The organism is Nitritalea sp. (assembly GCF_054166705.1).
Genome location: NZ_JBSZCV010000018.1, coordinates 1 through 57,671 on the forward strand (window position 1 = coordinate 1; position 57,671 = coordinate 57,671).

Annotated in this window: 52 protein-coding genes (1 of these 52 running past the window's edge); 21 read left to right on the forward strand and 31 right to left on the reverse strand. The window is 49.2% G+C overall.

Annotation, left to right across the window (positions count from 1 at the left end; genetic code table 11):
* Window positions 1-438 precede the first annotated feature (438 nt).
* The 4 genes from ACXIT9_RS12840 (at window position 439) to ACXIT9_RS12855 (ending at window position 2,070) form a co-directional block, all read left to right on the forward strand.
* Complete coding sequence (locus ACXIT9_RS12840) at window positions 439-909, forward strand: hypothetical protein (RefSeq protein WP_458056643.1); 471 nt, start codon at window positions 439-441, stop codon at window positions 907-909.
* A gap of 56 nt (window positions 910-965) precedes the next feature.
* Window positions 966-1,208 (forward strand): hypothetical protein, encoded by a 243-nt coding sequence (locus ACXIT9_RS12845; RefSeq protein WP_458056644.1) that lies wholly within the window; start codon window positions 966-968, stop codon window positions 1,206-1,208.
* Window positions 1,205-1,603, forward strand: coding sequence for a PIN domain-containing protein (locus tag ACXIT9_RS12850; protein WP_458056645.1), 399 nt, complete (start codon window positions 1,205-1,207; stop codon window positions 1,601-1,603). Before ACXIT9_RS12845 ends, ACXIT9_RS12850 begins: the two co-directional genes overlap by 4 nt.
* Window positions 1,604-1,671: 68 nt before the next feature.
* Window positions 1,672-2,070: a hypothetical protein gene (locus ACXIT9_RS12855; protein WP_458056646.1), complete on the forward strand. Its 399-nt coding sequence runs from the start codon at window positions 1,672-1,674 to the stop codon at window positions 2,068-2,070.
* Here ACXIT9_RS12855 and ACXIT9_RS12860 read toward each other — a convergent pair.
* A complete protein-coding gene (locus ACXIT9_RS12860; protein WP_458056647.1) occupies window positions 2,067-4,445 on the reverse strand; it encodes a TonB-dependent receptor domain-containing protein in 2,379 nt (792 codons plus the stop codon). The two genes, ACXIT9_RS12855 and ACXIT9_RS12860, sit on opposite strands and share 4 nt — an antisense overlap.
* Window positions 4,446-4,733: 288 nt before the next feature.
* Window positions 4,734-7,631, reverse strand: a complete 2,898-nt coding sequence (gene gcvP / locus ACXIT9_RS12865) for an aminomethyl-transferring glycine dehydrogenase (protein WP_458056648.1) — start codon at window positions 7,629-7,631, stop codon at window positions 4,734-4,736.
* Window positions 7,632-7,823: 192 nt separating this feature from the next.
* Between gcvP and ACXIT9_RS12870 the strand changes: the two genes are divergently transcribed.
* From ACXIT9_RS12870 to argJ, 5 genes are all read left to right on the forward strand, one after another.
* Window positions 7,824-9,317: a M28 family metallopeptidase gene (locus ACXIT9_RS12870; RefSeq protein WP_458056649.1), complete on the forward strand. Its 1,494-nt coding sequence runs from the start codon at window positions 7,824-7,826 to the stop codon at window positions 9,315-9,317.
* A gap of 255 nt (window positions 9,318-9,572) precedes the next feature.
* A complete protein-coding gene (gene argB / locus ACXIT9_RS12875; RefSeq protein WP_458056650.1) occupies window positions 9,573-10,397 on the forward strand; it encodes an acetylglutamate kinase in 825 nt (274 codons plus the stop codon).
* Window positions 10,398-10,410: 13 nt separating this feature from the next.
* On the forward strand, window positions 10,411-11,631 hold the full coding sequence (locus tag ACXIT9_RS12880) for an aspartate aminotransferase family protein (RefSeq protein WP_458056651.1): 1,221 nt from the start codon (window positions 10,411-10,413) through the stop codon (window positions 11,629-11,631).
* Window positions 11,618-12,664 carry an N-acetyl-gamma-glutamyl-phosphate reductase gene (gene argC, locus ACXIT9_RS12885; protein WP_458056652.1) on the forward strand — a complete coding sequence of 349 codons (1,047 nt, stop codon included), beginning with the start codon at window positions 11,618-11,620 and terminating at the stop codon, window positions 12,662-12,664. The genes ACXIT9_RS12880 and argC overlap by 14 nt, the downstream gene beginning before the upstream one ends.
* Window positions 12,665-12,676: 12 nt before the next feature.
* Complete coding sequence (gene argJ, locus ACXIT9_RS12890) at window positions 12,677-13,891, forward strand: bifunctional glutamate N-acetyltransferase/amino-acid acetyltransferase ArgJ (protein WP_458056653.1); 1,215 nt, start codon at window positions 12,677-12,679, stop codon at window positions 13,889-13,891.
* A 33-nt stretch (window positions 13,892-13,924) separates the two neighbouring features.
* Here the strand turns inward: argJ and ACXIT9_RS12895 are convergent, their stop codons facing one another.
* The 4 genes from ACXIT9_RS12895 to ACXIT9_RS12910 all read right to left on the reverse strand — a co-directional run bounded on the left by ACXIT9_RS12895 (window position 13,925) and on the right by ACXIT9_RS12910 (window position 19,924).
* On the reverse strand, window positions 13,925-14,836 hold the full coding sequence (locus tag ACXIT9_RS12895; protein WP_458056654.1) for a mechanosensitive ion channel family protein: 912 nt from the start codon (window positions 14,834-14,836) through the stop codon (window positions 13,925-13,927).
* Between the two features lie 91 nt (window positions 14,837-14,927).
* Window positions 14,928-15,386 carry a DUF4843 domain-containing protein gene (locus ACXIT9_RS12900; protein ID WP_458056655.1) on the reverse strand — a complete coding sequence of 153 codons (459 nt, stop codon included), beginning with the start codon at window positions 15,384-15,386 and terminating at the stop codon, window positions 14,928-14,930.
* Window positions 15,387-15,398: 12 nt separating this feature from the next.
* Window positions 15,399-16,814, reverse strand: a complete 1,416-nt coding sequence (locus ACXIT9_RS12905) for a RagB/SusD family nutrient uptake outer membrane protein (protein WP_458056656.1) — start codon at window positions 16,812-16,814, stop codon at window positions 15,399-15,401.
* A gap of 11 nt (window positions 16,815-16,825) precedes the next feature.
* Complete coding sequence (locus ACXIT9_RS12910; RefSeq protein WP_458056657.1) at window positions 16,826-19,924, reverse strand: SusC/RagA family TonB-linked outer membrane protein; 3,099 nt, start codon at window positions 19,922-19,924, stop codon at window positions 16,826-16,828.
* A 926-nt stretch (window positions 19,925-20,850) separates the two neighbouring features.
* On the opposite strand from ACXIT9_RS12910, the gene ACXIT9_RS12915 reads away from it, so the two are divergent.
* Window positions 20,851-22,965 carry a glycoside hydrolase family 97 protein gene (locus ACXIT9_RS12915; protein WP_458056658.1) on the forward strand — a complete coding sequence of 705 codons (2,115 nt, stop codon included), beginning with the start codon at window positions 20,851-20,853 and terminating at the stop codon, window positions 22,963-22,965.
* Here the strand turns inward: ACXIT9_RS12915 and ACXIT9_RS12920 are convergent.
* The 3 genes from ACXIT9_RS12920 to ACXIT9_RS12930 form a co-directional block, all read right to left on the reverse strand.
* Complete coding sequence (locus ACXIT9_RS12920; RefSeq protein ID WP_458056659.1) at window positions 22,962-23,888, reverse strand: DNA/RNA non-specific endonuclease; 927 nt, start codon at window positions 23,886-23,888, stop codon at window positions 22,962-22,964. The two genes, ACXIT9_RS12915 and ACXIT9_RS12920, sit on opposite strands and share 4 nt — an antisense overlap.
* Before the next feature lie 111 nt (window positions 23,889-23,999).
* Window positions 24,000-24,998: an adenosine kinase gene (locus ACXIT9_RS12925; protein ID WP_458056660.1), complete on the reverse strand. Its 999-nt coding sequence runs from the start codon at window positions 24,996-24,998 to the stop codon at window positions 24,000-24,002.
* Between the two features lie 56 nt (window positions 24,999-25,054).
* Entirely contained in the window at window positions 25,055-26,215 is a 1,161-nt protein-coding gene (locus ACXIT9_RS12930) for a hypothetical protein (RefSeq protein WP_458056661.1), read from the reverse strand.
* Between the two features lie 572 nt (window positions 26,216-26,787).
* On the opposite strand from ACXIT9_RS12930, the gene ACXIT9_RS12935 reads away from it, so the two are divergent.
* A complete protein-coding gene (locus ACXIT9_RS12935) occupies window positions 26,788-27,297 on the forward strand; it encodes a septal ring lytic transglycosylase RlpA family protein (protein WP_458056662.1) in 510 nt (169 codons plus the stop codon).
* Between the two features lie 52 nt (window positions 27,298-27,349).
* On the opposite strand, the gene ACXIT9_RS12940 is transcribed toward ACXIT9_RS12935, so the two are convergent.
* Both ACXIT9_RS12940 and ACXIT9_RS12945 read right to left on the reverse strand, forming a co-directional pair.
* Complete coding sequence (locus ACXIT9_RS12940) at window positions 27,350-28,126, reverse strand: hypothetical protein (RefSeq protein WP_458056663.1); 777 nt, start codon at window positions 28,124-28,126, stop codon at window positions 27,350-27,352.
* A gap of 256 nt (window positions 28,127-28,382) precedes the next feature.
* Window positions 28,383-30,389 carry an alpha-ketoacid dehydrogenase subunit alpha/beta gene (locus tag ACXIT9_RS12945; protein ID WP_458056664.1) on the reverse strand — a complete coding sequence of 669 codons (2,007 nt, stop codon included), beginning with the start codon at window positions 30,387-30,389 and terminating at the stop codon, window positions 28,383-28,385.
* A 115-nt stretch (window positions 30,390-30,504) separates the two neighbouring features.
* Here ACXIT9_RS12945 and ACXIT9_RS12950 point away from each other — a divergent pair, with 115 nt between their 5' ends.
* The 3 genes from ACXIT9_RS12950 (at window position 30,505) to ACXIT9_RS12960 (ending at window position 33,628) form a co-directional block, all read left to right on the forward strand.
* Complete coding sequence (locus tag ACXIT9_RS12950; protein ID WP_458056665.1) at window positions 30,505-31,068, forward strand: helix-turn-helix domain-containing protein; 564 nt, start codon at window positions 30,505-30,507, stop codon at window positions 31,066-31,068.
* Window positions 31,069-31,327: 259 nt separating this feature from the next.
* On the forward strand, window positions 31,328-32,644 hold the full coding sequence (rimO, locus tag ACXIT9_RS12955; RefSeq protein ID WP_458056666.1) for a 30S ribosomal protein S12 methylthiotransferase RimO: 1,317 nt from the start codon (window positions 31,328-31,330) through the stop codon (window positions 32,642-32,644).
* A 108-nt stretch (window positions 32,645-32,752) separates the two neighbouring features.
* Window positions 32,753-33,628, forward strand: coding sequence for a glycerophosphodiester phosphodiesterase family protein (locus ACXIT9_RS12960; protein ID WP_458056667.1), 876 nt, complete (start codon window positions 32,753-32,755; stop codon window positions 33,626-33,628).
* Here ACXIT9_RS12960 and ACXIT9_RS12965 read toward each other — a convergent pair.
* The 10 genes from ACXIT9_RS12965 to ACXIT9_RS13010 form a co-directional block, all read right to left on the reverse strand.
* Complete coding sequence (locus ACXIT9_RS12965; protein WP_458056668.1) at window positions 33,591-34,655, reverse strand: oxidoreductase; 1,065 nt, start codon at window positions 34,653-34,655, stop codon at window positions 33,591-33,593. The two genes, ACXIT9_RS12960 and ACXIT9_RS12965, sit on opposite strands and share 38 nt — an antisense overlap.
* 43 nt (window positions 34,656-34,698) lie before the next feature.
* Window positions 34,699-35,214, reverse strand: a complete 516-nt coding sequence (locus tag ACXIT9_RS12970; RefSeq protein ID WP_458056669.1) for an FKBP-type peptidyl-prolyl cis-trans isomerase — start codon at window positions 35,212-35,214, stop codon at window positions 34,699-34,701.
* 120 nt (window positions 35,215-35,334) lie between these two features.
* The gene (locus tag ACXIT9_RS12975) at window positions 35,335-36,375 is read right to left on the reverse strand and encodes an FAD:protein FMN transferase (protein WP_458056670.1); all 1,041 of its coding nucleotides are present in this window, start codon (window positions 36,373-36,375) and stop codon (window positions 35,335-35,337) included.
* Window positions 36,376-36,435: 60 nt separating this feature from the next.
* Window positions 36,436-37,233, reverse strand: a complete 798-nt coding sequence (locus tag ACXIT9_RS12980) for a M15 family metallopeptidase (protein WP_458056671.1) — start codon at window positions 37,231-37,233, stop codon at window positions 36,436-36,438.
* A gap of 21 nt (window positions 37,234-37,254) precedes the next feature.
* Window positions 37,255-38,028 carry an SDR family NAD(P)-dependent oxidoreductase gene (locus tag ACXIT9_RS12985; RefSeq protein ID WP_458056672.1) on the reverse strand — a complete coding sequence of 258 codons (774 nt, stop codon included), beginning with the start codon at window positions 38,026-38,028 and terminating at the stop codon, window positions 37,255-37,257.
* A 51-nt stretch (window positions 38,029-38,079) separates the two neighbouring features.
* Window positions 38,080-38,901, reverse strand: coding sequence for a 3-methyl-2-oxobutanoate hydroxymethyltransferase (gene panB, locus ACXIT9_RS12990; protein WP_458056673.1), 822 nt, complete (start codon window positions 38,899-38,901; stop codon window positions 38,080-38,082).
* A gap of 3 nt (window positions 38,902-38,904) precedes the next feature.
* Window positions 38,905-39,408 (reverse strand): phosphoribosyltransferase family protein, encoded by a 504-nt coding sequence (locus ACXIT9_RS12995; RefSeq protein ID WP_458056674.1) that lies wholly within the window; start codon window positions 39,406-39,408, stop codon window positions 38,905-38,907.
* Between the two features lie 117 nt (window positions 39,409-39,525).
* The gene (gene rsgA / locus ACXIT9_RS13000; protein WP_458056675.1) at window positions 39,526-40,455 is read right to left on the reverse strand and encodes a ribosome small subunit-dependent GTPase A; all 930 of its coding nucleotides are present in this window, start codon (window positions 40,453-40,455) and stop codon (window positions 39,526-39,528) included.
* On the reverse strand, window positions 40,452-41,693 hold the full coding sequence (locus tag ACXIT9_RS13005) for a 3-deoxy-D-manno-octulosonic acid transferase (RefSeq protein WP_458056676.1): 1,242 nt from the start codon (window positions 41,691-41,693) through the stop codon (window positions 40,452-40,454). Before ACXIT9_RS13005 ends, rsgA begins: the two co-directional genes overlap by 4 nt.
* 64 nt (window positions 41,694-41,757) lie before the next feature.
* Window positions 41,758-42,387, reverse strand: coding sequence for a redoxin domain-containing protein (locus ACXIT9_RS13010; protein WP_458056677.1), 630 nt, complete (start codon window positions 42,385-42,387; stop codon window positions 41,758-41,760).
* A gap of 268 nt (window positions 42,388-42,655) precedes the next feature.
* Here ACXIT9_RS13010 and ACXIT9_RS13015 point away from each other — a divergent pair, with 268 nt between their 5' ends.
* The 3 genes from ACXIT9_RS13015 (at window position 42,656) to fbp (ending at window position 45,345) form a co-directional block, all read left to right on the forward strand.
* On the forward strand, window positions 42,656-43,123 hold the full coding sequence (locus tag ACXIT9_RS13015; protein WP_458056678.1) for a low molecular weight protein-tyrosine-phosphatase: 468 nt from the start codon (window positions 42,656-42,658) through the stop codon (window positions 43,121-43,123).
* A gap of 3 nt (window positions 43,124-43,126) precedes the next feature.
* On the forward strand, window positions 43,127-44,008 hold the full coding sequence (locus ACXIT9_RS13020; RefSeq protein WP_458056679.1) for a fructosamine kinase family protein: 882 nt from the start codon (window positions 43,127-43,129) through the stop codon (window positions 44,006-44,008).
* Between the two features lie 302 nt (window positions 44,009-44,310).
* A complete protein-coding gene (gene fbp / locus ACXIT9_RS13025; RefSeq protein WP_458056680.1) occupies window positions 44,311-45,345 on the forward strand; it encodes a class 1 fructose-bisphosphatase in 1,035 nt (344 codons plus the stop codon).
* Between the two features lie 260 nt (window positions 45,346-45,605).
* On the opposite strand, the gene ACXIT9_RS13030 is transcribed toward fbp, so the two are convergent.
* The 5 genes from ACXIT9_RS13030 to yihA all read right to left on the reverse strand — a co-directional run bounded on the left by ACXIT9_RS13030 (window position 45,606) and on the right by yihA (window position 48,772).
* Window positions 45,606-45,800: a hypothetical protein gene (locus ACXIT9_RS13030; RefSeq protein WP_458056681.1), complete on the reverse strand. Its 195-nt coding sequence runs from the start codon at window positions 45,798-45,800 to the stop codon at window positions 45,606-45,608.
* A complete protein-coding gene (locus tag ACXIT9_RS13035) occupies window positions 45,772-46,821 on the reverse strand; it encodes a DUF4221 family protein (protein WP_458056682.1) in 1,050 nt (349 codons plus the stop codon). Before ACXIT9_RS13035 ends, ACXIT9_RS13030 begins: the two co-directional genes overlap by 29 nt.
* A 141-nt stretch (window positions 46,822-46,962) precedes the next feature.
* A complete protein-coding gene (locus ACXIT9_RS13040; protein ID WP_458056683.1) occupies window positions 46,963-47,193 on the reverse strand; it encodes a hypothetical protein in 231 nt (76 codons plus the stop codon).
* A gap of 399 nt (window positions 47,194-47,592) precedes the next feature.
* Entirely contained in the window at window positions 47,593-48,054 is a 462-nt protein-coding gene (locus tag ACXIT9_RS13045; RefSeq protein WP_458056684.1) for a DUF5606 family protein, read from the reverse strand.
* 73 nt (window positions 48,055-48,127) lie between these two features.
* A complete protein-coding gene (yihA, locus tag ACXIT9_RS13050) occupies window positions 48,128-48,772 on the reverse strand; it encodes a ribosome biogenesis GTP-binding protein YihA/YsxC (RefSeq protein ID WP_458056685.1) in 645 nt (214 codons plus the stop codon).
* 122 nt (window positions 48,773-48,894) lie between these two features.
* On the opposite strand from yihA, the gene ubiE reads away from it, so the two are divergent.
* Entirely contained in the window at window positions 48,895-49,617 is a 723-nt protein-coding gene (ubiE, locus tag ACXIT9_RS13055; RefSeq protein WP_040670848.1) for a bifunctional demethylmenaquinone methyltransferase/2-methoxy-6-polyprenyl-1,4-benzoquinol methylase UbiE, read from the forward strand.
* The gene (gene porT, locus ACXIT9_RS13060) at window positions 49,566-50,405 is read left to right on the forward strand and encodes a type IX secretion/gliding motility protein PorT/SprT (RefSeq protein WP_458056686.1); all 840 of its coding nucleotides are present in this window, start codon (window positions 49,566-49,568) and stop codon (window positions 50,403-50,405) included. Before ubiE ends, porT begins: the two co-directional genes overlap by 52 nt.
* A 29-nt stretch (window positions 50,406-50,434) precedes the next feature.
* Here porT and ACXIT9_RS13065 read toward each other — a convergent pair whose 3' ends face one another.
* Window positions 50,435-52,660 (reverse strand): T9SS type A sorting domain-containing protein, encoded by a 2,226-nt coding sequence (locus tag ACXIT9_RS13065; RefSeq protein WP_458056687.1) that lies wholly within the window; start codon window positions 52,658-52,660, stop codon window positions 50,435-50,437.
* Window positions 52,661-52,736: 76 nt separating this feature from the next.
* Between ACXIT9_RS13065 and ACXIT9_RS13070 the strand changes: the two genes are divergently transcribed.
* Both ACXIT9_RS13070 and ACXIT9_RS13075 read left to right on the forward strand, forming a co-directional pair.
* Window positions 52,737-54,038 carry a UDP-N-acetylmuramoyl-tripeptide--D-alanyl-D-alanine ligase gene (locus ACXIT9_RS13070; RefSeq protein ID WP_458056688.1) on the forward strand — a complete coding sequence of 434 codons (1,302 nt, stop codon included), beginning with the start codon at window positions 52,737-52,739 and terminating at the stop codon, window positions 54,036-54,038.
* Window positions 54,039-54,088: 50 nt separating this feature from the next.
* Window positions 54,089-54,775 carry a DUF2461 domain-containing protein gene (locus ACXIT9_RS13075; protein ID WP_458056689.1) on the forward strand — a complete coding sequence of 229 codons (687 nt, stop codon included), beginning with the start codon at window positions 54,089-54,091 and terminating at the stop codon, window positions 54,773-54,775.
* Between the two features lie 113 nt (window positions 54,776-54,888).
* Here the strand turns inward: ACXIT9_RS13075 and ACXIT9_RS13080 are convergent, their stop codons facing one another.
* From ACXIT9_RS13080 to ACXIT9_RS13095, 4 genes are all read right to left on the reverse strand, one after another.
* Window positions 54,889-55,743, reverse strand: coding sequence for a Cof-type HAD-IIB family hydrolase (locus ACXIT9_RS13080; RefSeq protein ID WP_458056690.1), 855 nt, complete (start codon window positions 55,741-55,743; stop codon window positions 54,889-54,891).
* 57 nt (window positions 55,744-55,800) lie between these two features.
* Window positions 55,801-56,313: a RidA family protein gene (locus ACXIT9_RS13085; protein ID WP_458056691.1), complete on the reverse strand. Its 513-nt coding sequence runs from the start codon at window positions 56,311-56,313 to the stop codon at window positions 55,801-55,803.
* Window positions 56,314-56,414: 101 nt separating this feature from the next.
* On the reverse strand, window positions 56,415-57,644 hold the full coding sequence (locus tag ACXIT9_RS13090; RefSeq protein ID WP_458056692.1) for a glycoside hydrolase family 57 protein: 1,230 nt from the start codon (window positions 57,642-57,644) through the stop codon (window positions 56,415-56,417).
* On the reverse strand, window positions 57,641-57,671 hold the end of the coding sequence (locus tag ACXIT9_RS13095) for a glycosyltransferase family 4 protein (RefSeq protein ID WP_458056693.1). It continues 1,262 nt past the right edge of the window; only the last 31 of its 1,293 coding nucleotides appear in the window; its start codon lies off the right edge, out of view; it ends in the stop codon at window positions 57,641-57,643. The genes ACXIT9_RS13090 and ACXIT9_RS13095 overlap by 4 nt, the downstream gene beginning before the upstream one ends.

Genomic DNA, 57,671 nt, shown 5'->3' on the forward strand with positions numbered 1-57,671 from the left:
AAATTGTAGGAAAACGCGCGAAGCGGGGTCAGGAAAAGAATGGCAATGAAAATCTTTGCGGAAAGGCAAAGAGCTGCATTTCAGGGGAATTTGGAAAAAGCTTTGGATTTTGTAAAATGCCCGAAAGCGGCAGGATTTTCAAGAAGATGAAAATCATTTCTATTAAGCGATCCTGACCTGGGATTTATTGCGCGCATGCGTTTTCCTGGCAGGTTTTTTTAAAAGAAAGAAAAAGAAAAAATGATAAAAAGATCTGCCTGTTTCCTTTGTCCGTCGGCCCTGCACCTTCCCCTATACCCGTATAGGAAAAAGAGCAGGAACCCGGGAGCCTTTCTTCCAAAGGACAACTTCATTCAACATCCGGTTAACCACAGACAAGGGGTCACAGACCATATCCGGGGTTAACCGGTGTCCGGTAGCGAAAATTGAAGAAAAGCCATGGAAAGCAACAATCTTTATCACAAAACTTTGAAATACTTGTTTCTAGGCTTAGGAATAATAATGTTAATTATGTCCATTTTGTCTTGGTTCTTTCCTGAATACTTCTGGGTAAATGGTGAGAAAATGGAACAAAGCATCATTACCACCTCAGTTTTTGGAATAATTGGAATAGTTTGCTTCCTAATATTTATTGCTATTAAAGATAAATTTGTAATAGTAAATTTAGGGGGCCAAAATGTAACAATAAAAAATGGCGAGAACGAAAGAAAAATAAATTGGATGGAAGTGGAATCCCTTTCTCTCATACAGTTTGTTTACCCTCCATTGTATAAATTGAAAGTTAAAGGGGACAATAAAGTTTATTGGTTTAATACGGAAAATGAATTTATCAAAGCATCTGGCTTTGTAAAAGATTTGAGTGACATGGGAGACTTGATTCAGAAAAAGAAAAGAGAATTAGGAATTTAATTCTCCAAATCTATTGTCCATCAAACCATTAATTTCGTAAATTGAATAAAAAAAGTATGGCAAACCTCACTTTAAACAATAAGACATTAGAAAAGTATTTTGGCCTCTTGAAAGGCTTGGATAATCTTTCTAAGAAAAAACTGATCATCAAATTGACCGAGTCTCTTGATATAAAAGAAGAAAAGGTGGATTTGCGAACCATTTTTGGAGCATGGGAAGATGATAAAGATTCCGATGAAATCATTAAAGAAATAAGAGAATCTAGAATTGAAAAAACAGAAAATCCTGGTTTCGAATGAAGTATCTTTTAGACACCAATATCTGCGTCCATTTTTTAAGAGGCAAGTATGGATTGATAGAAAAGTTTGAACAGTTAGGTACGGAGAATTTTGCTATTTCAGAAATTACTTTGGCAGAACTGGTTTTTGGAGCTGAAAACAGTAGAAACCCTCAAAAGAATCTTGATTTAATTGAAGTCTTTGCTAATCAATTTTTTATCCTTCCGATTTTTAGCGCAATTTACTTGTATGGAAAAGAGAAAGCCCGATTAAGATCAATAGGCTTGCAGATCAGTGATTTTGACCTGTTGATTGGATGCACAGCAATAGAAAAAGACCTAATAATGGTGACAGAAAACTTGAAAGAGTTTCAAAGAATCTCAGGCATTAGGTTAGAAAACTGGGTTTCCAGATAAGAAAAACTTTCGCTAACATCACCTTTGGATACAACGGGCAGTTCAGAGTAAATTGAAAGTTTAGTACCTTGAAGAAGTTTGGAGTAGGCTGGAAGGGAACGGCTCCGAAAGCCCGCCGTCTCCAAGCTGAGGACCGTTATATCCAATGGGCAACCCAAAGATTGAAAGATTATTTAGTGCAGGGTTATGCCATTAACAGTGAATTATTGAGCAAACAAGGTCAAAAGATAATTGAGTTAAAAAACCAACTTGATATTTTAAGGGAAAGAACAAGAAAAAAAGCCAGCTCACCACAGGAAAAACTGATCTACGCCGTCGCAGATGCTGAAATAGCCCCTAACAAAAAATCTAAACCGATTGCGATTAGTAAGCAGTTTTTCAGAACAATTCTTTATTCCTCCTTTCTGACCTGCCGCTTTGGGCAAAAGTCCCTTTGGCCTCCGGCCAAAAGAAATGTCACACATTAAAAAGGATCATCCGAGTAGCGGGTCGGGCTAAGCTTCTCTTCTTTACTTTTAAAGCCCCCGAAACGATAGGTGAAGGCCAGTGTGCCGATTCGCGTCTCCATATTAAATAGGCGCGTCTGTGAAAAGCGTACATCCTCGGTTACTACACGATAAATACGTGTGTTTAGTATATCCGTCACATTAAGGCTAATCGTACCCTTTCCCTTTAACACCTCTCGGCGGATACCTAGATTGATCCCCCAGATAGGGTCTACTCGTCCCTGAGGGAGCACCACCGGTCCACGATAGTCTGCCATAAACTGTAGCGTTCCCACACGGGGAATGCCCCAGTTCCCCAGCAGATTCACACTCCAAGTGAACGCACTATTTTCCAACTCCTCTTGAATATTCGTCCCATCGAGCCGAGTGTAGAAAAAATTACCCGTAAGGGTCATATCTAGCACAGCTAGCGGCTGCACCTGGTTAATGAGCTCAAGTCCCGTATCTTGCTGGAAAGCCGCATTTTCCTGTAGCTGTACTACGCCATTATTTTCTAACAGCCCAAAGACACGCGTCATGGCCTGCTGTGTCCTGCGATGATACAAGGTACTGCTTAGCAGCCAGCGCTCCCAACCTTTTTCGAAGCCCAACTCATAACTATCTGTGAACTCGGGCAATAACTCAGGGTTTCCTAGGCGTGTATTTAACAGATCTTGTGCATTATAAAATGGAGCAAACTGACTCCAAGAAGGTCGGTTGATACGGCGACTATAATTCAGTAACAATGCGTTTTCCTCCCCTAATGTGTAGCGCAGATACGCACTTGGAAACCAGCTCAGGTATTCTTGGGTGTAACGCTTTCCAGAAACACCTTCCTCTCCACGTGTAAACGTTTGCTCGAGGCGCAGCCCTACTTGATAGGAGAAATCCCCCCATGCACGCTGATAACTAGAATAGGCTCCGATGACCCATTCATCGAAATCAAAAGTGTTCGTAATGGTATCATTAACCACAAAACTGCCCGTGGTTAAATCGAGCTGCTCGAAACGCTGACTGGGCCGAAAAAAACTAAAAGTGCCTTTCAGTCCAGCCTCTAACCTGCCATCCCCTGGGAGTGGGCGTGTGTAATCCAACTGAGAAATCCATAAATTCGAGCGAATCGGCCGCTCATAAATCTGATCCTGAAGTCGGCTAGGATCCTCTACATCGAAGGGATTGAAAAAACGCTGATCAAACCATTCGATACGTTCCTGGCGCGTATGCGCAAAACTCATAGAAGCGAACAGCTTTTGGCCGAGCGAATCGATCTGCCAGTCAAGGCTGCTGCCCAACTCTATATTATCAGCAAACTGATCCTCTGTCAAGGTCCGTACGAAGAGACTATCCTGCAGACGTTCCATATTTTGATGGCGCTGTTCGTAAATACGACTACGATCACGCGCATTTCTACTAAATCGGCTAAAGGCGGATAGTGTAGCGGCTTCCCCCAGCTGATAATCCAATGTAAAGTTGACTAAATGATTCGTATTACGATTTCGAGTATCAAAATCTTGATCTAAAAAAGGCGAAACACGCCCGCCAGGAGTGAATCGAAGACTCTCACTCAACTCAAAAATTTCCCGCTGCTGCATCGTATACGATAAGTTAAACAGGAAACGTTCATAGCCATAATTTAAATTAAATCCAGCCTGATACTTATCTCGTGTGCCGATAGAAGCATTCGCCTGACCATTAAGCCCAAGACGTGCATCTTTCTTCAGCACGATGTTAATGATACCCCCAACCCCTTGTGCATCGTAGCGAGCGGATGGATTGGTGATCAGCTCCACATCTTTAATACTATTGGCCGGAAATTGGGCTAAAATATTTTCTGTTTCCTCGGAGCTCATATTAGTAGGTCGCCCATTAATATATATAAGAATATTTCCCGATCCACGCATGGAAATCCCACCATTTTCGTCCACCTGCACAGAAGGCAGCGTATTCAGAAGCTCAGAAGCATTCGCTCCTTCGGCTAGAACACTATTTTCCACCTGATATACCCGCTTATCGATATCACTAGAAAAACCCGAAGTAACGCCACGAACGACGACCTCGTCGAGGTTTTCTGTGATCGGCTGTAACTGAATAGAACCTAGCCTACGCTCGCGACTCCCAACCTCTAAAGTCCTTTCATGAGCTTCGTAGCCGATAAAGCCTATCGATAACACATAACTTCCCGGAATACTACGGAACTGAAAGCTGCCATCTAACTCTGTAGTAACCCCTTTCACCAGCATACTATCCATGGCGGAAAGCAGCCTGACCGAGGCGAACGGTAAAGCCTCCTCCGTGGTGGCATCGAACACTTTACCACGTAAAAGAACCTCCTGAGCAGATAAAGGAAACCATGCCAAAAGCAAAAAAAGAAATAGTAATCGAATGAAGTAAGTCATCAAGTAGTTTTCATTAGCACATAAAATTCCTAATTACCCCATAAGAAAACAAGGCTATTTACATTAGTGGATAGGTCAAAGATGACAAACATGCCCCCCAGCCCATTATGTTGTTTATAAAATAAAACGCACCCCCTATGACTAGTGGAGCGCGTTTCATATAATTCGTTTTTTTTATTCGTAACGGATAAACATGGGGCTTTGCGCCTTCGGCGCAAAGCAAAAAACCTCTACACCCAGCAGCAGCCCTTACGCTTCCGCTAAATCTCCCTCCGCATACTCACTTACAGGAATACAGCTGCACATCAAGTTACGGTCACCATAAGCCGAGTCGATACGACGTACGGTCGGCCAAAACTTATTCGCCGCTACATACGGAAGCGGGAAAGCTGCCTTCTCACGAGAGTACGGCATCGACCAGTCGCTCGCCAGTACCAAGCGTGCAGTATGCGGCGCCTGCTTGAGGACATTCAACTCCCGATCTGCTTCACCACGCTCGATCTCACGAATTTCCTCGCGAATAGCCAGCATGGCGTCACAGAAGCGATCCAGCTCAGCCAGCGTCTCTGACTCCGTAGGCTCGATCATCAGCGTACCCGCTACCGGGAAAGACACCGTCGGCGCGTGGAAACCGTAGTCCATCAAGCGCTTCGCGATATCCTCCACTTCGATACCTACTTCTTTAAATCCGCGGCAGTCTACGATCATCTCATGTGCCGCACGGCCATTCGCTCCCGTGTATAAAATCGGGAAGTCAGCCTCCAAGCGGTACTTGATATAATTAGCATTTAAAATCGCTAGTTCAGTCGCGCGCGTTAAGCCCGCATCCCCCATCATCGCGATGTAGGCATAGGATATCGGTAAAATGCTGGCGCTACCAAAAGGCGCGGCGGAAATCGATGTAATGGCCTGCTCGCCCCCCGTTTTTACCAGCGGATTCCCTGGCAAGAAAGGAGCCAGATGAGCAGCTACGCAAATAGGGCCCATGCCAGGACCCCCTCCACCATGTGGGATACAGAAGGTTTTATGGAGATTCAAGTGACACACATCCGCACCAATTCGCCCTGGGCTGGTAAGCCCTACCTGTGCATTCATGTTGGCACCATCCATATACACCTGTCCACCATGCGCATGGATAGTAGCACAAATCTCCTGAATCGCCTCTTCGAAAACGCCATGGGTAGAAGGATAGGTCACCATCAGCGCCGCTAAATTTTCGGAATGCGCCTCGGCCTTCGCCTTCAGGTCAGCCACGTCGATATTACCGCGCTCATCACATGCGACCAGCACCACCTTCATGCCCGCCATCACCGCGGAAGCGGGATTCGTTCCATGGGCGGAAGTTGGAATCAACGCAATGTTTCGATGGGCATCCCCTCTGCTGAGGTGATACGCACGAATCACCATAAGTCCTGCATATTCTCCCTGCGCACCTGAATTTGGCTGAAGCGAAGTATCCGCAAAACCTGTAATTTCGGTTAGCCAGTTGCGCAAATTCTGGAACAACTCCTGATAGCCCCCCGTTTGCTCCTGAGGAGCATAAGGATGCAGCTGACCGAACTCAGGCCAGGTCACAGGAATCATTTCAGTGGTCGCGTTCAACTTCATCGTACACGAGCCCAAGGAAATCATGCTATGCACCAGAGATAGGTCTTTTGCCTCCAGGCGCTTGATATAGCGCAGCATCTCATGCTCGCTATGATAGCTATTAAATACGGGATGCGTTAAATATTCCGTGGTACGCTTTAAGCCGTCCGGCAGCACCACCTGTAGATCCTTCGTGAAAGCAGATAAATCAGGCGCAGCTACGCCCATCAACTTGGCGAATACCTCGACCACCTGCTGTACATCATGCAGCCCTTTCGCCTCATCGAAAGAGAGCAACACCGCATCCTTCTCATAGCGGAAGTTGAGCTCCGCATTCAGTGCCAAAGCTCGTAAACGCTCTAAAGCACTACCGCATAAATTGATGCGTAAGGTATCGAAATAGGTCTCATTCAACTGCTCGAAGCCCAGCTGCTCCAGCGCCGCTTCCGTAACCTTGGCCAGCCCATGGATACGCGCGGCCATCGCCTGCAGCCCTTTCGGACCGTGGTATACCGCATACATACTGGACATGACGGCTAGAAGCACCTGTGCGGTGCAAATGTTAGACGTCGCTTTTTCTCTTTTGATATGCTGCTCACGTGTCTGCAGCGCCATGCGGTAAGCCTTATTTCCATCTTTGTCGATAGACACCCCGATGATTCGCCCAGGTACCTGCCGCTTATAAGCCTCTTTCGTAGCGAAAAATGCTGCATGAGGTCCTCCAAAGCCCATCGGCACACCGAGACGCTGGGAAGTACCTACTACCACTTCTGCTCCCATTTCACCCGGAGGGGTGAGTAAGGTTAAGCTTAGCAGGTCGGTAGCACAGGCCACGAGAACCCCCTGCTCCTTCGCTGCTGCAAAAAGTGCCGCATAATCGATCACCTCTCCCGCAGCATTCGGATACTGCACGAAGATCCCGAAATAATCCGAATCTGTAAGATCCAACTCAGCTAAAGGTGCCACCACCAACTCGATTCCCACCGGTACCGCACGGGTTAAAAGCACATCGCGGGTCTGTGGAAATGTCGCCGCATCAACAAAAAACTTATTTGCCTGCTTTTTTTGGCGCGGACGAGAAGCATGTAACATGGTCATGGCCTCCGCCGCCGCTGTCCCCTCATCCAGAAGAGAAGCATTCGCGATCTCCATCCCTGTCAGCTCCATCACCAGCGTTTGATAGTTGATCAGCGCCTCTAACCTTCCCTGAGCGATTTCCGCTTGGTAGGGTGTGTAGGCCGTATACCAACCCGGATTTTCTAAAATATTCCGTAAAATCACCCCAGGCACCAGCGTATCGTAATAGCCCATGCCGATAAAAGAATTGAAGACTTTATTTTTGGAGGCTAGTGCCTTGAACTGCTTCAGGAAGTCCGCCTCGGAGAGGGGCGCCGGCAGCCGCATAGGGCCTTCATTACGGATAGAAGCAGGTATCGTCTCGGCGATAAGTTGCTCGAGAGACGCCACTCCTAATTTTTCCAACATCACGGTTACCTCCTGCTCGGTGGGTCCATTATGACGCTGCTCAAACGTTACAGATGGATGCAGATTAATGTTCATAAATTCGCTAAGGATCTATATAATTGGGTTATTCTGAACACCTTTTTCAGGTGCACAAATGTATGCATTATAAAGCGATAACACACTGGATTTGTTAAGAATTCCCATGAAGGAATGAGGAAGTTGATAAACGGTTTTAATCTTATCAAAACTTTGTATAGTTTTACCCGCTAAGAAATCAAAAAACATATTATGAAAGTTAGGTTTTTCCTTGCTGGAATGCTAAGCATCGGCTTAAGCTGGATGGTTAGCGCCCAAGATGCCACCACCCTGAAATATGGGAACACCATTACCGAAGACGATCTCCGTCGCCACCTCACCATCATGGCTGGAGAAGAGTTCGAAGGCCGAAACACGGGAGAAAAAGGGCAAAAGCTGGCTGCAGCCTACATTCGCGACTTTTTTAGCGACCTCGGCATAGCAGGCCCCGTGAATGGCTCCTACTACCAGGAGTTTGACTTGGCACGTGTTAACTACCCGAAAGTGGACCTAAAAATAGGCCGTACGAACATGGCTTATAACAAGGATTTTATCTTCATCGGGGACGTAGAAAAAACGAGCTCAGAAAAGGCTGATATTGTCTTCTTGGGAGAAGCTACCGAGGCGAACCTCCGCCAAGTAGACGTGAAAGGCAAGATCGCTGCCGTCTACGCTATCGGCGCACGCGCACAGAATGTGGTAAGATCCGTTATGGACGCTGGCGCAAAGGGTGTGCTCATCGTAACCATGGAAGGGCAAGAAAGCTTCGATCGCCTCGCGAGCCGCTACGCTTCTATGAGCCAAAGAGGACGCATGGGATTCGAGAAAAAAGGTGTAAATGAACCCATTTTCTTGACCAGCACTGGCCAGATGGCCAGCCTGTTCGGCCTAGACGAAGCAGGTCTTAAGGCCGCCGCCACAAACCCCGAAGGTATAAAGCCACTAAAAGCAAGCTTTAAAGTAACGAAAAACGTGGAGTACTTCCCGACAGAAAATGTGCTCGGCTTTATCGAAGGTTCCGAAAAACCAGAAGAAGTACTCATCATCTCCGCCCATTATGACCATACCGGCTTTAATACGGACGGCAGCATCAACTATGGCGCTGATGACAATGGCTCCGGAACTGTAGCCGTGATGGAAATGGCCGAAGCCTTTGCGCTAGCCGCTAAAGATGGCATCAAGCCGCGTCGCAGCGTGCTCTTCGCCCTTTGGACAGCAGAAGAAATCGGGCTTCTCGGCTCACAGTACTATGCCGAAAACCCAATCTTCCCCTTAGAAAATACGGTAAACAATTTAAACATCGATATGATCGGCCGTATTGACACCAACTATGAAAAAGAGGAAGACCAGAACTACCTCTATGTCATCGGATCTGAAGTGCTTTCTACCCACTTAAAAATGATCATCGATTACAATAACATCACCTATACAGGCTTAAATCTGGATTATCGCTACGACGCACCGGACGATCCGAACCGCTTCTACTTCCGCTCTGACCATTATAACTTAGCGAAGTATAATATCCCTTCGGTGTTTTTCTTTAACGGCGTGCACCCCGACTATCATACTCCTGCTGATACGGTGGATAAGATTGAATTTCCGCTTATGACCACACGGGCTCAGATGATTTTCTACACAGCTTGGGATCTGGCGAATAGAGCCGAACGTAACCCTGTTAATCGTGTAAATACAAGAGGCGAGCGATAAAACGCTGTCCAAACGAGTGAAATCATGTATACGCGGTAGTCGATAAAAATCGGCGCCATACCAGCCAAGAGCCTGTCCGTTTACGCGCGACAGGCTTTTTGTTTATTTTTTACTATTTTATAAAATTTTTCTAATTTTTCATGACATTAAAAATGACAAAACCACCGAATATTCTGATTTGGAATAGATCTTGCTTTCAGTTTTTGCACATTAATTAGAGCATGAGCTCTTTTTCTCCAAAAAACTATATTTGTCATGAAATTGAAAAAAGTTCTCATCAAGTACGGTGGGAACGCGATGACGACGCCCAGCTTACAAGCAGCTATCGCACAGGAAGTGGCAGGGCTGCGCGCAGCGGGCTATGCGCCGATAATCGCTCACGGCGGAGGCCCGTTTATTCAGGCAGCGCTTCAACAGGCGAACATCCCCTCTCATTTTATTCAAGGCCAGCGCTACACCAGCCAGGAGGCCTTGCAGGTTATTACACGCACCCTGATCGGTGAAGTCAATGCCAACTTAGTGGCTGTTTTTCAAGCCGCAGGATTGCAGGCAGTGGGGCTCTCGGGCCTGGATGCAGGCATGGTCCAGGCTAAGCGAAAACTTTTGCCGCCAGGCGATAACCAAGAAAGCAGCGCCCTCGATCTGGGAGAAGTCGGTGAAATCACAGCGACCGACACCCAGCTTATCGACTCCTTACTGGAAAAAGGCTTCACCCCTATCATCGCCTGCATCGCCAGCGCATCAGATAAAATCGGGGCTTATAATGTAAATGGCGACGACTTCGCTGCTGCTTTAGCCGGCGCCGTAAAAGCGGATCTGTTTCTCCTGCTTAGCGATGTGGATGGCCTCTATCGGAATTTTCCGGATCCAGCAAGCCTCATCCATGACCTTCCCTTATCGGAGCTAGAAGAACTCTATGGGGAGGCGATCAGCGGTGGGATGATCCCGAAGATGCAGGCCTGCGCCCGCGCTATCGCGCAAGGTTTAGGTGGCGCACTCCTCTTAAATGGAACGAAACCCGAACAATTCCGTCAATACTTTATAGAAAAGCGTATTGTCGGGACACATTTACACCCCTAAACATGCATAAAAAATGAAAAACATAGACTATCACCACATCGATCAGCAGCATCACCTGCGCACTTTTAACCGAATCCCCATCACCTTCGTAAAGGGGCGAGGTGCGCGGCTTTGGGATGCGGAAGGTCGGGAATATCTCGACATGCTGGCTGGTATTGCGGTAACGAATGTCGGACACTGCCATCCGAAAGTGGTGAAAGCCCTTCAAGAGCAGGCAGCCGAGCTCATGCATATCAGTAATTTTTTCGTTTCGCCGCCACAGGTGGCCCTCAGTAAATTACTCACCCACCTCTCCGGGCTGGAGCGGGTCTTTTTCACAAACAGTGGAGCAGAGTCTGTCGAAGGTGCCGTGAAAATCGCACGCCGCTATGCACATGCCAAAGGCCGTGGTGGAGAAATCATCTCCTTCGAAGGGGCTTTCCATGGCAGGACCCTGGCCACCATTGCCAGTGGACAAAAAAAATACCAAGAAGGCTTTGCCCCCATCCCCGGAGGATTCCGGCAGGTACCCTTCAGCGACTTTGAGGCAGTAGCCTCAGCTGTTTCGCAAGAAACTGCCGCCGTCCTCGTGGAACCCATCCAGGGAGAGGGGGGCGTGCGCCCTGTTTGTCCCCACTTCCTAAAAAAACTACGCAAGCTCTGTGACGAACAGGACATCGTCCTTATTTTCGATGAAATTCAGTGTGGTATCGGACGTACCGGCCACTGGTTCGCAAAGGACTATTATGAGGTCCAGCCCGACATGATGACCTTGGCAAAAGGGCTCGGAGGAGGCATCCCCATCGGCGCATTTTTAACCAATGATAAGGTAGCCGCTGCCGTGCAGTTTGGCGACCATGGAACCACCTTCGGAGGAAACCCCCTAGCCACCGCCACTGCCTTGGCCACGCTCCAGGTGATCCAAGAGGAAAAATTGCTCGCACACACCCAGGAAATGGGCCAGCTGCTACGCGAGGAAATAAAAAACATACAAGCCGACTTTCCCGAAATCGAGGAAATTCGCGGCAAGGGCCTCATGCTCGGCATTGTCTTCAAGCAAGAGACCCTTCCCATCATGCGTGCCCTGCTCAAGGAGCGTGTGGTCGCCAATGCCACCGCCGGGAATGTGCTACGCCTTGTGCCTCCCTTGACTATTTCGGAGGAGGAAATTTTCCGCTTCAGCTTGCGCCTGCGCAAAGTCCTCCAAACGCTTCAACTTTCTTCTCAACAAGCTTTACAGCATGACTCCAAATAAAATTAAGGCCGCGATCGTGGGAGCATCCGGGTTTACAGGCTCCGAAATGGCGCGCCTACTGCACCAACACCCTCAGGTGGAGCTCGTGGGCATCACCTCCGAAAGCCATACAGGCAAACCCTTTTCCACGCTTCATCCTCAGTTTCTGGGCAGCATCGACCTACCCCTTATCTCTGCCGAAGAGGTACCCGACTTGGGAGCAGATGTCCTCTTTCTGGCCCTCCCTCACCGTGTGAGCATGGACTATGTGGCACGCTGGCATGACCTAGGCGCTAAAATCATCGATTTCAGCGGGGATTTCCGACTCTCCAGTCCGGAGGTCTACACCGAGTGGTACGGGGAAACACATCGCTACCCCGAAGGCTTCGGAAAGGCGGTTTATGGCCTACCTGAACTCTATGCCCCTGCGATACGGCAGGCGAACCTAGTTGCTAATCCCGGCTGCTACCCCACAGCCTCCCTTTTGAGCTTAGCACCGCTGGTGCAAAAGGACCTCATCGAGCTGGACTCCATCATCATCGATGCCAAGTCGGGCCTTACGGGAGCGGGGGTGAAAGCCAGTGCCGGCACACACTTTTCAGAGGTAAATGAAAATTTTAAGGCTTATGGCTTGGGCGTTCACCGCCACACCATCGAAATCGAAGAACAGCTCGGCAGGCAGCGCGAAAACATTCCCCTCCAGGTACAGTTCACCCCTCATCTGCTTCCACTGGACCGGGGAATTTTGGTGACAGCTTACGCCAAAGCCAAAGCAGGCATAGACGCAAACACTCTGCAGAAGGCCATAGAAGGCTTTTATGCAGATAAACCGTTCGTCCACGTCGTCCCGGAAAGCCCGGGGATAAAAACCGTACGCGGCAGCCACTTTGCTGCGCTACACCCCTTTTTCGACGCCAGAACAGGGCGCATCATCATGACCTGCGCCATCGACAACCTACTCAAAGGAGCCGCCAGTCAAGCCCTCCATAACATGAATCTGATGCTTGGACTGCCTGAAACGCTCGGTCTGGAGCAGCTCCCCTTGAAACCTTAAGAATAAAACGAAATGATTAAAAATATAGCCCATATTAAAGGATTTAAATGTTGGGGTGCCCACACGGGTGTCAAATCCATGCGACGAGACCTCGCTATCATTTATTCCGAGTACCCGGCCAGTGTCGGCGCTGTTTTTACCCAAAATAAAGTCCGTGCAGAACCGGTTGAAATCAGCGAGGCCCATGTAAAAATGAGGCAGCGCGCCCGTGTGATCGTCTGCAATGCGGGAAATGCGAATGCCTGCACCGGAGAACAGGGGCGTCTGGGGGCAGAGGCCATGGTAAACGTAACTGCAGAGCTTTTAAAAGTTCCTAAGGAAGAGGTTATCGTCGCCTCCACGGGCCTCATAGGAGAACCCTTCCCCACCGATGACGTGGTGAACGGCATCCGAGAAAACGTGCATAAACTGAGTAAAGACACAAAAGCAGGCTCTTTCGTCGCCAATGCCATCCTGACCACCGATACCTTTGCGAAAGAAGATTACAGCGAGTTCACACTGGACGATAAAATAGTCAGCATGGGTGGCGTGGCCAAAGGCTCCGGCATGATCCATCCGAATATGGCAACCATGCTGGCTTTCGTGGCAACAGATGCTGCCATCGAAGGAGAGCTCTTACAGGAGGCCGTTCGTTACTGTGTAGACCGAACCTTTAATATGATTACCGTAGATGGTGACACTTCCACAAATGATATGGTAGCCGTATTGGCCAATGGCCAGGCGGGAAATGAGTCCATTACCAGCATGGAAGATCCACGCTACCTACTGTTCCGGGAGCAACTACTCCACATGCTCACCAATCTCGCGAAACTCATTGTCTCGGATGGTGAGGGGGCCTCGAAATTTGTGGAATATCGGGTAAGTAAAGCTCGTTCTGAAGAAAATGCCCGCAAGCTGATACGAAGTATTTCCGATTCCACCTTGGTGAAGACCGCCATGTTCGGAAGAGATCCCAACTGGGGGCGTATCATTGCGGCCTGCGGAAATGCAGGAATTCACTTCAATTATAAAAAGGTGAACCTAGCCATAGGAGACAAGGAGCACATGGTGCAGGTCTTAGAAAGAGGCCAGCCTCTCGCCTTTGACAAAAACTATGTGAAAAAGCTGCTTCGCGAATCCAATATCATCGTACATCTAGAGCTAAACACTGGAAAAGAAGAGGCCGTCGGCTGGGGGACAGACTTGACGACAGATTACGTCATGTTTAATTCCGTCTATACGACATAGGTGGAAAGCTCGCATGCAGAAAACAACCAATCTTTAGCCACCAGTTGCGTTTGCGGCTGGTGGCATTTTTTGTTCTACCTGCACCGTGCTGATTGGGTACACGATGCGCAGGTCTGCATGCTGCCGTAGTGTTTCCAGCACCTGCTCAGAAATACGGTCCTCGAAACCTCGTCTTTTTCGCGGATCGCAGAGATAACGCATGGTGAGGCGAATACCGCGCTCCTGTATCGACAAATAGACGATAGGGGTAAAATGTCCAAAACTGATCAACTGATCTTTGTGCGCGCGATGTAAAGCCGCTTCAATTTGCTTAAATTCCGCCTTGCAGGTAGCATGTAAGATATCGAGAAGCAGTTGCTTGGCTTTTTTGAAGTTACTGTCTAGGCTTAGCATCACATGCTGTTCATGCCAGATGTAGTTAAAACCCTGGGAATAATTGGCCTGTGCTTCCATAAAAACCTTCGCATTTGGCACATGGACGATACGTCCTGTCGCTTGATCCGCATCTACCCAGTTCCCTACCTCCAGCAGGCTAAACTGAAACAAGCGTAGATCGACCACATCACCTTTTATATTCCCGACCTGGATACGATCCCCCACATCGAAAGGCTTTTTCCAGTAGATGAACAGCCAGCCCGCTAAGTTGACAAAAATATCTTTCAGTGCGATGGCAATACCTGCGGACAGTAGCCCGAGGAAGGTGGTGATGGATTGGAAGTTGGTAATCCAAATATTTCCAATCAGCAGGAGAGCGATGATAGCGAAGGTATACTGAATCGTTTTTTTGTAGTGAAACACTTTACGCATTTCTACCTCCTTCACATTCCGTTCCAGCACAGTATAAGCTACTTTTTTAAGTAGCCATACCGCGAGCAAGATCGCCACGGTGCTGTAGATATCATACCGAAGGGCTTTGGGCAGCCATTCCTCTAACTGATCGATCATGCAGCAAGATAAAAAACCTGAGGGCAAAAAAAAACTCCGGTTACTACCGGAGCCTTTTTTAATCAGTATGAAGAAAGTTAAACTAATGTGCTTATGGATTGATGTTAAAGCGAAGCAGTCTGTAGTTAGCAGCTGCACGCACCTGCTCATTTCCGACAAGCTCAAGTATTACAGATACTTGTGCACCTTGATTTTGAACAGGAAGTATTTCGATAGCTGCAGTACCAAAGCTTTCACCCGCGGGGATTACAAAAGAACCCCCATCCACTAATCGATAATGAACACCTTCGGTCGCCGTAGTACCTTCAGTAGCCACACGGAAGGTAAGCGTCTGGTCTACTTGAAAGTGTGGAGCGATAAGGTTTACCTGCTCAGAGCGAACACCTGCACCCTGCGTTACGGTCCGTACGATGTTCGGGTTAGTAGCCACCGCATCAAATTCGATCTGCGCCTGATCTCTGAAAACGCGCGTCTGCTCTACATCCTCGATACATCCGGAAAAGAAACCAAGGCTCAGCAGGAAGAAGAAACTTAAAATTTTTGCTTTCATAAGTAAAAGATATTAATAGCCAAAGTTTTGAACAAGATTAGGATTGATCTCCAGATCCCCTGTCGGAAGCGGAGCCAGAATGCGCTCATCTGTGAAAGAAATGACTTCACCGATAAGATCTACTGCTGATTTATCAATGTCCATACCATAGCGCTTCAGGTCAAAGAAGCGATGCCCCTCACCAATCAACTCCAGACGTCTTTCTGTCAAGATCTCCATGATTAAATCCTGACCTGTTGCTGTTGCCTCATATTCAGGCCCAAGGCTACGTTTCTTCAAAATATTTAAGTTTTGATGGGCCATAGCTGTATTTCCTAGCTGCGCATAGGCTTCCGCCAAAATTAAGTACATTTCAGATACACGAAAGACAGTGATATTATCACGATTCGGATCACCTGTATTGCCATTATACTTATGTAACTCAATAGTTCCGATTGGATTAGGACGCTGAGCTATGTCGACTGGAATAAAAAGACCTGCTCGAACATCCGTTGGTTCTAATAGGTCAATAACTTGCTGTGCTGGTGTAAAATCACCATTACCGATATAATCTGGTACATTACGCGTTCCTGAACTCACATAGATGGACATTGGAGAGGTATTCGGCCCTTGGTTTTCTTGCGTTTGGAACTCAAAGTACCAAATCGCCTCACGATGCACCGGCTCATACCAGTCATCTACGTAAGAAGCACGCGTAGAAAGTTGACCTATACCTGATGCAATGGCAGCTTCGGCATATTCAATCGCTTTTTCCCAGCGACCTGCATAAAGTGCTGCACGAGCACCGATGGCCTGTGCACCAGCCTGCGTAATTCTTGCACGCGTTCCGCTATTATTCATTAAAGAAATAGCTTCATCCACATCATCGAAAATAGCGTCATACACGTCATTGATGGGAGCACGTGGAGGGAAAGTCACATCTTCAATAGATAAAATAGCCTCTCTAACTAATGGAACACCACCAAAATCTCTACCTTCCACGATAGCAGTAGGGAAGTAGGCATAAATCGCGTTCAAGTGCAGGTAATGCAAGGCTCTGAAGGCAAAAGCTTCTCCTACAATTTGATCCGGTAAGGCCTCACGACCTTCAATCACGATATTTAAGTGAAGCATGGAACTATAGTTTGCCCATACACCCATATGCGCCCGAAAGCGGTTCTCATATTGCGCGGCGAAAGTTCCTCTATTTTGATTTCTAGTAAAGTTATCTGCCATTACCTCTGGCAAAACTAATAGATTAGAACCCATTCGGCCAGAACCTCTATAGCTTCCGTAAACATCGATAAGCAGAGGCTCCAAAACATCAGGAGAAGAAAGTGCGACATCCACTGAGATAGATTGTCTCGGCTCCGTATCCAAAAGATCAGAACAAGCAACCGTGGAAGCGATTACAGATGCCGCTAGTAATGATTTATATATTCGTTTCATTGTGTTGTCTATTAAAATCCAAATTGTACACCGATCGTATAATTCTTAGCAGGAGGGAAAATACCTGTAGAAGTTCCACCTGTAAATTCTACATCAAGACCAGTAAAACGATCTAATGTCCACAAATTGATACCCTGTGCATAGAACTTCATGGTGCTCACACCGATGCGCTGCAAATACTGCTGAGGAACCATATAAGCTAAAGAAACCTGCTTTAAACGGATATAAGATAGATCCTGTAAAGTTCTTCCTGTACCTACACCGATAGCCCCTAGTTCAGCCTGCGTATTCGGTCTTGGCATCGAGACAATGTCTCCAGGATTGCTCCACGTGATGTCATTCAGTCTATTGTACAGATTTAAACGCATCTCGTAAGGATTGTAAGAGAAAGATCCTGTACCGTCTGTACCCAATTTTCCATAATCGTACTGGAACATGAAATCGAAAGTCCAGTTTTTGTACGTAAAGGTGTTCAACCAGCCTCCGAAGAAATCAGAGTTAGAATTCCCTAAGATCACACGATCATCCATATCATCTCCTAAGGTAGAACCTGAAGTAGGCTGATACGTGATCTCACCATTTCTATCATAATACATCGGACGACCTGTAGCAGGATTCACACCCGCCCAGCGAGCAGCAACCCATAGGTTAAGCGGTTGACCGACTTGTCGAGACGCCCCATCATTAGTTTGTCCTTCGAAAAGACTTAATAACTCCTGATCTTGGAAAGCAATGTTGAAATTAGTATTCCAACGGAAGGTACCTGTATTGATTACCGCTCCATCGATCGCAATTTCAATCCCTCTGTTGTCTAAAGATCCTACATTTTCGTTTATAGAACCGTAGCCAGAAGTGTTTGGCAAATTACGACTTAAGAGCATGTCCGTAGAACGTCTTCTGTAGACGTCCACACTACCTGTGATACGACCCTGAAGTACCGCATAATCTACACCGAAGTTAATTGTCGTCTGCGTCTCCCAAGAAAGGAAATTGTTTCCTAATCCACTCACTGTTAAACCAGGAATATTTAAGTAGTTAGAAGCTCCCGCAGAAGAAATAAGTGCTCGAGAAGCGAAGTTGTCAATACGGTTGTTACCCGCAGTACCGATACTGGCGCGTACCTTAAGATCTTCCAAGATTCGAGAGTCTTTCAAGAAACCTTCTTCGCTAAGTACATATGCTGCTCCGATAGATGGGAACAAACCCCAACGGTTATCGACTCCAAAACGAGAAGATCCATCATAACGTAGTGTACCGTTTACAGTCAACTTATTACGGAAGTTGTACTTCAAGTTCGTAAATGCACCCGCATTTTTCCAAATCGTAAAGAAACCTCCTGCACCTGTTGGCTCAGCAGCTGACTGGATCGTACGGAAAGAAGGGGTCGGGAAACCTTGAGCACTCGCAGAGAATCCTTCGCGAGATTCCTCTCTATATTCCACGCCAAGTAAAACATCTATTCGATGATTATCATCAATCTTCAAGTTGTAATTTAACTTCTGCGTCGTAATCCAGTTGATGTTGTTCTGGTACTGAGCAAAAGCAGACCCTTGCACGTTACGACCACCAAAAGAGCGTGGATCCGTATAACGTGTTTCTTCAATCGCTCTGTAGTCTAAACCATAGAAGGAAGTAAAGGTCAAGTTACGACGGATTTTATACGTGATGTTGAAATTACCGTTCAACTGATTTGTTCTGTTAAAGCGCTCATTCATGCTAAGCGACTTTAGTGGATTCTCCTGAAGAATACCAGGAAGCGGCTCATTAAACTCACCGTCTTCACGGAATATAGGAGCAAAAGGTAAAATACCTAAACCAGCAAACATCGGATTCTCAAACTGCGTACCCCCCGTAACCGTAGCATTCTGTGCTGTCGTACTAAGGTTGGTCTGTGTAGAGAAACTTAACTTGTCATTGAACTTATGATCAATGTTGAAACGAATATTCGCACGCTCAAAATCAAACTGGCGCACTTGTCCCTCCTGCTTGTTATACGCTGCTGAGATAAAGAAACGCGTCTTCTCATCACCACCAGAGGCCGATAACTCGTAATTACGAATACGACCCGATTGGGATAAAATCTCACCTAACCAATCATACGTAGGAATTCCATTTACAAATTCGTTGAAATCTTCGATAGGAAGCTCGCCTAATGCAGGATTCGTTAAACCCAGCGGAGCCCAGCTTGCAGAGGTTATTCCCGCTAAAGCATTTCTTCGTGCTAAACCTTCAAGTGTATTTGCTGGGTTAGTAGCTGCAAAACGTGAATAAAAGTTTCTGTTGGCTTGTAACCTATAATTGATAAACTCCTGTGAATTCATCATGTCTAGCTGACGAATCGGCTCTACAGACCCGATGTAGGTATTGAAGTTGATCTTCGTCTTACCTGCCTTACCTCGTTTGGTTGTGATAATGACCACACCATTAGCCGCCTGCGCACCATAAATCGATGCTGCAGCATCCTTTAATACCTCGATCGATTCGATATCGTTCGGGTTGATGGAGGCTAGAGGGTTCGTACTTACGTTAGAAGCTCTGTTCTCGTCGTTAAATTGTACACCATCCACGATATAGAGTGGATTGTTACCCGCATTGATAGAGCCCTGACCACGAATACGCACCCGAACGCCAGAACCCGGGATACCACTTGCATTCTGAACAAGTACACCCGCAGCACGACCCTGAAGGGCGCGATCAAAAGACTGTAAAGGCAAGTTCTCAATCACCTCACCTCGAACAGAAGAGATAGAACCCGTAATCTCACGCTTGGTCTGTGGAAGATAACCCGTTACGATCACCTCATTAAGACCTGTAATTTCCGATAATAAAATCACATCGATGATCGACTGATTCCCTACCGTTACTTCTTGCTTCTTGTAACCCACAAAGGAGAACTCCAAAACGTCTGAATTCGCATTCACACGGATAGAGAAACGACCATCAGCGTCCGTTACAGTACCACGAGTAGACCCTTTTAAAAGGATCGTAGCTCCGGGAACGGGAAACCCATCATCGTCCGAAACCACCGTACCCGAAATTATGCGTTCTTGACCGAACGCCACCACGCTGGTCAATAGGAGCATAAGCCCTAGGAGTAGAAATTTTCGCATAGTTTGATTATTTAGATAGTTCAAACATACACTTTTCGATTTTTGTATCCATAGAAAATTACGCTTTTGATTTTAATGGCCGTATCTTATTCCCAGCGGTCAGAATAATGGGTGAAAATAGATGTAGCTACATGAAAAACCAGCCTAACTACAAGTTTATCTCACAAAATCAAGCTATTAAAGGATTCTTAAGCACAATAAGAGCTGCTAAAACATAAAATTTCGCCTTATTTATGACTAGATTAAAAAAATATCCTATCGAAAGGAATTAAAAAATTGACTTTTTAGTGTATTTTCTTCTTTTATTCAAATTATGACTCATGGAGACAGTAATCCTTTTATTAGACTTCTAATTAAACGTAAGTCGTAAGGTCTGATTTCCCAATGCTCATGCATTAACACAAGAAGATCACCTCCTGCCAGGAAAACTACAAAACACAAATCCTACATATAATTTTGAAAAATGAGTCACTATTAGGACTTATAAATAGAAAAAAGAAGGTAAAAGTAAAATAAAGCCATAAAAAAAATATCTAGATGGGAGTCGAATACATTTTTCAGCACCTTAGCTCGAATGGAGGAACCTCAGCTGAAAACAAAAATTCTCAATATCTATAATATTTTGTTTTTTAGCCCGAAGCAGAATATTATTGTTTTATACTTTTTCCAATATTTTATAGTTCATTCAGTCTTTGTAGAAGGGTAATTTATATTTTAAGAATTATTAACACGTAAATACCCTCCCCCTGAAAACCGAAAACAAAAATAGAATTGCCGTTTACACCCAAAATTCTGCTGCTGATTCAAAAGGAAATTTTTTTTCCTCATGCACACGTTTGCTTTACGCTCCACAGGCAAACCCGCTTCCAAGTCCGCAAAAAAGCATGTAATTTAGCCCTATACATCCATCAAACCGTACGTAAACCATGCGAAGTACCTTCCTCGGGAGCCTTTTCCTGCTCCTCTTCCCCCTTACCCTCTGGGCACAGGACACCTTGCGCTTCAGCGCGCCTACAAAAAACCTACACGCCAGCTTTTACCTGGATAAACAAGGGAAGCCCAGCTACTCCCTACATTATAAAGACATACCCGTCCTCCAGCCTAGCCACCTCGGACTAGCACTGGTGGAGGAAGAAGACCTGCTCGCTAATTTCCGTCTCGTAAACCACACCTTTACAAACGAAGACAGCTACTGGGAGCCTGTTTGGGGAGAATATGCCCGCATCCGCAACCGCCACCAAGAGCTTCTGGTGGAACTCGAGCAGCCACATACAGGCCGCCAGCTGCACATCCGCTTTCGCCTCTTCGATGAAGGACTGGCTTTCCGCTATGAATTCCCAAAACAGGAGCAGCTGACCTATTTTATCCTGCAAGAGGAACATAGTCAGTTCCACCTCGCCGAGGACTACAAAGCCTTTTGGCTGCCGGGAGATTATGACACCAATGAGTACCCCATCAGCAGCACGCTGCTTTCAGAAATCCCCCAAGCCATGGAAGCAGCCACCATCCCGATCCATGCCCAAAGCCCCATCCGCAGCCAGCTCGCCGTCCAAACGCCGCTCATGCTGAAAGGCGAAAACGGGCTCTACATCAACCTACACGAGGCAGCACTCGTCGACTACCCCGCCATGCAGCTGAACCTCGATGCCGAAAATTTTCGACTGGAAAGCCACTTGGTTCCCGATGCTATCGGAAATAAAGGCTACCTGCAGACCCCAGCCCAAAGCCCCTGGCGTACCCTCATCGTGGCAGATGATGCACGTCAGATTTTGGCCGCCAACCGGATGATTTTAAACCTAAACGAGCCCCATACGCTGGCAGATGTCTCCTGGATCAAACCGATGAAATATATCGGCATCTGGTGGGAGTATTTCGTGGCAGGAAAAAGCACCTGGGCCTACAGCGACACTACAAACGTGAAATTGACCGATGACTTTAGCAGCTTCACACCAAATGGCCGCCACGGCGCCACAGCTGAAAATGTGCGCCGACACGTGGACTTCGCCGCAGCATACGGCTTCGATGCCGTCCTTGTAGAGGGTTGGAACATCGGCTGGGAGGACTGGTTCGGCCAGTGGAAAGAAGAAGTCTTCGATTTCGTCACGCCCTATCCGGATTTTGATGTGGAAACCCTAAATGCCTATGCGGCATCGAAAGGAGTGAAGCTCATGATGCACCATGAAACCTCCGGAGCCATTAGCAACTATGAACGTCGTCTGGACAGGGCCTTCGCTTTCATGGAAAAACACGGCTACAACTCGGTAAAAACCGGCTACGTGGGCAAGTTGATCCCTCGTGGCGAGCACCATGATGGGCAGCTGGCCGTCAATCACTTCATCCACGTGGCCCGCCGCGCTGCGGATTATAAAATTATGATCAACAGCCATGAAGCCACCCGCCCCACCGGGCTACACCGCACCTACCCGAACTGGCTGGCACAGGAGTCCGCCCGCGGAACAGAATTCGAAGCCTTCGGTGGACTAGCACCGAACCATACCACGATCTTGCCTTTCACCCGCCTCATGGGAGGCCCGATGGACTACACTCCAGGCATTTTTCAAACCGACCTTTCGTATTATGGAACCGGTAGCCAGCAACTGGTCCAGACGACCCTGGCGAAGCAGCTGGCCTACTACGTCACCCTCTACAGCCCCTTGCAGATGGCCGCCGACCTGCCCGAAAACTACTTGCGCTTCCCGGATGCCTTCCAGTTTATCCGAGACGTGGCCGTGGACTGGGAGGACACCTACATCTTAGAGGCAGAACCGGGAGAGTATGTGAGCATTGGCCGGAAGGCCAAAGGGCAAGATGCCTGGTTCGTGGGCGCCATCACAAACGAAGATAGTCGCACGGCTGTCCTAGATCTGGACTTTTTGCCCGAGGGCAAAACCTTCGAAGCGACCCTTTACCGGGATGCCGCAGATGCCTCCTGGGATAAAAACCCACAAGCCTACGTCATCGAAACACTCACGGTGCGCAGCGGAGACCGCATAGAGCGCTACCTAGCACCCGGCGGCGGGCTCGCCATCCATATCCGCTAAGGAGTTCCGAACCAGTACCTCCAGTCTACCTCCTCTTCCACACGAGCGGAGAGAGCTGGACTGAAAACAGGAAAAAAATTCAAGCCTGTGAGAGCCTCCACCTCCCGAATGGGGCGGGCGAACTGACGCAGATCGCCAGTGCCTGCTGCATTCGGGAGAATAAAGGCAAGTCCCTGCCCTCCTGCCGCATCGGGCCGGTAAAGCACCTTAAAAAAAGCCTCCGGAATCACCAGTTCACTCGCTCCTAAGCGGGCCGCCCCCAGCCCTAAAACAGGACCCGTCAGCACCCAAATAGAATCTTTTTCGACAGTGGTCGTCCGCACCCAATCTTCCAGACGCTTCCAAACCCCTCTGTTGAAAGCAGGCACCTGAGGAGAGACATTGGTCAAAAAAAAACTCTCGTACATACACTGCTCCGCATGGCTCATATCAGCGGCTGGGGCTAGATGCCCCCGGTCAAAACCCGTCCCCCTGTAATCGGTGTCTCGAGGGCTAAGCTCTCGAATGCGCGGCTCCATTCGGAAATTACCTTTCCGCTCCACACCATCCCCGAGGCGCTCCCGCGTGAGCAGATACTGCACCCACTTGGCATTCCTGCTGAGGGAATCGAAGGCGATCAGAAAACAGTCGTAGGTGAGTAAAAAACGATCCGGCCGCACCTCTGGTGCAAAGGTGGCGTAAAATTCAGGCAGAAAAGGGCGCTCTAAGGAAACAAACAGCGCCTCCGGCTCTTCCTTACCTGCGGCAGTAGTACTGCTAACCTCAAGAGGCGGAGGCACCCGCCCGCCTCCAGCCGCCACTGGACGCGATACAGAGCAAGCTGCCAGCGCCAAAAATACGACACCGCAGCCCAGCAGCTGCACGGCAAACAAGCGAAACTTAAGGCGCTTAGCAAAGGAGAGAAAGGGATAAGGTAGCAGCATAAAGAAAGAGATAAAAAGGGCCAGAAGGGAGGATTTTAAGAGCATACTAAGAAAGGGGATGAAAAAAACCGACTCTGGAATGAGCCGGTTTTTTTCTTTTTCACAAAACATTTAAGGGTGTAAACGCCCTAAAATTTCTTTCGCCTCATGCCATTTTAGGCGGGGGCCAAATTGACTGACGATTTTGCTGCTCGCCATAGAGGCCAGCTTTCCGCTGGCGGCAAAACTATGGCCATTCGTAATACCATATAAAAAGGCGCCGGCAAACATGTCCCCAGCCCCATTACTGTCGATGGCCGTGGTGGCATAAGGCTCGATGTCGATAAATGTATCTCCATCAAAAATAGTAGCGCCATTTTTTCCCTGTGTGATCACAAAGTGCTTGGCCACCTTTTTTAGCTCCTCGCGAGCCTCTTTTAAGGTCGCTGCCCCTGTAAACAGCATGGCTTCCTCTTCATTTGCGAAAAGCAAGTCCACAGAAGCTCCGATTACCTCATCGAAAACAGGCTTGAAATACTTCACCATGGCCGGATCTGAAAAGGTAAGCGCCACCTTTGTGCCCGCAGCCTCCGCCACACGCTTGGCATGCAGCATGGCCGCTTTTCCATTCGGAGAGGTAACCAAGTAGCCCTCCATGTACAGGTACTTCGCATCCTTTATCGCTGCTTCGCTAACATCTGAAACGCTGTAATCCTGCGTGATACCTAAAAACGTATTCATCGTGCGCTCGGCATCCGGTGTGACCATCACTAGGCACTTGCCCGTAATGCCTTTTTCCAGCTGCTGCACGTTTAGATTGTGCTCCACACCACTTTCCTTCATGTCTTCCACGAAAAAACGACCTAAGGCATCATCCGCCACCTTACAAGAATAAAAAGAGCGGCCACCGAACTGACTCACCGCGATCACGGTGTTAGCAGCAGAGCCACCACACTGTTTTTTTGCTTCCTCGGTATTGATCACCTCCATGAGGGCATTTTGACGCTCCTCATCGACCAGTGTCATCATCCCCTTCTCCACTTGGTTATCTAGAAAAAACTGCTCCTGAACTGTAAACTCTATGTCCACGAGGGCATTTCCGATTCCAGCTACATCATATTTCTTTGCCATACTGCGCATATTTCGTTTCAGGGCGCAAGTTACAACATCCCCTCCGAAAAACCTTCTTAATCGAAAATCGGGTGACGTTCGAAGGCTTTCGTGCGATCGAAGAGGTAGCGATAGGTATGATGCGTCTTGTAAATTTCTGCATTTAGCTGCTCACATACCCGCATCATTTTGGGGTTAAAATCACCTATCCAATTCATCTCAATCGTCTTATAAGGAAAAGAAGCCTGACCAGACATCTCATCGTAGGCCATAATCATGGCACTTTCCACCCCCTGCCCTTGGAATTCCGGCACTACACCGAACACAAGGCCCAGCATCTTATCCGGAGGATTCATCCACTTGTTCCAGAGGAACTTCAACTTCCCGATCAGGTCCATCTTTCCATCCACATATTTGAAAATCTGATTGATTTCAGGGATATTAATAAAAAAGCTCACCGGCTCTCCGCGATGAAAGCCAAAAAAGATAAGACGCTCATCTAAAATCGGCTGCATCTTTTTGAACATCAAGCTTGTTTCTTTCAGGGTCAGCGACTTGCCCATATGCCGCGCCCAAGCCTTATTATAGACCTCCATAAAATAAGCTGGCGCTTTTTCTTTTAGCTCCTTACCCTTTAAATAACGAAACTGAAAATCAGCATTCCCACGAATTTTATTGGCCCGATCCACCATCTTGGGGTCGAATCCCACACCTTGAACAGGGCGCATATAGGTATATTGCTTGAAATAGATTTGGAAGCCATAGGCTTCAAAAAACTCCTGGTAGTAAGGGAAATTCCAGGGCATATTATAGTTCGGTGGTGAGAATCCTTGCACCAGCAAGCCCCACCACTTGTCGCGCTCTCCGAAGTTTACAGGGCCATCCATTGCCTCCATCCCCTCCGCTTGGAGCCATTCCTTTGCTGTGTCGAAGAGCAAAAACGCTGCCTTTTGATCTTGTACACATTCGAAAAAGCCGACACCACCAGTGGGCTGCTTTTCCTTCCACTTCGGATGCACAAAGGCCGCTATGCGCCCGATGATCCGATTCTCCTGCCGGAGTAGCCAGCGCTTAACTTTCCCTCCCTGCTTAAAAAGTTTATTCACCTCGGGATTAAAAATCCCATCGATATCCTTGTCCAGCGGACGAATCCAGTTTTTTTCCTCTCGGTATAAGTCCACTGCCAACTGTAAAAAGGCCATTTTATCGGCCTCCGTCTGCACCTCCTGAAGTATCATGCCTTAAATTTTGGTCTAAAGTAAGCAGATATTTGGAAATGGCCTACCGCTTTGGCATCAGCCAAACTCTTTTGTACGTGACTGCGCCTCTAATGGAGGCTTTCGGAAAAGTCTTTTCACCGACCAGAACTGGCAAATTAAATACAACCGCACTTTGTTGCGCAGCGAACTGCACGGCGACAACAAAGGGCGGGCTGCCTGCTGCTTGGAATTCATTTCATTTGTCATAACATTACAGGAAACACCCAGAGCACCCTGCACATGCGCAGCATGTGCAGAGGCTTAAGGGAAAAACATATACAATAGGTTAAATACTGTTAATTGGGCAACAGAAACCGGGTTTTTCTAGGGGTATTTTAGGGCGTAAGTAAGCGAATTCAGAAGCGAAAGCCCCACATAAAAGGCGGGCCATTCTCCACTTACTCCACACAATATACGCCCAATATCCTAAAAAACAAATACCCTGCTGAAAAACCACTCATAACCAGTGAGAAAGAAAAGAATCCTTAAGTGTTTCATCCCAAGTTCGCACATTTTGATTTATGGAATTTGGCATTTAACTTGCTATCGCCATGAAGATGAAAAAATTTACTTTATTTCTTTTTCTGCTCTGTTTTGGCCCCTTTTTGCGGCCTGCCGCGGCGCTAAAAGATCCGGGTGCTTCGCTACCGCCACATGCCTTTAAAATTCAGGAAGGTACCGCCAGTTTTTATGGGAAAAAATTTCATTTGCGCAAGACGGCTAGCGGTGAGGTGTACGACATGTATGGCTTTACCGCTGCACATAAGTTCCTCCCTTTTGGCACGGAAGTGCTCGTGCTTAATCCTGCGAATGGCCAGCAAGTTCGCGTTATCATTAATGACCGTCTCCCGCGAAAAAGTGCACATAGCATCGATCTTTCCCGCGCAGCAGCAGCAGAACTCGACATGCTGCGGGAGGGCATCATTCCTGTGGAAATCCATGTTCCCGGAAATCGTGAAATGCAATTTTTAGATGCCCATTTCGGTGAAAACAAGCCCGATGAGCTCCGCATCCGCGTCTATGAGCAGGCGATCACCCTCCCGCGACCTCGCCCCTTTTAACACCAAGCGATAGCGCCCCCAAAAACCCTAAAGCCCGTTTATCTGCCACGGCTTACAAATATATACTCACTCCTATCGTGGGCACGAAAAGCTGCAAGGCGCTCCTGCGTATGTTATAATCGAAAATACCATTGGCCTCTCCCTCTGGGTCAGGTATAAAAAGCACGTCGCCACGGCGCAAAAAGTCCGTCCGCGCTGTGTTCTGATAAAGCAGTTTTATCTCGATATTTCCGATAGTGGGATCCTTAAACGGAACCATCAGCCCGCCGCCGCCCTGAAAAGCCTGCGTCCAAGTTCCAAAATCCCGCTGCCGCTCAAAGGGCTCGTCGAAAGCCGTCTCCCGAATGGCATAAGAAGAGGCAATACGTACAAAGCCTGCATTCACCTCGACGAAAGGAAACACCTTGCCGTACACTTGCGGAAAGAAACGAAAAACACCCATATAGTTCCAGGTATAGTTTAAGCGGCGGAGCCGCAAATCTTCCAGCTGATTCACAAACAGGTCATTCCGCTCCTCTAACTTGCTCCCATACAGGCTATAGCCGATGCGCAGACCTAGCTCCAAGGGCAGTTCCGGCAGCTGGTACAAAACACCCACACTCAGTTCCGGCATCACCAGGCCCGCAGCCTCGCGCTGCAGCTCTCCCGTCGCAAAACCTACACGCGACTCCATGTGCACGAGGAAATCCTGACCCAAAAGGGGACGTAAAGCCCCTGTGAATAGACCAAAGACCAGTAAAAAAACGCCTCGAAGGGCACGCTCAGAAATGAGGAAGCTTTTCTCCCTTTTCGTAGTATTTTTCAACAGGAAACGAGTGACAACATGCATGGCGCAGCAGACGGTTAACAGGATACGAAGGACTGAAAATAATTCTTTTCCACTAACAAATTTAGTTTTCTCTTCCGCGTAAAAAAAGAAAATAATAAAAAAAGGAAACTGCATAACACAGTTTCCTAAGAATAGTTGGTTTAGTTATTTATTAATTCTTTTACAATATGCATGCCAAAATAAACCTACCTACCCCTTCTGTCAGCAAATCGGAAGTGAAATCAGTCTCTCCCCCACTCCTCTTGCGCGTTCCTTCCTAATAAGCCAGTAACTCCCGAAGCTTGTCTGCCAGCCGCTGTTCGGGCAAAAAGCTTTTTTCAAGTGCCGCAGCAAAAGGAACAGGTGTATCTAGGGCACCCAAACGCATAACGGGGGCATCCAAATCCTGAAAACAGGCCTCTCCGATCCAGGCAGCGATCTCCCCGCCAATCCCACCTGTCAGGCAATCTTCATGGAGAACCAGCACCCGGTTACAGCGCTTCACTTGCGCCCGGACCGTTTCTTTATCCCAAGGGAGCAGGGTGCGCAGATCTACGATCGCCACATCCAGGCCTTCCGACTCTCGGCAGGCCAGCGCCCAGTGCACGCCCATGCCATAGGTAATGATGACCGCCTGCTCACCTTCTGCCACGAGGGCCGCTTGGCCGACAGGCAGTCGATAGGCCTCCTCAGGAACAGGGCCTGTTAGACTGCGGTACAGCGCCTTATGCTCGAAAAATAAGTACGGGTTCGGGTCCTCCAGCGCGGCCAGGAGAAGACCTTTCGCATCATAAGGCGTAGAAGGATACACGATTTTCAGCCCCGGGGTGTGAAAAAACCAAGCCTCATTCGACTGCGAGTGAAAGGGCCCCGCTCCTACACCTGCCCCTGTCGGCATGCGCACCACCACATCCGCATGCTGCCCCCAGCGGTAGTGAATTTTTGCGAGATTATTTACGATTTGATTAAAGCCGCAACTCACAAAATCCGCAAACTGCATTTCTACCATGGCCTTAAATCCTTTTATAGAAAGCCCTAAGGCTGTACCGATGATGGCCGACTCACAGAGCGGTGTATTCCGGACGCGTTCCACGCCAAAACGCTCCTCAAAACCTTCCGTCACCTTAAAAACTCCACCATAGGCACCGATATCTTGGCCCATGGCCACCAAATTAGGAAAGCGTTCCATTCCCTGCCAAAGCCCTTCCCGTATCGCATCCACAAAGCGGCGCTCGGGCCCCTGCAGTGCGGGAATCGCTTCGGGAGAAGCAGGAGCAGGAGCATAGCAGTCCGCCAGCTCACGGGCAGGATCGGCTTGTACAGTAGGCTCCGCAAAGGCCCTTTCCAGCCCTTGCTCGATCGCTTGTTTGATGCGCAGATCGATTTCGGCACGCTTCCCCTCGTCGAGCACCTGTAGCTCCTCTAAAAATGCCGTATAACCGAGAACAGGATCTTTGGCCGACCAGGCCTCCATCAGCTCCTTCGGCACATATTTCGTCCCTGAAGCCTCCTCGTGGCCGCGCATCCGAAAGGTCATAGCCTCCACTAACACCGGACGAGGATGTTCCCGCATAGAAGCCGCCAGGTCCCGAATGCAGCGGTGTACGGCCAGCACATCATTCCCATCGACACGCACGGCCTCCATACCATAGCCGGGGCCCTTTTCAGTAAAATGCTGGAAGGCAAACTGCTGCTCGCTAGGAGTAGACAGGCCATAGCCATTATGTTCAATCACAAAAATCACCGGTAGCTGCCATACTGCCGCCACATTCAGGCCCTCATGGAAGTCTCCCTCCGAACTAGCCCCATCCCCAGAAAACACCAAGGTTACGGCCCGCTGCTCACGCAACTTATCCGCCAGCGCTATACCATCCGCCAGCGCCAGCTGTGGCCCTAGGTGAGAAATCATCCCGACGATATGATGTTCGGGAGCCCCGAAATGAAAGGATCGATCACGCCCCTTCGTGTAGCCGAGCGCCTTCCCTTGAAACTGAGCAAAAAGCCGCGCCAAGGGCATCCCGCGCCCCGTAAAAATCCCGAGATTCCGGTGCATGGGAAGAATAAACTCCTCCGGATGAAGTGCCGTCACCGCACCTACGGAAATCGCCTCCTGACCCCAGCCACTAAACCATTTGGAAATTTTCCCCTGACGCAGCAGAATCAGCATTTTCTCCTCTATCCGGCGGGGAAGCAGGAGCTGCTCGTAGAGGTGTAACAGTTCAGCATCAGTGAAGCCCTCTCGATTAAAAACCGTCGCGGGCAGTTGTGGGAGCGTTATGGACATGGTAACTTTGGGTTTTGGCACCAAATTAGGCACAAGATTTTGTAGTTCAAAGGAAACGCAAGGAAAGAATCTTTTCCTTGGTTTTGCTGTTACTAAAAACGAATAAAGGCAAAAAATGGAGAAAATTCGCATTAAACATATGGTCTGCCCACGCTGCATCCTGGCAGTAGAACATGCCTTCGCCCAGCTGCAGCTACCGGCCGAGAAAGTGGTGCTGGGAGAAGTCCTCTTACAGCGCCCCTTGCGCGCAGAAGAGGAAGCACAGCTGGAATCCGCCCTCCACCGCCTAGGCTTCGAACGCCTAAAAGATAAGGAAGCCATTAAAATCGAGCGCATTAAAGCCTTCCTCCGCACCATCGTCTGGCAGGAGGAAATTCCTCCCAGCTTCCACCTAAGCGAAAGCATCAGCAGCCACATGGGAGAAGATTACAGCGCACTTAGCCAGCTGTTCAGCAGCTTAGAAGGCCTGACGCTGGAAAAATACTTTATCGGCCTAAAAATCGAACGCGTAAAAGAACTCCTCTTCTACGAGGAACGTACCCTTTCCGAAATCGCCTACCTACTGGACTACAGCTCCGTTCAGCACCTCTCCGCACAGTTCAAGAAAACAACAGGCATGACCCCTACCGCCTATAAAAAAGGACTTTTGCCTGGCGGCAAAGGATGGAGAGAGGCCTAAAAAAGCAAAAGCGTCGATATCCCATCGACGCTAAAAAATGAATGCAAGGAAATAAAAAAATCGTTTGCTGTACGTGCTACAAATGTACGTACGCCTTTAGCATTCTTGATAAATTTCGGATTAAGCTTAGATTATGAATACTTTTTCAAGAAGCATCATTTGATAACATTCCCCTCACACCCCTAAAAAAGCTTCCCGGTAATCCGCTTTCTATCAAGGGGAAAAATCGTATCTTTGCACGCTAAAGAAGGATCTAAGCGTGAAGGCAAGAACATTAAAGAAAAATAAGGTCAACATCATCACGATGGGCTGCTCGAAAAATCTGGTAGATTCAGAAGTGATGCTTACCCAGCTGCGCGGAAATGGGATCGACGCCCATCATGAGTCGCAGCAGCAGGATAATAACATCGTCATCATCAATACCTGCGGGTTTATCGATAATGCCAAGCAGGAATCGATCGACACCATTTTACAGTACGTAGATGCGAAAGAACAAGGCCTCGTCGATAAAGTGTACGTGACAGGCTGCCTCTCTCAGCGCTACAGAGAAGAGCTGGAAGTAGAAATTCCGCAGGTGGATGCCTACTTTGGCACCCGGGACCTGCCCGCACTGCTTAAAACATTTAAGGCGGATTACAAGCAGGAGTTGGTAGGCGAGCGCTTACTCAGCCATGCTTCCCATTATGCCTACATGAAGATTTCGGAAGGCTGTGACCGCCCTTGCTCTTTCTGTGCCATCCCCCTAATGCGCGGTGGCCATGTGTCCCGAAGCATCGAAGAGCTTGTAAAAGAAGCGCAGCACAAGGCCGCGAACGGTACGAAGGAGCTGCTCCTGATCGCACAGGATTCCACCTATTACGGCCTGGACCTGTATAAGGAGCGCAAGTTGGCCGATCTTATGCGCGCCCTTTCTGACGTAGAAGGCATCGACTGGATCCGCCTACATTACGCCTTCCCGACAGGCTTCCCGATGGAAGTCATTCAGGTTATGAAAGAGCGTGAAAACATTTGTAATTACCTCGACATCCCGCTGCAGCATGGGAGCACTTCTGTGCTCAAAGCGATGCGCCGCGGCACGAGCAGGGAAAAACAAGAAGAGCTTATCCACTCTATACGCGATATACTACCAGAGATCGCCATCCGCACCACCCTCATCACCGGGCATCCTGGGGAAGACGAAGCCGCCTTCGAAGAAATGCTCGGCTTCGTAGAAAAAATGCGCTTCGAGCGCCTAGGAGTCTTTACCTACAGCCATGAAGAAAATACGCATGCTTACACGATGCCAGATAACATTCCTGCAGAGGTCAAGCAGGAGCGCGCAAATCTACTCATGGAGGTGCAGGAAGGCATCAGCCAAGAGCTGAACGCAGAAAAAGTGGGCAAAACCTTTAAGGTGCTCGTCGACAAAAAAGAGAATGGCTACTTCGTAGGCCGCACTGCCTATGACTCGGTGGAAGTAGACAACGAAGTGCTCATCGATGCCTCCAAGCACTACTGCCGCATCGGAGATTTCGTTCAGGTACGGGTTCACGATGCGGATGCTTTCGACCTGTATGGAGATGTCGTAGCCGACTAGACAGACCTGTAAGGCTATTCTACCTGTATAGCTTCATAATTTAATAACCTTCGGGAAAGCCATTTCATTTTCCGAAGGTTTATTTTTGCCTAAACGAAAATACCCACGATGAAATACCTGATTGTTTTCCTTAGCGCCATGCTCCTTCAGATGACGAGCTTTGGGCAGCGCCCATACGACCTTCAGGGCCACCGCGGCGCCCGCGGACTGATGCCCGAAAACACCATTCCTGCCATGATAAAGGCCCTGGACCTTGGCGCCAGCACCTTGGAAATCGACCTAGCGGTGACGCAGGACGGTGAGCTGATCGTCAGTCACGAACCCTGGATGAATCCTGCCATTTGCCTGGATCCCTTGGGGGCACGCATCCCAAACGAGGACCGTAGTCATAATATCTATCAGATGACCCTCGAAGAGGTGAAAAGCTATGACTGTGGCAGCTTGCAGGCGCCGGGTTTCGAACAACAGGTGAATTTTCATGTCAGCAAGCCACGCATGCTGGACCTAATCGCCGCAGCAGAGGCCTATGTAACTGCCATGGGACTGCCGGCTCCCAACTATAATATAGAGATCAAAAGTATGCCCGAAGGGGATGGCATCTATCATCCTGCTCCCGATGCATTCTCGGAGCTGGTGATCGCCGCCTTGGAAGGAGTGCTCCCCAAAAGCCGCTATAACATTCAGTCTTTTGATTTCCGCGTCTTGCAGTACTTGCACCAAGCCCATCCCGATGTGAATTTGGCTATGCTGATCACGCAGCCTAACAATCATGAACAGTACATGGAGCAGCTTGGGTTTACACCCGCCATCTACTCTCCCTTTTATCGAGGGCTAAAAAAGGAGACAGTGCAGGCCTTGCAGGCCAAAGGGATGCAAGTGATTCCCTGGACGGTCAATACGACTGAGGAGATGGAAGCCTTACTGCAGCTCGGCGTGGATGGCATCATCACAGACTACCCAAACCGCGCCCCTGAGCGTCTGTAAAATAAACCCGGCTGCCCGTTTCTTGACTGCGGCGGGCAGCCTCTACTAATTTTAAAACCGCAATCGCCTCCTCCATGCGCACCTCCAGCGCAGCCTCCCCACGAATCGCAGCAGCGACATTCGCATAAAACTTGCGATAATCCCCCGCTAAAGTAGGTACGGTATGCACTTCTTCCCCCGTGTAAAGCTGCCCATAACGCTCAGGTTCCTCCTGGCCCCAATCCTGACCCTCAGGCAAAATGCCCGCTTTGAATGCCTTTTCCTGCACATCAAGACCGAACTTTTGATAAGTGCCCGCAGTGCCTCCTACTAAAAACCTTGGCCAAGGGGCTGCCATCAGCACCGAAGCCGTCAGCCGCACATAAAGACCCGGATAAAACAGGCGGATATCAAAAAAATCGTCCGCATCCGTCCCCTCTCGCTGCACCAAAATACTGGCCTCCAGTGCCTCAGGCGCGCCGAACAAAACATAGGCTTGATCCAATAAATGCGTCCCCAAATCGTACGTAATCCCATTCCCGGGGACAGCCTGCTCCCGCCAATTTCCTCCTACCTCAGGACGAAAACGATCAAAATGACTCTCAAAATGACATAAACGACCCAAACGGCCCTCCCGAATCAGCGTCCGCACCGTCTGAAAATCGCCATCCCAGCGCCGATTTTGGAAAACCGTAAGCACCCGCCCTTTGGCGAGAGCCAAACGCTGCAACTCCTCCGCCTCCGCTGCATGCACCGTGACCGGCTTATCCACCACCACATGCTTGCCCGCCTCTAAAGCCAGCTTGGCCTGAGGAAAATGTAAGGCATTCGGCGTTAAAATCACCACTAAATCGGCCGCATCCGCAGCTAAGAGGTCTTCCAAGGAACGGTAGATTTCCACATTGGGATATAACCTTTTTGCCTCATCTCCATGCCGCTGCACCACCGCAGTCAGCTCAAGCGAGGGACTGACCTGAATCAGAGGTGCATGTTGGGTTTTAGCCACCGAACCGAAGCCGACCAGTGCTGTACGTATCTTAGCTGTCATCTTTTAAATACTGTTTAGGGTTAACTTTTTACGCTCCAGGGGCTTAATGCTGCACACCGCCCGGACCATGCACATGACCATGCGCGATTTCCTCTGCCTCAGCAGCGCGAACAGACACCACACGGCCCGAAAACTGCAAGTCTAAACCCGCCAGCGGGGAGTTGAAATCCATATGAACGCCCTTATAATCTACTTTTAGCACCTCCCCACGCAGGCGGTTGCCCTGCTCGTCCTGCATCGGAATCACCTTGCCCACCCGCAGCAGCTGGCGCTGCTTCACGCCATCCTCTTTAAACGCGTGTTTCGGTAGGATCACCCGCTTTGCAGGATCATAGTCTCCATATGCTTCCTCATACCCTAGAAACACATCGAAGACATCACCCGCCTGCAAGCCTTCTAAGGCCGCCTCCAACTTGGGCAGCACCTGCCCCACACCGAATAAAAAGTAAAAGGGTTTTTCCTCCGAGACGGCCTCCCGAAATTGCATCCCCGTCTCTCCATCATCTACATGGAGCGTATAACTCACCGCCACGACGGTCTCTTGTCCAATTTTTAACATGTTGTTTTCTCATTTTAATGTTGTCCCACTAACGCGCTATGCACTTCCACCTCTTGCAGCTGAGCAGCTGCTACTTGTGCGCTCCCTTCAGCCCGGAAGACAAGCGCAGAGCACTCCTTGCTAAGAATCCTGCAGCACGGGCAAGCCTTTAGAAGCCTGACTTCGAAAACGCTCTCCCTCAGCTATGATGAGGAAGCCCTCCACATCCGGGTCCGCCTCGATCAGCGCCAGCGCCCGCTCCGGGCCAGCCACCATACAGATAGTGGCTAAAATATCTGCCTTTAAGGCGTCCGAACAGATGATCGTGGCACTCAGCAGGGCATGCTCCACCGGATAGCCCGTCTGCGGATCGATCACATGCACGCGGCGATTGCCCTGCTCATCGATGTAAAACTTGCGGTAGTTGCCACTCGTACTGATGGCCTTATTGTCCAAGGTGACGATCTCCACCAGCTCACTCTCCTCTCGAGACACTCCGTCTTTAGGCCCCTCTATTCCGATCCGCCACACCTTCCCATCCGGATTCACCCCGCGGCAGCGCATCTCTCCACCAATCTCTATCTTGTAGGACTCCACACCCTTGGATTCTACGATCGCTACTAACTTTTCGATGGCATAGCCTTCCCCCATGGCACTGAAATCCAGTTGGACACCCGGCCTATCGGCCAAAAGACTATCTCCCGAAACACGTACCAGACCGAGATCCACGAACTGCAAAAGGCTATCCACCCGCTCCGGACTCATGCGCGCCCGCTCCGAGAAGCCAAAGCCCCAGCCATTAATCAGCGGCATCAGCGTAGGCTCATACAGCCCGGCATACTGTTCCCGGTACTGCCGTGAAATGGCCAGCATCTCCGGGAGATAGGGCTCCTGAAGCACGGCATACCCGTTTTGGTTAAAAAAAGAAATCTCCGAATTCGGAATATACGTATTGGCGGCAGCATTATAGCCAGCAAAAAAAGCCGCTATCTCTGCCTCCACCTCTACCTTTCGATCTAAAACAAACTCATAATAGGTTCCTAAAGCCTCACCCCGCAAGGTCATGTAACTGGAGCTGGCAGCAGCTGTCGCCGGTGCCTCCGCCTGAAACTGCCGCAGTCCTAGCACGAGAACTAAAACTCCTAAGAGTACCCCCACCACTATCGCTTCTCCTTTTTTCATGTCTCTATTCTCTTTTTTTCGCAGCCCGCTGCCGGGCCTCTATGTGCTGCATTTTGTATTTCATGGAATCAAAGCATAACGTCGGGCCGCTTCCTCTCGGCTGTACGCATTAAAGTGCCACCATTCCGATCCGATCGCGCTAAAGCCGCCGGCACGCATCACCTCCCGCAGCAGGCGGCGATTGGCTACCTGCTCCGCGCTCAACTTCCCCGCTGCCAGCATCTCCTCCTCTCGATCGGGGTAGGCCTCATAACCGAAATAATCGAAGGGCGTGCCCATATCTAAAGCCTCTCCGCTCTCTCGATCCGCTAAGGTCAGGTCCACCGCCGCCCCGAAATTATGCAGGCCACCCTTTTTCGGGTCCGCCACATAGAGGGGCTTGATGCTATCCGGCTTATCTAAAGCATCCCAAAGCACCTGCTGCACCGACTGAGGCCGCACCCCATCGAATACCAAAAAGGTTAAATCCGGGCGCCGTTCCAGCAGAGCCGCATAACTTCTTTCCAGCTTGGCCATCACCTCCGGCTGCAAATAACAGTGCTGCAGCTCCCCATAGACATTCTGACCGAAAAAATTGTCTGTTGATGCGTATTTTAAATCCACGAACACCCCCGGAAGGACATCCTCCACTGCCAGAAGACCCGCAGCCTCCAGCTCCTGCTCGATGGCGGCACGTGGGGCTGCACGGAGAACCGCCTCCACCCTTTGGCCTTCGGCCAAAACCACTTCCTCCGCTGCATCCTCCCCTTCTCTCGGCCCTGGGGCACAGGAAAAACAGATCCCCAGACCGATCAGGGCCAAGGCGAAAACCCCTAACCTCAACGAAAAAAAACCATAAAAACGCACGATCATCCACATAAGCTTGGTATAGGTTATAGGTTAAAATGGAGGAGGAACACTTTTTTTCACGATGCCGGCACTTGCCTGGGCAGTAGGTAAAATCGTAATATCTGCCAGCACCACATGCGCAGGGCGACTCACGACAAAAGCGATGGTGTCTGCCACATCCTCTGCCCGTAGCGGTTGATAACCGCTGTAGACCGCCTCACTTCGGGCCGCATCCCCTTTAAAACGTACCTGAGAAAACTCCGTCTCGACTAAGCCGGGGTGAATGCCCACCACTCGAATATTATAAGGATTTAGGTCCATGCGCATGCCCTGCGTCAGCGCATCCACAGCATGCTTGGAAGCACAGTACACGTTTCCATTCGGGTAGACCTCTTTTCCAGCGATAGAGCCGATGTTAATGACCATGCCCTGCTCGCGCTCCACCATGCCAGGAAGCACCACTTTGCTGACATAGAGCAGCCCTTTCACGTTGCCATCTAACATGGCGTCCCAGTCCTCGACCGCACCGCGGTGAATCGGATCCAGTCCATGCGCATTTCCGGCATTGTTTATCAGCAGCTGCACCTTTTGCCACTCTGCTGGCAGCTCCTGCCAGGCCGCCTCCACTTGTGCCCGCTCGCGCACGTCGAAAGTCAGAATTTGGTAAGGAGTCTCCTTCGGCAGTTCTGCACAGAGAGTCTCCAGCCGTTCGCGTCGGCGCCCACAGACGATGAGGGCATAGCCCATGTCAGCCAGCACCTTAGCGGTGGCGGCACCGATGCCAGAACTTGCGCCCGTGACCAGGGCGATGGGATGCGTTACCATAGCGTAAAACGAAGGAGCCTTTGGCCCGCGGGCCAAAGACTAGGTGAATACTTAATAACTTTCTTTTTCATTCGGAAAATCTTCCGCCTTCACATCGTGGATATAGGCCTTTACGGCATCGGTCATCGTCTGCTGTAGGTCTGCATACTGCCGCAAAAAGCGTGGCCGAAACTCCTGCGTGATGCCAAACATGTCGTGGGCCACCAGCACCTGCCCATCGACTGCACCGCCCGCGCCGATACCGATCACTGGGATCTGCACCGCCTGCGCTACTTTGGCCGCCAGCGCCGCCGGGATCTTTTCCAGCACCAAGGCAAAACAGCCACAGGCCTCCAGCATGCGCGCATCGGCTAACAGCTTTTCGGCCTCCTCCTCCTCACGCGCCCGCACCGTGTATGTGCCAAACTTGTAAATCGACTGTGGTGTGAGGCCCAGATGCCCCATGACGGGGACGCCTGCGCTTAAGATCCTTAGGACGGATTCTTTTATCTCCGCACCACCTTCCACCTTTACTGCATGCGCCCCCGACTCCTTCATGATACGGATAGCAGAACGGAGCGCCTCGGAGCTATTTCCCTGGTAAGAACCGAAAGGGATGTCCACCACGATAAAGGCCCGCTTCACCGCGCGGACTACCGAGGAGGCATGATAAATCATCTGGTCGAGTGTGATCGGCAAGGTGGTTTCGTGACCCGCCATCACATTAGAGGCGGAATCCCCCACCAGGATAATGTCGATACCTGCCGCATCCACGATCTTCGCCATGGAATAATCGTAAGAAGTGAGCATGGAAATCTTTTCCCCCCTGCTTTTCATTTCCTGCAGGGTATGCGTGGTAATGCGCTTGATGGCGCTAGATGGATGAACAGACATGGTTTAGTGTAAATATACAGCGTAGTCGGGACCCTTTAGGTCCACATGAATATGTTCGTTAAGTGTGGTAGCGAGCGCCAGCCCCGTATAATCCGGACTCACCGGATAGCAGCGATGCCGCCTGTTGACCAGCACCGCCAGCTCTAACTTTTTTAGTGGCACACCTAGAAAGGGCTTCATCGCGAAGGCGAGCGTCCTACCCGTATTCAGCACATCGTCTACCAAAATGCAGACCGAGTCTGCAGCCACTGAAAAAGAAGAAATGCTGATGTCCCCCTGCGTGCGGGCGGCCTTGTCCAGGCGTACTTCGGAGACCTCTACCTCTAGGCTAAAATGCTGGCGCAACTCCTCAGCGAGCAGGTTCGCCAGGCGAAAACCCATGCCACTGATGCCTGCAAGCAGGAGCTGCTGCTCTTCGATGTTACGCTCGTAGATTTCATACGCCATGCGGCGAATTTTTTGTTCGATTTGCCTGTGTGTAAGCACTAGGGTTTGGTGCACGTGCATGTTGTCGTATTTAGATGTGAAAATTACATCATGAAAGGCGCTAATCAAAGTAAAAAGGCAGAAAAGCCAGTCCTTCCTACGCTTCGTGGGCTTCCTTTGGCCTACGGCCAAAACCAACTAGCGATGCGTATCTTCCTCATGCAGCAAATTCACATAATTTTCATAGCGATAGGGATGAATGTAGCCCTCCTCCACCCGCTGGATGATGGCACAGCCCGGCTCGGACACATGCCGGCAGTTATGGTACTTACACTCCCCTAAATACTGGCGCATTTCCACGAAGTAATGCGATAGCTCCTGCTCCTCGATGTCCAGCACGCCGAATTCCTTTATCCCGGGCGTGTCGATCAGAAAAGCCTCCAAGCCCGCTACCGCAAACATCTCCGCGAAGGTCGTCGTATGCACCCCTTTGGCCGAGTAGGCCGAAATATCCTTCGTCGTCTGCCGTGCGCCGGGGACGAGCTGGTTCAGCAGGGTGGACTTGCCCACGCCCGAATGGCCCGAAAGCAGAGTGGTCTTCCCGCGCAGCAGGGGGCCGAAACCTTCCAGCAGGTCGGTGTCCTGCAGGGCAGAAAGCTCCAGCACGGGATAGCCCAGTGGCTCGTAAATTTCATGCAGGTCCTGCAGCAGCTCTTCCCCTGCCTCCGTTAGGGGTAAGTCGGCCTTGTTCACTAAAATCGTGGTAGGAATCCGAAAGCTCTCCGTGCTCACCAGAAAACGGTCGATAAATCCGAGCGAGGTTCGGGGCTGCTGAATGGTCACCATTAAAAAGGCCTGGTCGATATTCGAGGCGATGATGTGCGCATGATGGGCCTTGCGCGTGCTCTTCCGGATCACATAATTTTCCCGCGGGGCGATCTCCTGTATCGTGTAGGTCTCCTGCTGGGATTCGGCCTGCAGGGTCACCTGGTCGCCTACCGCTACGGGGTTGGTCAACTTCAGTCCCTGCTGCTTGAACTTGCCGCGGAGGCGCGCACGCACGGGCCCACTTTCGGTGAGGACCTCATACCAGCTGCCTGTAGATTTTATCACTCTTCCTGTCTTCATATCTCCTGCTTTAAGATGTCCATGATGGCCTGGCTACTCCCCTGCTGTCGCTGTAAAAAGGCCGCGGCATTGTTTTTGGCTTGCGCCAATAGCTCCGCATCGCGGTAGCGTCCGAGCGCTTGCCGGCATGCTTCGGGATCGCGGACTTCCTGCACCAGTCCCGCCTCCTGGGCGATGGCCGACTCGGGAAATTTAGCGCCCCGCTTCAGCCGGGCATGCACCACGGGCACCCGAAAACCGATGGGCTCTAAAATGTTATGCAGCCCGTCGCCAGAAGCTCCTCCGACATAAGCCACCGTGGCATACTGGTAGAGCTGGGCTAGCATGCCCACATTATCGATTAATAAAACGTCACAGGGGCCTGACCCTTTCGAATACCGCCTGGCGGGCCGCTCGGTTTCGATGAGCCAGCGCTCCATCTGCTCCTCCTGAAAGGCATGGGGCGCGATGAGGATGAAAAAATCCTTTGCCTCCCGAATGAAAGGAAGCAGCAGCTGCATATCCTGTTCCCATACGGAACCCGCCACCAAAACAGCGCGTCCAGCGATACAGTCCTCGATCTCCGGAAATCGTTTCGGCTCAGCTGCTGTCTTCAGGACACGGTCGTAGCGCGTATCCCCTGTCCATGTCACAGCCAGAAGGGGGTAGTACCGCTGCAAGAGCTGGCTCGTCTCCTCGTTTTGGGTAAATACATGATCGAAAAGGGGAAGTATTCCTCGAAAAAATCCCCCCCAAGAGCGGAAGTAGGGCTGGTTCTCACGAAACACGGCTGCGATCAAGTAACAGCTGGCGCCACTGGCCTTGGCGGCCAAAAGGAAGTTAGGCCAAATATCATATTTCACACAGAAAAAGAGCTGGGGACGGAGGGTGTGCAGCAGCTTTCGAGCATGCGCAGGACGATCTAGTGGCAAGTAAAACAGGCAGTCCACATGCGCTTGTGGCTTGGCTGCTGCGGGACGATAGCCCGAGGGAGAAAAAAAGGAAACGGCGATACGAAGTGCCGGCCGCTCGGCTTTTAAGGCTGCTATGAGCGGCTTAGCCTGCTCATACTCTCCCAGTGAGGCCACATGGAACCAGGCAAGCTTTGCCTCTGGCGCTTCCGCCCGAAAGGCTGCCACCTGTTGAAAGGCTCTCTGTGCCCCCCCTTGCCGCTCCTGGAGCTTCGTTCCGGCTTTGGCCCAGCGGGCCAAAAGTACATCTGCCAGGTACATCAGAAAATCGTAGAGCCACTTCATCATACAAAAATAGAAAAAGCTGCCCAATGGACAGCTTTTTTTATGCTTATCGTAAAAGAAGCGCTTCTTACTTTTTAGCGAGGTAAGCAGACACACCCTCTTTGGTAGCTTGCATCGCCTCTTTTCCTTCTTCCCATCCGGCAGGACATACCTCACCGAACTTCTCCACATGATGCCAAGCATCTACCAGACGAATCATCTCATCGATGTTACGACCCAGCGGGAAGAAGTTGATCGTCTCATGTCTTACGATACCTTCCTTATCGATTAGAAAAGTACCTCTGTAAGCGATTGGCGTGCCTTCGAAAGCGAGGTTGCCTTCCTCATCCGCTACATACTCTCCGGCTAAAACACCGAAGTTCGAAGCGATGGTCTTGGCCACATCTGCTACGAGTGGGTAGGTAACGCCAGCAATCCCCCCCTGGTCACGAGGCGTGTTTAGCCAAGCTAGGTGAGTCTCTTCTGTGTCTGTAGAAATACCTACTACAGCGACATTACGCTTCTCGAATTCTGCTAACTTGTCTTGGAAAGCGATGATTTCGGTAGGGCAAACGAAAGTGAAATCTTTCGGGTAGAAGAAGAAAACAACTTCTTGCTTACCGATGTACTGCTCTAAAGAAAACTGTTCTACGATCTCTTCTCCGTTTAGTACGGCAGGAGCCTTAAATAAAGGGGCTTTTTTTCCTACTAATGACATAATATGAATATTTAATTGGTGATACTGTTTTCAGATGATGGTACAAAGTTAAGGTTTATAAATCAAATCTCAATACCCATAGAAATTAATCATGAGCTATAGATTTCGCCTATCAGCAAAAGATTCTTTTTAAAACTTAACTTATCACCTAACGCAAAAAAGGAATATTTGGTTTTCCTTTACATGCACGTTTAGGCTAACAGCGGCCTTATTAAAAAAATTCCCTACATTCGTTTTAGGGAAACTTCTACAATCAACAGCAGAAACCATGACGAAAATACTCTTTGTCTGTCTCGGAAATATCTGTCGCTCCCCACTAGCGGAAGGGGTACTGCGCCATAAAGTGGCGGCCGCAGGTTTACAGGATAGCATCGAAGTGGACAGCTGCGGCACCTCCAACTACCATATCGGGGACCTGCCAGATCCACGAACTCGTAACAATGCCGCCAGCCACGGGGTTATCTTAACACATCGGGCGCGGCAGCTGCAGCCTTCGGACGCGGACACCTTCGACTACATCCTGGCGATGGACGAGAAAAACCTCTCCAATATCGAGGCACTTTTCCGCCAGCATGGCAAAACCCCGAAGCATCTCGGCCTCTTGCGTGCCTTCGAAGAGCCTCCTACTCAGGCCGCAGTTCCAGACCCCTACTACGGCAGTGCCGAAGATTTCGAAGCGGTTTACCAACTCGTAGATCGGGCGACGGAGGGGCTGCTCCGCCATTTACGGAAATAGATTATGTGGGATTCATTTGATCAGGAAGCATTTTTTCAGCGGGTACTGCTGGAGAGTTTTGGTAAAAACGAAAAAATTCTCCAGCAGCGCCTCGTTGCGGCAGGGACTTTAAACCAAGGGGTTTTCTTAGAGACAGCCTCAGGGACCTATTTTCTCAAGTTAAACCACAGCGATAATCCGCGCCTGCTTGTAGAAGAAGCCGCCAGCCTGCAGTTGCTCGCCACACATTCCCCGCTCGAAGTACCCACTGTGCATCAGGTAGGGCAGGTAGAAGATCAGCATTATTTGTTGATGGAGTTCATCCACGAAGGCTACCCGCAGCCCGATTACTGGACAAAGCTCGGTGAAGGATTAGCCGCTTTGCACATGGCTACCCGCTCTACATTCGGTTTAGACAGGGATAACTTCATCGCGACCTTAGCGCAGCCGAACAGGGCCACGCAGAGCTGGAGCCAGTTTTTTATTGAGCAGCGCTTAGAGCCCTTGGCGGGCAAAGCCTTTTTCGATGGCCTTATCAATGCTTCGTTTTTAGACCGCTTTCGTAAGCTATACCCTTTGTTGGAATCCCTATTTCCAAAGGAGCGGCCGGCACTCTTGCATGGCGATCTGTGGTCTGGAAATGTCATGAAAAGTGCTGCGGGCGCCCCGGTGTTAATTGATCCAGCCACCTACTATGGACATCGCGAGATGGATTTGGCTTTCAGCCAATTATTTGGCGGCTTCGAGCCTCGCTTTTATGAGGCCTATAAAGCCGTCTTTCCCTTAGAGCCCGATTTCGAGGAGCGTGTTCCGCTGTACAACTTATACCCTTTACTGGTTCATTTGCATTTGTTTGGGAGCAGTTACTTGAGTGGCATTGAGCGGACGCTCAATCGCTACGTCTGAGCTATGCCAATACAGGAAAGGCGCGCAGGCTCTAAATTGTACTTTTTCAATAACCCCTCCTTTTTCGGCCTGTAAAGCAAAATTATCGGTTCTTAAAAAAATTTACAAAAGTGGCTTCTTTGAGCATAGAATTTAGCACAAAACAAATTTTTCGCAATCGATTGAATGAAAAAATAGGCCTGATTTAGTGGTGAAAGGGCGAAAAACACCTGCTGAGAGAAAAATGTTCAGAAAAGTTTTTTCGTCGCCTTTTTTTGCTGTAATTTCAACTATCCGCAACATTAAAATTGTATTTTTCTACTATGAAGATCAAAGCCTACACGCCAGACACTTCCCATCTTGCCTATTCTGTGGGAGTTACTTTAGACCGTTTTATCAAGAGCAAGCAGGATGATTTTCCGTATGCGTCCGGGGAGCTTTCCCAACTTTTACGGGACATTGCCTTAGCGGCCAAGATTGTGAACCGCGAGACGAACCGGGCCGGTCTCAGTAATATCGCGGGAGCGATTGGAAACACGAATGTGCAAGGCGAGGAGCAGCAGAAGCTGGACGTTATCGCGAATGTACGTTTCACGCGAGCCTTAACGAAAGGGGGTGAAGTTTGCGCGATTGTTTCCGAGGAAGACGATGAGATTATCGACCTACAAAACAGTTCCGGCAAGTATGTGGTCGCTATCGACCCACTAGATGGCTCTTCGAACATCGATGTCAATATATCTATCGGGACGATTTTTTCGATCTACAGAAGGATTACGCCGACGGGCAGTCCCATACAGATCGAGGATGTCATGCAGCCGGGCAGCCAGCAGGTGGCGGCAGGCTATGTGCTATATGGTTCTTCCACCATGTTAGTCTATACGACGGGTCATGGCGTAAACGGATTCACGTACGAGGCCTCTTTAGGAGAGTTTTTTCTTAGCCACCCCAACATGTGTGCCCCGAAGGACGGAAATGTGTATAGCGTAAATGAAGGCACCTATTACGACTGGGAAGAAGGCGTTCGTCGCTATGTGGATACGTGTAAGGAGCGTCGTTACAGCGGTCGGTATATAGGTAGTTTAGTGGCCGACTTTCACAGAAATTTATTAAAAGGAGGCATTTATATTTACCCCAGCACAGCGAAAAACCCGAAGGGAAAATTACGCCTTTTATATGAAGCGAATGCACTTGCCTTTATCGCAGAGCAGGCTGGCGCCAAAGCTACCAATGGGATGATGCGTATTATGGACATTATGCCGAGTAGCTTGCACGAGCGGACGCCCCTGTATATCGGCTCGGAAAAAATGGTTGCTGAGGCAGAATCTTTCTTGCAAGAGGTGACGGTGAAATTACAGTAGCAGTTGGGAAGAGCTCCTCTAAAGGAGGGAGCGACAAGTTTCATGATTAACAGTTCGACGTTTTTTCCATAGAGAAGGTGAGTGCCGCAGGTGCTCACCTTCCTTTTTAAATACAAAGCAAATTTGAAGGAGTTCAACACCTGCAGTCAATCTCCCTCATCAAAATAGAATAACAGGCGATTAATACATTACAAGCAGAAAAAATATCTTGACCCAGTTTAATCGTGATATCTTTTTTAGAGTGAACTTGAAAAAACAAATTAAGCACCTTTGGAATTTAAATTATTCAATAAAAAACCCTCTGCTGTACTCAGACAGCCAGGACAGCCAGCATTTGGGATAAAGACATAAATTGAATTAGCATCATATTCGATATCTAGTTTTTGAACATAAGCCATCCATTTTTCTATTTCATCCTCCTTTTTATCACATGAAGTTAAGCTCAAAAATATCATAAATAAGCAAGTCTTCATTTTCAAATTGAATTTTTTCAATGTAAATTTTTCCATCGTGAAAGAACAAGGAACTTAAATTATAATTTTCATCAATATTTACCTCACCAATAAAGTTAAAATCATTAGAGATTACCTGAATTTTAGATGGGCCGAAGCTAATTTTAAATATGTCTCCTGAAAATAAGATATCTTCCTGAATGGGTAGATCTACAAATCTCAAATAAACTCCTTTATCACTAAAATATTTAATACCAGCATAACTACTTTGCGATTTAACATGCTGAATCTCTTCCATCAATTGAACCGATATTTTCGATTTATCTTTTGAAAGTGGACTTACTATCAATTCCGGAGCACCTTTTATTTTTTCTGCCTTTATAGTACCTGACAGAATATCATAAATATAAATTTTATTATCTATAGGATAACATATAATTAGTTCGTTTTTTGATGGATTTACATCATGATAGATCTGAAAATATTGAACTCCCCAGATCCCATTTGTATACATATCCGGATACTTAATGTCGGTAAAGACTGAATCCTTCAAAACATGTAAGAAGAAAAACGAATCTTTGTGAAATGCAGCGTTCTTATGGTATTCCTTTTCAGAGCCCCATCCATTAAAAATCAAGATGTTATCTAAAAGTTGCATCTTATTTAACGACCCAGGCATAGGCTTTACCTCCAGTTGATCATGATGTACACGATAAGACTTTTTTAACTCATTTGTATGATCCGTAAATGTCAATTTACCTGAATTATAAGCATAAACAAAGATTGAATCCAAATTTATGAAGGTATAACCCACTATTCCCCCAAAATTATTAGGACCATTTTTCGGAAACTTGATCTTCTCTGTTAGCGCTTCTGAAACCAAATCATAAAAGTAGATGGAGTTATTTTTTTTATTTAGGAAAGATAAATGAGGCACACCATCTATCAAAACAAAATCAGTATACGTATTCCTACCGGTACTTTCGTCATCTAAAGGTAAGTTTAGCTGCCCGATCTTCTTCAAAACAAAAGTGTTAGAAGAAGTTTTATGATCGACTTTACAGGAGTAAAGACAAAATAAAATAATGAAAAAAACAAAGAATTTTTTTGAGCTTTTTTTGTTTCATAGGTTGGAAATTTATCGGGGCCAAAAAGCCCCGATAGATTAAAATTCTAAACTGTCCGGAATTTCAGAATCATCACCACCCCCAGAATTGGTAAAGCAATGGTTATCCTCTGATCTTTCTAGACAGGTAAATTCACCATCCACCATAAAACATCTGCCATCTGTCCCTGTTTTCGTGGTTAATGTGCAATCTGCTGTGGTTTCAAAGGAAACAAAAAAGAAACCGACACAAAGTAATGCCACATACGTAATGGATTTTACATAGCCCATAAGGTTATCGTTTAAGTTAGGACTACTTTGCAATGCGCGAGGCTAGTCTTAGTTTTCCCCAAAAAAATCAATTCGGACACACTTATTAACTCTTCTTCTCAAACATACTCCTTTTTTTTTCTTTTGCAAGTAAAACGTATTTTTCATCTTATAAAAATACGGGTATCCCTTCCACGAACTACCTATTGACTTTAGAATGATCCAGGGTTCTTGAACCATTTAGAGGGTGGATTTAAGGGTTCGGTTTGTACCACTTTGAGAGAATGAGTCTCACATGCCATATCTTTTTCGGAGAACTGCATTTAATGTAGCTAGTGCTTCTGGACCGCCACTTGTGCAAAAAAAAACCTCCCGAGTGGGAGGTCATAAAAAACTTTTGGCCGTAAGGCCTCTGCATGTTTACTTAGAAGGCTCTTCTTGATCCGAAGCGGTAGTGTCTACAGGATCTTCTGCGGGCTCCTCAGGCTTCGTTAACAGTTCAGGAGCGAATTCTCGTAAAATTTTATACCAAGCAATTAGCTTTTTGATATCTGAAACGTATACTTTCTCCTCATCGAAATCTGGCAGCACATGCTTTAAAAAGGCACGGTATTCATCCTGATCCGCAGCGTTATCTAGGCCGAGATCACCTGCAAATTCAGCTTCTATCGTCTGCAGCACCTCTTCTAAAGGAGCTGACCCCTCTTCTGTCAAGGTATAAATCGAGATTTCGCTCAAGATGGATACACGTTGATTGGCTCCTACGACCAATTTACTTTTCTTCGCGTCGAAAGCTTCTAAAATCACCCCGCTGCGCGTGGGCTTCAGTACTTTGTATAAACCAGGTTTGCCTGATACGGTGGCTATTTCATTAAATTTCATCTTCTCAAGTTATTTTCGAATGGAACATGATAGGGACTGCAAAGGTACATGTTCGCCGCATTTCCACAAGTTTTTAATTGCCTTCTTCAGCATCGTCATCTCCGTCTCCCTCTTCCTGCTCTTCGAACTCACCGCGCACGATAGACTGAATAAAGCCGATGATCTCTTCCCTTCCTTTGCCGCTTTCGGCAGAGGAAATAAAATACAAAGGCGCTTCTTCAAAAATCTCCGTGACTGCTTTTAAAAACGCATTTACCTGTCCCATAGTTTTACTGTGCGACTGCTTATCCGCCTTCGTAAAAATCAGCACAATCGGTACCTCATTTTCGCCACACCAGGTGATAAACTGTAAATCAATCTGTTGAGGCTCTAGTCGACTATCGATCAGCACAAAAACAGCCTCCAAATTGGTCCGATTCGTCAGGTATCCTTTGATCATCTTGTCCCAATTTTCCTTCAGCGACTTGCTCACTTTGGCGAAGCCATAACCGGGTAAATCTACCATGTACCAGCTCGTATCCACCTCAAAATGATTAATGAGCTGGGTCTTCCCCGGTCGCCCGGAAGTTTTCGCTAGGCCCTTGTGTGCTGTCAGCATATTGATAAGCGAGCTCTTGCCCACATTCGAACGACCGATAAAGGCGAACTCCGGCTTGTTCGGCTCGGGGCATTTCGCGTAGTCGGTATTGCTGACTAAAAAACGTGCTTGCTTAATCATACGGAATCGATGTTTAAACACAAAGGTAGGGCTTTTTCCACAGGATGGCGGAGAATATTGGCCAACATTTTTCCTGGGCTCAGGTTATTGTAGTATTATTGCACTTTAATTCATTAGCGATCATGTCAGTAGTACCGTATAAGGATAAAAACGAGGGGAAAAAGCAGCAGGTAGCGGAGATGTTTAACAACATCAGTCCCAAATACGATTTCTTAAATCACCTGCTCAGCTTAGGAATAGATATTCAGTGGAGAAAAAAAGCGGTGAAGCTACTGAAAAAAGATCAACCTAAATTGATCTTAGATATCGCCACCGGCACGGGAGATTTCGCCATCGAGGCACTCGCCCTAAAGCCCGAAAAGATCATCGGCGTGGACATTTCAGAAGGGATGCTCGCCGAGGGTAAAAAGAAAATGAAAAAGAAAAAGCTCGAGCACATTATCGACCTGCAGCTCGGAGACTCCGAGAAGCTGTTATTCGAAGATAATAAATTCGATGCTGTCATCGTTTCCTTCGGAGTAAGGAATTTCGAAAACTTGGAAAAAGGCCTATCGGATATGTACCGGGTGCTGAAGCCTGGCGGCAAAACCGTCATCGTAGAATTTTCCAAGCCTCGTGCTTTCCCGATGAAACAGTTGTATAACTTTTACTTTACCTATATCTTGCCACAAATCGGAAAGGTCGTCTCTAAAGACACCTCCGCTTACACCTACTTACCCGAGTCTGTACAGGTGTTTCCGGATGGAAAGGATTTCCTCTCTGTATTAGAAAAGGTAGGTTTTAAACAGACAGTATGCAAGCCACTCACTTTCGGCATCAGCTCGATTTACGTCGGTGTAAAATAATACTTCTTGGCGCCCTTTTTTTGGCGCTAAGTTTTCAGGCTTTCAGCCAAGCACGCTTCAATCCCATCAATAGCTCGGGGCAAGACGATAAATTGGTCAGCTATGGCTTCTTCCTTTCTGGTCATCGCTCTAGTTTCCGGGTACGGTACAGCGATGCCTTTATGATGACGCCGAACCCAGCCCAGCCGATCACCACGGGTACTAACACTCCTGCACAAACGGTGAATGAACCGGCTAGAGCACAGCTTCACAGCCTTGTCCCTTTGCAGACTGTTGGATTTTCCCTTGGCTTCTTGGGTATTCTTCGGTTAGATGATCAAGTCAACCTGCTCTTTACCCCCGCAGTGGGTTTCTATGAGCATGAGTTGATGCGCTACACTTTTACCGACAACCCTATAGGCGGCGCAGAAACGCTGCCGCTGACGCAAACACCCGTGAGTTTCGATGCGACCATGGTGGAGCTTCCCCTTCTCCTAAAATACAAGTCACAGCGCTTTAACAATACGCGCATGTATTTTATCGGCGGACTGAATTATATGTTCCGCACCAAGTCACAGGATGAAGCCAACTTAGAGGACCTTGTGCTCTCCGGTCAAGACCTCTCCCTAGAACTCGGCATGGGCTTCGATATTTATTTCCGCTTTTTCAAGTGGTCTCCTGAAATTCGCTTCTCCCATGGGCTCCTCGATGTGTATCAGGCAGGAGCAGACCTTAACAATACCAACTATGGCGATGCCATACAGAGCGTACGAAGACGAAACATCCGACTCATTTTTAATTTCCAATAAGCAAACAGTCCCCAATAGTACTCCCGGCGCTACTGCACAATTAGCTTTTTTACGCTTTTACCTCCCGCATGCTGAAGCACGATGAGATACATGCCTGCGGCCAATGGAGGTAAGGACCAGGTCACTGTTTGCCCTGCCTGAATAGAAACCCCTTCCGCGAGCACGGCCCCCTGTAGCGCCACCAGCTGTAGCTCACCACTGTGGCTGCTTTGGAGCTTCAGCTCCTGCCCCTGCCGTAAAGCGAGCGGGTTCGGGAAGAGTCGTAGCTGCGGACGCTCCGGACGTAAAGGAACGTTCGGCACCCCACTTAGCGAAAACGTCAGCAGTCCTCCGCCTGTGGTCCCGACAAAAAGGCGCCACTTATCTTCCTCTAAGGCGTAAGCTTGTAAAAAAGAATTGCGCGCCAGCCGCGTACGAGGCTCCTTACGAGCAGCAGCAAGCAGCTCTAGTGGGATCTGCTCCCGCTGTCCAGTCCCCTCCATAAAAGCGGGATAGAAAAAAAGAGCCCCGCGCTGATCCGATGTGAGCAAATGAGGCCTTTCTCCCGGCAGCACGTGCACATTCAGATTCCGTGCTGCCGGATTATCGCGAATGCCTAAAAACTCATTTTCCACAAGCTCCAGCTGGGGGCCTCCTGCCGTTTCCTGTAGGCGCATCAGGATCAGCTCCCCATTTTGGCGGGCTAACAGCAGGTGAACTTCCTCTTCGTAGAGAAAAAACTCATAATGGTCCAGTGGCTGCGAGAATCCCCCGGGCGCAGGAACGATAAGCTCTTCCAATTCCGAAAAACGAGCATCCGAGGCGATGAAAAGACGCTTTTCCAGCGCGAAGCCCACCGTATCAGTGCCGGCTAAAAAGAAGCGCTCCCCTCCCTCTGGAAGCGCTAGGCGCTGTAGCTGTAGATCGGTAAACTGTAAGGCGGCCAGGCCGAAGGCATCCTCTTCCAGCAACTCCCAGCTCCCATCTTCCCGCTGCCGGACGCGGATCGCCTGACCGACTACGCGATTCCCTAGCAGGGTGTTGGCAGTCAGCAGGCCTTCCTCTCCAGGCAGCTTGGGCAGCCAAGCGGGGCGTAAATTCTCCCCAAAATCCAGTTGCTCCGACTGCAGGAAAGGCACCGTCAAGCCACCTCCGTCGGCCAGTAGGCGAAACGTGTTTTGACGATAATCTGCCCGAAAGATGCCGGCCAGGTCATTTGCGTTCGAGCTTATGAGCAGATCCCCTCGGAACAGCTGTGCCGCATGAAAGATCGGAAATTCGGGCAGCGGCCCGAAGCCTGGCAGCTCATGGCTAAAAGAGCGAAAGTCAGGATCCGCCTGCGTGCCGGCATTCGGCAAAAAGTACAAACGGCTGCAAGCATCCTGTCCGATGAGAAGGTCTGCCTGACCATCTCCATTAAAATCGGCATACAGGAGGGAATGCCCGCCGGCGTGCTCTATGCGAGCGCCTTCGGCATCTTCTTGCCCCGGTCTCCTTTCCGCTTCCCCTTCGCGACGCACCTGCTCCAGCGCCTCGGGAAGCTGCATGCGGGCGATAGGCAGCCCATTACAGGTTTCCCCGAAGCTCAGCCGTGCACAGTCACAAAACTCAAAACGTCCCCAGCGGCGCACTGGAAAGGCAAAGGCATCGATACCCGGACTGCCTGTACGCTCCACGCTGGTATTCAAGTAGAGCTCTAAGAAATCGCCTGCCGCAAAATTAAAGGTGATGACATCCAGGTCTCCATCCCCATCAATATCCGCCAGCAAGGGGATGTCGAGATTATTTGCCTGCACGTTGGAGCCATTTTCGAGACGTAAGAAATTTTCTGCCAGCTCAAACTCCGGAAACGCCTGTCCCGCCGGCGTGATGTTTCGATAGGCGCGGATACCGAAAGGAGAGCTGGTAAAAACATCTTTACGACCGTCTCCATTATAATCGGCCAAGACGAGAAAGCCATTTATGGAGGCGGGAAAGTAGTAGGCATATTCCGGCATGAAACGAAAGCCCTCAGGCGTTTCCTTAAATACCTGTACCTGCCGACTGTTGATATCCCACAGCACCACTTCTTCATTCCCATCGGCATCGACATCCATAAACTGAAACTGGGCGGCATTAAACCCGCCGCTGAAGGCAGCGGGAAAGACCTGCCCACCCCGCACCCAGTCCGGACCTATTTCGGCACGAAGCAGGGGGTTTTGGGCGGCAGCCCCAAAGGAAAGCACCCAGCAAGCCATCAGGAGAAGGCTGCTTAGGCGGAGTAAAGAGTCGCTCATACGGCTAGTATAACGTAAGGAATTCGGATAACGCTATATTTTGTTATCTTTGGGCACCTAAAAATACGAAACTAGGATGGAAATCGCGCAGCTTTATGCTCACTATCTAAGTGCCGAAGGTGTCAGCACCGACACGCGGAGCCTGAAGGCCGGAGAACTGTTTTTTGCCCTGAAAGGGCCGAACTTCGATGGCAATACCCATGCTGCGGAGGCCCTGGAAAAGGGTGCTCGGGCTGTGGTAGTCGATGACCCCAAGCTGCCTGCGCTCGGAAAGGATCCCCGCTACCTCTGGGTGGAAGATGTGCTAAGCAGCCTGCAGGCCCTCGCGCGCCACCACCGGGAGCAGCTGTCCATTCCGGTCCTAGCCCTGACGGGGAGTAATGGCAAGACAACGACGAAGGAGCTCCTGCATGCAGCGCTGGCGCGTAAATTCCGTGTCGGGGCAACATTCGGTAATCTCAACAACCATATCGGGGTGCCGCTTACCCTGCTGCGCTTGCCGAGGGAGACGGAGCTGGCCATCATCGAGATGGGAGCCAATAAACAGGGAGACATTCAGGAGCTTTGTGCCATCGCCCTGCCCACGCATGGTCTCATCACGAATATCGGCAAGGCGCACCTCGAGGGCATGGGGGGCGCGGAAGGGGTCTTAAAGACGAAAACCGAGCTATTCCAGCATCTCCGCAGCACGGGAGGCATGGTGTTTTTAAATACTTTGGATCCGAAATTGGCACACATGGAAAAGCGCTTTCAGCGGGTATTCACCTATCCCCTTCCGGGGAATCACTTTGCTGCACAGCTGCTGGATGCCACGCCTTTCGTGCGCTTTACCGTGGATGGTTCCGAAAGGATCCACTCTACCCGCCTGCTGGGAGCCTATAATTTCGGGAACATCGCCGCAGCTCTGGCCGTGGCTGCATTTTTCGAGGTACCGGCGCAGGAGGCCATCGCCGCCGTCGCTACCTATACGCCTGAAAATATGCGCAGCCAGGTGCTCGAAAAGCGGACGAACACGATCCTTCTAGATGCCTATAATGCAAATCCCTCCAGTATGGAAGCTGCTATTTTGGCCTTCGGCCAAATGGAAAGCCCGAAGAAAAAAATGCTTATTCTAGGCGACATGTACGAGCTGGGCGCTGAAACCGAGGAGGAACACGCACGGCTGGGGGAGCTGGTGAGCCGCTTTCCCTTCGATGTGATCTGCTTCACCGGTCGCCATGTGCAGGCAGCGCTAGGCCGTGCGCCGATGCGTGCTTTGTATTTTCCCGACCCCTTCTCCTTCCGCAACTGGCTCGCCGATTCCGCGCTGGAGGAGCATTTGATCCTCATAAAAGGGAGCCGCGGGATGAAATTAGAGGGGTTGGTAGACTTTATTTGATGGGGGAAGTTATCCCTTAGAAAAGACACTTTCACGAAAAAAAACTGCTTATGGCTACTGGCTACTTGGAATTTCTGAGCGTTCTGCGCGAACATAACACGAAAGAATGGATGGATGCTCACCGCGATGATTACCAAGCGGTGCGCAAAGCTTTTTTAGGGGATGTGGGTCAGCTGCTGGAGGGCGCCGTGCATTTCGAGCCTGGTCTAGCACATCTGCAAGCCAAGGACTGCGTATTCCGTCAAAACCGGGACATCCGTTTTTCGGCCAATAAAAACCCTTACAAAACGAATTTGGCAGCCTATCTAGCCCTCGGGGGTAAAAAATCAGAAGGTCCTGGTTACTACATACATTTGGAGCCGGGCGCTTCCTTTTTAGCGGTGGGCGTCTGGATGCCTCCAGCACCTATCCTCAAGCATATCCGACAGGAGATCGACTATAATGGGGAGGAGATGCAGGGTATTTTAGACAGCCCGAAAGTCCGCAGCACCTTTAGCGAGATGAGCGGGGAGCAGTTGAAGACCAGTCCAAAAGGCTATGCGGCAGACCATCCCCATATCACACTTTTACGCTTTAAAAGCTTTATCCTTAGCCGTCCCATTTCGGATGCGAGCGTTCAGAGCGGGCGTTTCGTAGCAGAAGCGCTGGCCGCCTGGGAGGCCGGCAAGCCCTTTCACGATTTCATTTTGCGCGCCAGCGAAGAGAGTGAAAGTGGAGAAGGCCTACTACCTATCTAATAAGAGCAAAGCAGACGAAAGGCCTGGTAGCTACTCTATTAGAAGCACGCACACTAGATGCTCATGCATTCGCGATTAGCAAATGAGGCATGAGGCCAGTAAAGCAGCCGGCGCTAAAACGCCCCATCGGCATATAATTTTTCCAGGAAGAGTGCCACGCCATCCTTCTTATTTGTGGCGGTATGTGCATCCGCCACCTGCAACACCTCCTCCTGTGCATTGGCCACGGCCACCCCTAAACCTACGGCGCGCAGCAGGTCGGTGTCGTTAAAATTATCCCCAAAGGCGACCACTTCCTCTGGCCCGAAGGTGTAGGCATCCTCTAAAAGGAGCTGCAAGCCATGCGCTTTGGAGATGGCTTTCGGCGCCATTTCCAGATAGGTGTCTTTCGAGCGGTAGAGATGAATCTGTTCCTCTACCCGTGCGCGTGCCGCCTCGGTAAAGGCAGCTACATCAGCTGCTTCCCCCATGCACATGACCTTATGTGCGCCAAGGCCTTGCTGCTGCCAGTGGTGGAGTACCTCCTCTGCTGCACGAAAAGCTGGCTCCACCTGCGTGTTTCTGATTTCCCGGAGAGCCCATTGATCTTTTTCTGGCTCGTACCAGTGTTCCCCTTGGTAAAGGGAAAGGTGAATGGCTTTGCTTTCCGGGAGTGCGAGCAGCTGGGAACAGACCTCCACGGGTATAGGCACATCGGCGAGCACCCTGCGTTCTGAGCGAAACGAGTCCTCGGCCTGCCTCTTAGGTCTGAGCACATAGGCTCCATTATAGCAGATCAGGGCCTCATCAGGGCGGTCTAGTCGGTGGAGCAGATGGCGCATGGCGTCGGGCATGCGGGAGGAAGCCAGGATGAAGGGCACCTCTTTTGGGATTTTGCGCATGATGCGCAAAAGACGGTCAGAAAGCTGTCGGTCGGCGTTAAGGAGTGTCCCGTCGATATCGGTACAGATGGCGCGGATACGTCGCATGATAACTAATAACGGTTTAAACGTGTAAAGGATGGAAGTTCAGGTGCCTGGGTTAGCTTACTTGGCCGCCACTGCTTCGATTTCGATGCGTAAGTCAGGGTTAGCCAGCGCATAGACCCCTACCGTAGAACGGGCTACCTTATTCGGGTTTTCCGTGGTGTTAAAAAACTCCCCATAGGCCTTAAACCAAGCTTGCCAGTCGATTTCTCCCTCCGCATCAGGGGCCATATATACGCGCAGGAAAATTATATCCTCCAGACCATAGTCTTCTTCAGCGAGTGTTTCTTGGATGCGCTTTAAGATGCCGATGCTTTGGGTATAGGTATCGCCGTAGCGCGCTTCACTACCCGGTTCAGCTTCGGGGTTCAACACTGGCGCTACGAGGCCGGAGGTATAGAAATAGCTTTTGCCGGCAGGCACATGCACCCCCCGCAGGATACTGGCATCGGGACGGTCTAAGCGTATGATTTCACCGGAATCGGCGGCAGAAGGGGCTGGCTGACAGGCATAGCCCAGGAGGGCCAGGCAGGAGAGCGAAAGCGATCGGTATAAAATTCGGTTAATGTTCATGGCGAATGGGTTTTGGGTCTTCGAAGAAAACGACTATAGCTAACAAATATAAAAAGGAGTCCGAAGACTCCCTCTTATTTCTGGATAAACGGACACCGGCCTTATAAATCGGTTTCGGTTTTGGCTGCCGCCAACGCTTTTTTCGCCCGCTTTACGCGCAAAATGAAGTCACTCAGCGCATTCATATAGTTAATAAACGCATCGTATGGTGTATCATAGGGGCTGAAATAGGCATGAATGTCCCCATCAGAGAAGAACTTGGTACACATGTAATAAAAGTGATCTGAAGTCTGCAGGTAGGTCCAGTCGCGCTGTATATCGTAGTCATCGGTGAGTAACAGGACATCTGCTTCGAGCTCATACAGCTTGGTAAAGGCTTCGTTTTGGAGGTCATTCCCGAGCCAGGCGGTAAGATCGCGCTCTTCATCGGCCCAGGAAATCGGCACGGGCACTTGAATCGGAGCGATGGGCTTTGCATGTTCAGCCACTTCTGCTGGGGTGGAGAAATTAAAGGAGGTATCCTGTAAAACCGCGGCAGGTAATGCGCGCATGAACTCGAAAATACCCGAGTCTGCCCACTGATGCTCCCCGAAGGTTTCATAGTCCATAAATAAGTTGAGCGTCTCCTGTTCGGCAGGAATTTCGCGGATCCAGCGGATAAATTTATCCACTGTCAGCGGATAGTCCGGCCAGGTTTTATTGCTAAATCGGAAAGCAATATCATCACTGAGCTGGAAGTTTTTTAGCAGGACTTTTAGCTTGGGCTGAGAAGCTGCGGTGTAGACGAAATTCGGAGATTTCCAGCCGAGGATATGCTTGGCACCTTCGGTTAGGATGGTGCTGTAGCCCATGTCATAGACCATTTCTCCGATTTTATCAGAGTAAATGAGCTCGGTATTACGGAATGTTTTCGGGGTATAGCCATGGAAGTGTTTGGCGATCTTCGCGCTGTGTCGCTCCACCATACGGGAAAACTCCTCTTTACTTTTCAGGGCGGAAAGGGCGTGACCATCGGTTTCGGCGAGGAGCTCCACATGCCCAGTGGCGACTAACTCACGGAAAGAATCCAATACATCTGGCGCGTAGGCTTCGAACTGATCGAGGCAAACCCCGGAGATGCTGAAGGCCACTTTAAAACGGCCTTCGTGCGCATGAATCAGCTCTAAGAGCAACTTATTCATGGGCAGATAGCATTTTTGGGCCACCTTTCGCATGATAGAACGATTACTGTAATCGTCCCAGTAGTAGTGATCTTCTCCTATATCAAAAAACCGATACGGCTTTATCCGATACGGCTGGTGTACTTGAAAGTAAAAACAAATGGTTCTCATGATGCAGTATGGTTCTGGTGTAGGGTA

Coding starts and splice junctions, on each gene's coding strand:
- ACXIT9_RS12840 (WP_458056643.1), top strand. CDS start 439: ATGGAAAGCAACAATCTTTATCACAAAACTTTGAAATACTTGTTTCTA.
- ACXIT9_RS12845 (WP_458056644.1), top strand. CDS start 966: ATGGCAAACCTCACTTTAAACAATAAGACATTAGAAAAGTATTTTGGC.
- ACXIT9_RS12850 (WP_458056645.1), top strand. CDS start 1,205: ATGAAGTATCTTTTAGACACCAATATCTGCGTCCATTTTTTAAGAGGC.
- gcvP (WP_458056648.1), bottom strand. CDS start 7,631: ATGAACATTAATCTGCATCCATCTGTAACGTTTGAGCAGCGTCATAAT.
- ACXIT9_RS12870 (WP_458056649.1), top strand. CDS start 7,824: ATGAAAGTTAGGTTTTTCCTTGCTGGAATGCTAAGCATCGGCTTAAGC.
- argB (WP_458056650.1), top strand. CDS start 9,573: ATGAAATTGAAAAAAGTTCTCATCAAGTACGGTGGGAACGCGATGACG.
- ACXIT9_RS12880 (WP_458056651.1), top strand. CDS start 10,411: ATGAAAAACATAGACTATCACCACATCGATCAGCAGCATCACCTGCGC.
- argC (WP_458056652.1), top strand. CDS start 11,618: ATGACTCCAAATAAAATTAAGGCCGCGATCGTGGGAGCATCCGGGTTT.
- argJ (WP_458056653.1), top strand. CDS start 12,677: ATGATTAAAAATATAGCCCATATTAAAGGATTTAAATGTTGGGGTGCC.
- ACXIT9_RS12895 (WP_458056654.1), bottom strand. CDS start 14,836: ATGATCGATCAGTTAGAGGAATGGCTGCCCAAAGCCCTTCGGTATGAT.
- ACXIT9_RS12900 (WP_458056655.1), bottom strand. CDS start 15,386: ATGAAAGCAAAAATTTTAAGTTTCTTCTTCCTGCTGAGCCTTGGTTTC.
- ACXIT9_RS12905 (WP_458056656.1), bottom strand. CDS start 16,814: ATGAAACGAATATATAAATCATTACTAGCGGCATCTGTAATCGCTTCC.
- ACXIT9_RS12910 (WP_458056657.1), bottom strand. CDS start 19,924: ATGCGAAAATTTCTACTCCTAGGGCTTATGCTCCTATTGACCAGCGTG.
- ACXIT9_RS12915 (WP_458056658.1), top strand. CDS start 20,851: ATGCGAAGTACCTTCCTCGGGAGCCTTTTCCTGCTCCTCTTCCCCCTT.
- ACXIT9_RS12920 (WP_458056659.1), bottom strand. CDS start 23,888: ATGCTGCTACCTTATCCCTTTCTCTCCTTTGCTAAGCGCCTTAAGTTT.
- ACXIT9_RS12925 (WP_458056660.1), bottom strand. CDS start 24,998: ATGGCAAAGAAATATGATGTAGCTGGAATCGGAAATGCCCTCGTGGAC.
- ACXIT9_RS12930 (WP_458056661.1), bottom strand. CDS start 26,215: ATGATACTTCAGGAGGTGCAGACGGAGGCCGATAAAATGGCCTTTTTA.
- ACXIT9_RS12935 (WP_458056662.1), top strand. CDS start 26,788: ATGAAGATGAAAAAATTTACTTTATTTCTTTTTCTGCTCTGTTTTGGC.
- ACXIT9_RS12940 (WP_458056663.1), bottom strand. CDS start 28,126: ATGCATGTTGTCACTCGTTTCCTGTTGAAAAATACTACGAAAAGGGAG.
- ACXIT9_RS12945 (WP_458056664.1), bottom strand. CDS start 30,389: ATGTCCATAACGCTCCCACAACTGCCCGCGACGGTTTTTAATCGAGAG.
- ACXIT9_RS12950 (WP_458056665.1), top strand. CDS start 30,505: ATGGAGAAAATTCGCATTAAACATATGGTCTGCCCACGCTGCATCCTG.
- ACXIT9_RS12960 (WP_458056667.1), top strand. CDS start 32,753: ATGAAATACCTGATTGTTTTCCTTAGCGCCATGCTCCTTCAGATGACG.
- ACXIT9_RS12965 (WP_458056668.1), bottom strand. CDS start 34,655: ATGACAGCTAAGATACGTACAGCACTGGTCGGCTTCGGTTCGGTGGCT.
- ACXIT9_RS12970 (WP_458056669.1), bottom strand. CDS start 35,214: ATGTTAAAAATTGGACAAGAGACCGTCGTGGCGGTGAGTTATACGCTC.
- ACXIT9_RS12975 (WP_458056670.1), bottom strand. CDS start 36,375: ATGAAAAAAGGAGAAGCGATAGTGGTGGGGGTACTCTTAGGAGTTTTA.
- ACXIT9_RS12980 (WP_458056671.1), bottom strand. CDS start 37,233: ATGTGGATGATCGTGCGTTTTTATGGTTTTTTTTCGTTGAGGTTAGGG.
- ACXIT9_RS12985 (WP_458056672.1), bottom strand. CDS start 38,028: ATGGTAACGCATCCCATCGCCCTGGTCACGGGCGCAAGTTCTGGCATC.
- panB (WP_458056673.1), bottom strand. CDS start 38,901: ATGTCTGTTCATCCATCTAGCGCCATCAAGCGCATTACCACGCATACC.
- ACXIT9_RS12995 (WP_458056674.1), bottom strand. CDS start 39,408: ATGCACGTGCACCAAACCCTAGTGCTTACACACAGGCAAATCGAACAA.
- rsgA (WP_458056675.1), bottom strand. CDS start 40,455: ATGAAGACAGGAAGAGTGATAAAATCTACAGGCAGCTGGTATGAGGTC.
- ACXIT9_RS13005 (WP_458056676.1), bottom strand. CDS start 41,693: ATGATGAAGTGGCTCTACGATTTTCTGATGTACCTGGCAGATGTACTT.
- ACXIT9_RS13010 (WP_458056677.1), bottom strand. CDS start 42,387: ATGTCATTAGTAGGAAAAAAAGCCCCTTTATTTAAGGCTCCTGCCGTA.
- ACXIT9_RS13015 (WP_458056678.1), top strand. CDS start 42,656: ATGACGAAAATACTCTTTGTCTGTCTCGGAAATATCTGTCGCTCCCCA.
- ACXIT9_RS13020 (WP_458056679.1), top strand. CDS start 43,127: ATGTGGGATTCATTTGATCAGGAAGCATTTTTTCAGCGGGTACTGCTG.
- fbp (WP_458056680.1), top strand. CDS start 44,311: ATGAAGATCAAAGCCTACACGCCAGACACTTCCCATCTTGCCTATTCT.
- ACXIT9_RS13030 (WP_458056681.1), bottom strand. CDS start 45,800: ATGATATTTTTGAGCTTAACTTCATGTGATAAAAAGGAGGATGAAATA.
- ACXIT9_RS13040 (WP_458056683.1), bottom strand. CDS start 47,193: ATGGGCTATGTAAAATCCATTACGTATGTGGCATTACTTTGTGTCGGT.
- ACXIT9_RS13045 (WP_458056684.1), bottom strand. CDS start 48,054: ATGAAATTTAATGAAATAGCCACCGTATCAGGCAAACCTGGTTTATAC.
- yihA (WP_458056685.1), bottom strand. CDS start 48,772: ATGATTAAGCAAGCACGTTTTTTAGTCAGCAATACCGACTACGCGAAA.
- ubiE (WP_040670848.1), top strand. CDS start 48,895: ATGTCAGTAGTACCGTATAAGGATAAAAACGAGGGGAAAAAGCAGCAG.
- porT (WP_458056686.1), top strand. CDS start 49,566: ATGCAAGCCACTCACTTTCGGCATCAGCTCGATTTACGTCGGTGTAAA.
- ACXIT9_RS13065 (WP_458056687.1), bottom strand. CDS start 52,660: ATGAGCGACTCTTTACTCCGCCTAAGCAGCCTTCTCCTGATGGCTTGC.
- ACXIT9_RS13070 (WP_458056688.1), top strand. CDS start 52,737: ATGGAAATCGCGCAGCTTTATGCTCACTATCTAAGTGCCGAAGGTGTC.
- ACXIT9_RS13075 (WP_458056689.1), top strand. CDS start 54,089: ATGGCTACTGGCTACTTGGAATTTCTGAGCGTTCTGCGCGAACATAAC.
- ACXIT9_RS13080 (WP_458056690.1), bottom strand. CDS start 55,743: ATGCGACGTATCCGCGCCATCTGTACCGATATCGACGGGACACTCCTT.
- ACXIT9_RS13085 (WP_458056691.1), bottom strand. CDS start 56,313: ATGAACATTAACCGAATTTTATACCGATCGCTTTCGCTCTCCTGCCTG.
- ACXIT9_RS13090 (WP_458056692.1), bottom strand. CDS start 57,644: ATGAGAACCATTTGTTTTTACTTTCAAGTACACCAGCCGTATCGGATA.